This window comes from Pseudomonas sp. (assembly GCF_028293835.1).
In the GTDB taxonomy this organism is placed as follows: domain Bacteria; phylum Pseudomonadota; class Gammaproteobacteria; order Pseudomonadales; family Pseudomonadaceae; genus Aquipseudomonas.
Genome location: NZ_JAQGNX010000105.1, coordinates 1 through 57,671, shown reverse-complemented (window position 1 = coordinate 57,671; position 57,671 = coordinate 1). Strand labels below are relative to the sequence as shown.

Annotated in this window: 49 protein-coding genes and 1 pseudogene; 17 read left to right on the top strand and 33 right to left on the bottom strand. The window is 57.2% G+C overall.

Annotated features, from left to right (window positions below; all coding sequences use genetic code 11):
• Positions 1-6: 6 nt before the first annotated feature.
• The 5 genes from araH to JWR17_RS14615 form a co-directional block, all read right to left on the bottom strand.
• Positions 7-972 (bottom strand): L-arabinose ABC transporter permease AraH, encoded by a 966-nt coding sequence (gene araH / locus JWR17_RS14635; protein ID WP_299832631.1) that lies wholly within the window; start codon positions 970-972, stop codon positions 7-9.
• A 42-nt stretch (positions 973-1,014) separates the two neighbouring features.
• A complete protein-coding gene (gene araG / locus JWR17_RS14630; RefSeq protein WP_299832630.1) occupies positions 1,015-2,529 on the bottom strand; it encodes an L-arabinose ABC transporter ATP-binding protein AraG in 1,515 nt (504 codons plus the stop codon).
• An 88-nt stretch (positions 2,530-2,617) separates the two neighbouring features.
• Entirely contained in the window at positions 2,618-3,622 is a 1,005-nt protein-coding gene (locus tag JWR17_RS14625; RefSeq protein ID WP_299832629.1) for a substrate-binding domain-containing protein, read from the bottom strand.
• Between the two features lie 188 nt (positions 3,623-3,810).
• A complete protein-coding gene (locus JWR17_RS14620; RefSeq protein ID WP_299832627.1) occupies positions 3,811-4,689 on the bottom strand; it encodes an SMP-30/gluconolactonase/LRE family protein in 879 nt (292 codons plus the stop codon).
• A 58-nt stretch (positions 4,690-4,747) separates the two neighbouring features.
• Entirely contained in the window at positions 4,748-5,500 is a 753-nt protein-coding gene (locus tag JWR17_RS14615; RefSeq protein ID WP_299832626.1) for a FadR/GntR family transcriptional regulator, read from the bottom strand.
• Between the two features lie 316 nt (positions 5,501-5,816).
• On the opposite strand from JWR17_RS14615, the gene JWR17_RS14610 reads away from it, so the two are divergent.
• From JWR17_RS14610 to JWR17_RS14595, 4 genes are all read left to right on the top strand, one after another.
• Positions 5,817-6,968: an aldose epimerase family protein gene (locus JWR17_RS14610; protein WP_299832625.1), complete on the top strand. Its 1,152-nt coding sequence runs from the start codon at positions 5,817-5,819 to the stop codon at positions 6,966-6,968.
• A 181-nt stretch (positions 6,969-7,149) separates the two neighbouring features.
• Entirely contained in the window at positions 7,150-8,559 is a 1,410-nt protein-coding gene (potE, locus tag JWR17_RS14605; RefSeq protein ID WP_299832624.1) for a putrescine-ornithine antiporter, read from the top strand.
• A complete protein-coding gene (locus tag JWR17_RS14600) occupies positions 8,556-10,841 on the top strand; it encodes an Orn/Lys/Arg decarboxylase N-terminal domain-containing protein (protein ID WP_299832623.1) in 2,286 nt (761 codons plus the stop codon). The genes potE and JWR17_RS14600 overlap by 4 nt, the downstream gene beginning before the upstream one ends.
• A 321-nt stretch (positions 10,842-11,162) precedes the next feature.
• On the top strand, positions 11,163-11,924 hold the full coding sequence (locus JWR17_RS14595; protein WP_366944158.1) for a substrate-binding domain-containing protein: 762 nt from the start codon (positions 11,163-11,165) through the stop codon (positions 11,922-11,924).
• 4 nt (positions 11,925-11,928) lie between these two features.
• On the opposite strand, the gene fetB is transcribed toward JWR17_RS14595, so the two are convergent.
• From fetB to JWR17_RS14570, 5 genes are all read right to left on the bottom strand, one after another.
• Positions 11,929-12,723 (bottom strand): iron export ABC transporter permease subunit FetB, encoded by a 795-nt coding sequence (fetB, locus tag JWR17_RS14590; RefSeq protein ID WP_299832621.1) that lies wholly within the window; start codon positions 12,721-12,723, stop codon positions 11,929-11,931.
• Positions 12,723-13,421: an ATP-binding cassette domain-containing protein gene (locus tag JWR17_RS14585; protein WP_299832620.1), complete on the bottom strand. Its 699-nt coding sequence runs from the start codon at positions 13,419-13,421 to the stop codon at positions 12,723-12,725. The genes fetB and JWR17_RS14585 overlap by 1 nt, the downstream gene beginning before the upstream one ends.
• Positions 13,422-13,497: 76 nt before the next feature.
• Positions 13,498-15,309, bottom strand: a complete 1,812-nt coding sequence (locus JWR17_RS14580; RefSeq protein WP_299832619.1) for an ABC transporter ATP-binding protein — start codon at positions 15,307-15,309, stop codon at positions 13,498-13,500.
• A 97-nt stretch (positions 15,310-15,406) separates the two neighbouring features.
• Positions 15,407-15,658: a DUF1652 domain-containing protein gene (locus JWR17_RS14575; protein WP_299832618.1), complete on the bottom strand. Its 252-nt coding sequence runs from the start codon at positions 15,656-15,658 to the stop codon at positions 15,407-15,409.
• 142 nt (positions 15,659-15,800) lie between these two features.
• Positions 15,801-17,297 carry a helix-turn-helix transcriptional regulator gene (locus JWR17_RS14570; RefSeq protein WP_299832617.1) on the bottom strand — a complete coding sequence of 499 codons (1,497 nt, stop codon included), beginning with the start codon at positions 17,295-17,297 and terminating at the stop codon, positions 15,801-15,803.
• A gap of 390 nt (positions 17,298-17,687) precedes the next feature.
• On the opposite strand from JWR17_RS14570, the gene JWR17_RS14565 reads away from it, so the two are divergent.
• A complete protein-coding gene (locus JWR17_RS14565) occupies positions 17,688-18,743 on the top strand; it encodes a permease (protein ID WP_299832616.1) in 1,056 nt (351 codons plus the stop codon).
• A 118-nt stretch (positions 18,744-18,861) separates the two neighbouring features.
• Here the strand turns inward: JWR17_RS14565 and mnmH are convergent, their stop codons facing one another.
• The 4 genes from mnmH to JWR17_RS14545 all read right to left on the bottom strand — a co-directional run bounded on the left by mnmH (position 18,862) and on the right by JWR17_RS14545 (position 23,320).
• On the bottom strand, positions 18,862-19,968 hold the full coding sequence (gene mnmH, locus JWR17_RS14560; protein WP_299832615.1) for a tRNA 2-selenouridine(34) synthase MnmH: 1,107 nt from the start codon (positions 19,966-19,968) through the stop codon (positions 18,862-18,864).
• Positions 19,968-21,002 (bottom strand): selenide, water dikinase SelD, encoded by a 1,035-nt coding sequence (gene selD / locus JWR17_RS14555; protein WP_299832613.1) that lies wholly within the window; start codon positions 21,000-21,002, stop codon positions 19,968-19,970. Before selD ends, mnmH begins: the two co-directional genes overlap by 1 nt.
• Before the next feature lie 62 nt (positions 21,003-21,064).
• Entirely contained in the window at positions 21,065-21,970 is a 906-nt protein-coding gene (gene lhpI / locus JWR17_RS14550; protein WP_299832612.1) for a bifunctional Delta(1)-pyrroline-2-carboxylate/Delta(1)-piperideine-2-carboxylate reductase, read from the bottom strand.
• A gap of 159 nt (positions 21,971-22,129) precedes the next feature.
• Positions 22,130-23,320, bottom strand: coding sequence for a DUF2252 family protein (locus tag JWR17_RS14545; RefSeq protein ID WP_299832611.1), 1,191 nt, complete (start codon positions 23,318-23,320; stop codon positions 22,130-22,132).
• 206 nt (positions 23,321-23,526) lie between these two features.
• On the opposite strand from JWR17_RS14545, the gene JWR17_RS14540 reads away from it, so the two are divergent.
• Positions 23,527-24,477 carry a 2-hydroxyacid dehydrogenase gene (locus JWR17_RS14540; RefSeq protein WP_299832610.1) on the top strand — a complete coding sequence of 317 codons (951 nt, stop codon included), beginning with the start codon at positions 23,527-23,529 and terminating at the stop codon, positions 24,475-24,477.
• Between the two features lie 94 nt (positions 24,478-24,571).
• Positions 24,572-26,527, top strand: a complete 1,956-nt coding sequence (locus tag JWR17_RS14535) for a DNA topoisomerase III (RefSeq protein WP_299832609.1) — start codon at positions 24,572-24,574, stop codon at positions 26,525-26,527.
• A 64-nt stretch (positions 26,528-26,591) separates the two neighbouring features.
• On the opposite strand, the gene JWR17_RS14530 is transcribed toward JWR17_RS14535, so the two are convergent.
• From JWR17_RS14530 to JWR17_RS14505, 6 genes are all read right to left on the bottom strand, one after another.
• On the bottom strand, positions 26,592-27,155 hold the full coding sequence (locus JWR17_RS14530) for a DUF4174 domain-containing protein (RefSeq protein WP_299832608.1): 564 nt from the start codon (positions 27,153-27,155) through the stop codon (positions 26,592-26,594).
• 161 nt (positions 27,156-27,316) lie between these two features.
• Positions 27,317-28,669: an Nramp family divalent metal transporter gene (locus JWR17_RS14525; RefSeq protein WP_299832606.1), complete on the bottom strand. Its 1,353-nt coding sequence runs from the start codon at positions 28,667-28,669 to the stop codon at positions 27,317-27,319.
• Between the two features lie 136 nt (positions 28,670-28,805).
• The gene (locus tag JWR17_RS14520) at positions 28,806-30,569 is read right to left on the bottom strand and encodes an ABC transporter ATP-binding protein (RefSeq protein WP_299832605.1); all 1,764 of its coding nucleotides are present in this window, start codon (positions 30,567-30,569) and stop codon (positions 28,806-28,808) included.
• Positions 30,570-31,736, bottom strand: coding sequence for a beta-glucosidase (locus tag JWR17_RS14515; RefSeq protein WP_299832604.1), 1,167 nt, complete (start codon positions 31,734-31,736; stop codon positions 30,570-30,572).
• Positions 31,737-31,738: 2 nt separating this feature from the next.
• The gene (gene glf / locus JWR17_RS14510) at positions 31,739-32,938 is read right to left on the bottom strand and encodes a UDP-galactopyranose mutase (RefSeq protein ID WP_299832603.1); all 1,200 of its coding nucleotides are present in this window, start codon (positions 32,936-32,938) and stop codon (positions 31,739-31,741) included.
• Entirely contained in the window at positions 32,926-34,110 is a 1,185-nt protein-coding gene (locus tag JWR17_RS14505; protein WP_299832602.1) for a glycosyltransferase family 1 protein, read from the bottom strand. The genes glf and JWR17_RS14505 overlap by 13 nt, the downstream gene beginning before the upstream one ends.
• Positions 34,111-34,509: 399 nt before the next feature.
• Here JWR17_RS14505 and galE point away from each other — a divergent pair, with 399 nt between their 5' ends.
• Positions 34,510-35,538, top strand: a complete 1,029-nt coding sequence (galE, locus tag JWR17_RS14500; RefSeq protein WP_299832601.1) for a UDP-glucose 4-epimerase GalE — start codon at positions 34,510-34,512, stop codon at positions 35,536-35,538.
• 48 nt (positions 35,539-35,586) lie between these two features.
• Here the strand turns inward: galE and JWR17_RS14495 are convergent, their stop codons facing one another.
• Together JWR17_RS14495 and JWR17_RS14490 are read right to left on the bottom strand one after the other, a co-directional pair.
• Positions 35,587-36,540 carry a class I SAM-dependent methyltransferase gene (locus tag JWR17_RS14495; protein WP_299832600.1) on the bottom strand — a complete coding sequence of 318 codons (954 nt, stop codon included), beginning with the start codon at positions 36,538-36,540 and terminating at the stop codon, positions 35,587-35,589.
• Between the two features lie 21 nt (positions 36,541-36,561).
• Positions 36,562-37,905, bottom strand: coding sequence for an iron-containing redox enzyme family protein (locus JWR17_RS14490; RefSeq protein WP_299832695.1), 1,344 nt, complete (start codon positions 37,903-37,905; stop codon positions 36,562-36,564).
• A 296-nt stretch (positions 37,906-38,201) separates the two neighbouring features.
• Between JWR17_RS14490 and JWR17_RS14485 the strand changes: the two genes are divergently transcribed.
• A complete protein-coding gene (locus JWR17_RS14485) occupies positions 38,202-39,452 on the top strand; it encodes an MFS transporter (RefSeq protein ID WP_299832599.1) in 1,251 nt (416 codons plus the stop codon).
• Positions 39,453-39,599: 147 nt separating this feature from the next.
• Positions 39,600-40,190, top strand: coding sequence for a hypothetical protein (locus tag JWR17_RS14480; protein ID WP_299832598.1), 591 nt, complete (start codon positions 39,600-39,602; stop codon positions 40,188-40,190).
• Positions 40,191-40,205: 15 nt separating this feature from the next.
• Here JWR17_RS14480 and JWR17_RS14475 read toward each other — a convergent pair whose 3' ends face one another.
• Entirely contained in the window at positions 40,206-40,850 is a 645-nt protein-coding gene (locus tag JWR17_RS14475; protein WP_299832597.1) for an ATPase, read from the bottom strand.
• Between the two features lie 279 nt (positions 40,851-41,129).
• Between JWR17_RS14475 and JWR17_RS14470 the strand changes: the two genes are divergently transcribed.
• From JWR17_RS14470 to JWR17_RS14450, 5 genes are all read left to right on the top strand, one after another.
• The gene (locus JWR17_RS14470) at positions 41,130-42,098 is read left to right on the top strand and encodes a class I SAM-dependent methyltransferase (RefSeq protein ID WP_299832595.1); all 969 of its coding nucleotides are present in this window, start codon (positions 41,130-41,132) and stop codon (positions 42,096-42,098) included.
• Positions 42,079-42,624, top strand: a complete 546-nt coding sequence (locus tag JWR17_RS14465) for a GNAT family N-acetyltransferase (protein WP_299832593.1) — start codon at positions 42,079-42,081, stop codon at positions 42,622-42,624. Before JWR17_RS14470 ends, JWR17_RS14465 begins: the two co-directional genes overlap by 20 nt.
• A gap of 41 nt (positions 42,625-42,665) precedes the next feature.
• Positions 42,666-44,117, top strand: a complete 1,452-nt coding sequence (locus tag JWR17_RS14460; RefSeq protein ID WP_299832592.1) for an NAD(P)/FAD-dependent oxidoreductase — start codon at positions 42,666-42,668, stop codon at positions 44,115-44,117.
• Between the two features lie 190 nt (positions 44,118-44,307).
• Positions 44,308-45,156: an NAD-dependent protein deacetylase gene (locus tag JWR17_RS14455; protein ID WP_299832591.1), complete on the top strand. Its 849-nt coding sequence runs from the start codon at positions 44,308-44,310 to the stop codon at positions 45,154-45,156.
• Between the two features lie 150 nt (positions 45,157-45,306).
• The gene (locus JWR17_RS14450; protein WP_299832590.1) at positions 45,307-45,882 is read left to right on the top strand and encodes a nuclear transport factor 2 family protein; all 576 of its coding nucleotides are present in this window, start codon (positions 45,307-45,309) and stop codon (positions 45,880-45,882) included.
• 81 nt (positions 45,883-45,963) lie between these two features.
• Here the strand turns inward: JWR17_RS14450 and JWR17_RS14445 are convergent, their stop codons facing one another.
• Entirely contained in the window at positions 45,964-46,815 is an 852-nt protein-coding gene (locus tag JWR17_RS14445; protein WP_299832589.1) for a DUF1989 domain-containing protein, read from the bottom strand.
• A 111-nt stretch (positions 46,816-46,926) separates the two neighbouring features.
• On the opposite strand from JWR17_RS14445, the gene JWR17_RS14440 reads away from it, so the two are divergent.
• On the top strand, positions 46,927-48,366 hold the full coding sequence (locus JWR17_RS14440; protein ID WP_299832588.1) for an MFS transporter: 1,440 nt from the start codon (positions 46,927-46,929) through the stop codon (positions 48,364-48,366).
• Between the two features lie 2 nt (positions 48,367-48,368).
• Here JWR17_RS14440 and JWR17_RS14435 read toward each other — a convergent pair whose 3' ends face one another.
• The 5 genes from JWR17_RS14435 to JWR17_RS14415 all read right to left on the bottom strand — a co-directional run bounded on the left by JWR17_RS14435 (position 48,369) and on the right by JWR17_RS14415 (position 53,392).
• Positions 48,369-48,593, bottom strand: coding sequence for a DUF6555 family protein (locus JWR17_RS14435; RefSeq protein WP_299832587.1), 225 nt, complete (start codon positions 48,591-48,593; stop codon positions 48,369-48,371).
• A 244-nt stretch (positions 48,594-48,837) separates the two neighbouring features.
• Complete coding sequence (gene norR / locus JWR17_RS14430; protein ID WP_299832694.1) at positions 48,838-50,391, bottom strand: nitric oxide reductase transcriptional regulator NorR; 1,554 nt, start codon at positions 50,389-50,391, stop codon at positions 48,838-48,840.
• Positions 50,392-50,513: 122 nt separating this feature from the next.
• Complete coding sequence (locus tag JWR17_RS14425) at positions 50,514-50,732, bottom strand: DUF2945 domain-containing protein (protein ID WP_299832586.1); 219 nt, start codon at positions 50,730-50,732, stop codon at positions 50,514-50,516.
• A 43-nt stretch (positions 50,733-50,775) separates the two neighbouring features.
• Entirely contained in the window at positions 50,776-52,599 is a 1,824-nt protein-coding gene (locus JWR17_RS14420; RefSeq protein ID WP_299832585.1) for a glycoside hydrolase family 15 protein, read from the bottom strand.
• A complete protein-coding gene (locus tag JWR17_RS14415) occupies positions 52,592-53,392 on the bottom strand; it encodes a glucose 1-dehydrogenase (protein WP_299832584.1) in 801 nt (266 codons plus the stop codon). Before JWR17_RS14415 ends, JWR17_RS14420 begins: the two co-directional genes overlap by 8 nt.
• Before the next feature lie 197 nt (positions 53,393-53,589).
• On the opposite strand from JWR17_RS14415, the gene JWR17_RS14410 reads away from it, so the two are divergent.
• On the top strand, positions 53,590-54,558 hold the full coding sequence (locus JWR17_RS14410) for a LysR family transcriptional regulator (protein ID WP_299832582.1): 969 nt from the start codon (positions 53,590-53,592) through the stop codon (positions 54,556-54,558).
• On the opposite strand, the gene pstB is transcribed toward JWR17_RS14410, so the two are convergent.
• The 4 genes and pseudogenes from pstB to JWR17_RS14390 form a co-directional block, all read right to left on the bottom strand.
• Complete coding sequence (gene pstB / locus JWR17_RS14405; protein ID WP_299832580.1) at positions 54,539-55,318, bottom strand: phosphate ABC transporter ATP-binding protein PstB; 780 nt, start codon at positions 55,316-55,318, stop codon at positions 54,539-54,541. The two genes, JWR17_RS14410 and pstB, sit on opposite strands and share 20 nt — an antisense overlap.
• On the bottom strand, positions 55,318-56,214 hold the full coding sequence (gene pstA, locus JWR17_RS14400; protein WP_299832578.1) for a phosphate ABC transporter permease PstA: 897 nt from the start codon (positions 56,212-56,214) through the stop codon (positions 55,318-55,320). The genes pstB and pstA overlap by 1 nt, the downstream gene beginning before the upstream one ends.
• On the bottom strand, positions 56,211-57,206 hold the full coding sequence (gene pstC, locus JWR17_RS14395; RefSeq protein WP_299832693.1) for a phosphate ABC transporter permease subunit PstC: 996 nt from the start codon (positions 57,204-57,206) through the stop codon (positions 56,211-56,213). Before pstC ends, pstA begins: the two co-directional genes overlap by 4 nt.
• A 75-nt stretch (positions 57,207-57,281) precedes the next feature.
• Positions 57,282-57,671, bottom strand: a pseudogene (locus JWR17_RS14390) (substrate-binding domain-containing protein); the annotation flags it as partial.

Here is a 57,671-nt window from a genome sequence, read left to right as displayed (position 1 = left end):
TTAGACTCAGCGCCGCTTCATCCGGTCGATAATCACGGCGATCAACAGGATCGTGCCGCGAATCACGTATTGATAGAAGGTGTCGATATTCTTCAGGTTCATCGCGTTCTCGATGATCGCCAGAATCAGTACCCCGGCAATTACATGACGAATCATGCCGATACCACCACTCAGCGAGACTCCACCGAGTACACAGGCTGAAATCACCGTCAGCTCAAAGCCCTGGCCAATCATCGGCTGCCCGGAAGTCATCCGCGAAGCCAGCACCACACCGGCCAACGCGCCGATCAAACCATGCACGGCAAAGATGATGATTTTGGTCCGGTCAACGTGTACGCCGGCCAGCAACGCCGCTTCCTGGTTACCGCCGATGGCCATGGTGTTGCGCCCGTAGGTGGTGTAATTGAGCAGCCAGCCGAAGAACAGAAAGCACAACACAGTGATCACGATTGGCACCGGAACGCCGTAAAGCTGACCGTTACCGAAGACGAAAAAGCCCTCGTTCGACACGCCAACAGCTTTGCCGCTGGAAAAAATATACGCCAGGCCACGAACGATCTGCATGGTCGCCAGGGTTGCGATCAGCGCGTTGATGCGCAACTTGGCGATAACGATGCCATTGACCAGGCCGACCACCAGGCCCATGGCCAGTGCCGCCGAAACCCCAAGGAACACGCTGTTGGTGTCGCGAATGACCAACCCCGCCACCACGCCCGCACAGGCGATCACAGAACCCACCGACAAGTCGAAATGCCCGGACGCCAGACAGAACAACATGGTGCACGCGGCGATCCCGACGGTAGACACCGCGAGTCCAAGGCCGCGCATGTTCAATGAGGACATGAAGTTATCGATGAACAGTGCGCAGAGCACAAAAATGGTCAAGGCAGCGAGAAGCATGACCCAATCGTCGAAGAACCGACGCAAGTTCAGACCTTGCCGAGGAGCGGGCAGGCTATTTTCGTGTGACATATGTACCTCGTTTGTATTTTTTCTGGTCAGCCACATAATTAATTACCCGCGTGAGCGAGGAAGTGCCAGTTGCAAAAGTCGAGATTCATCCGCTTGGTCACGGAGCAGCTCGCCGGTGATAGCGCCTTCGCTCATCACCAGAATCCGGTCGGAAATCCCCATCACTTCCATCAAGTCGCTGGAGACCACAATCACTGCGATTCCGCTCGCTGCCAGGTTATGAATTATTTGATAAATTTCAGCTTTCGCGCCGATGTCGATACCGCGTGTAGGTTCGTCGAGCAGCAATACCTTCATCGGCATCGACAACCAACGGCCCAGAATCACTTTCTGCTGATTGCCGCCTGACAGGTAAATAATCTGCTGATCGGGCGACGGCGTTTTTATGTTCAGCGCACGGATCTGCTTGATGGCGTTGTCGTGCTCCCAACGTCCCTGAATCAACCAGCCATAGCGCGCATGGTCGCGACGGGCGCCCATGTTGATATTTTCCGCCACGCTGGACAGCGGCACGATGCCTTCTTTTTTGCGGTCTTCGGGGCATAGCAGAATCCCGGCGGCAATGGCGTCGCGGGGGGAGTTCAACGTCAAGGGTTTGCCTTCCAGTTGCAACGTACCGGCTTTACTGCGGGCCAGTCCTGACAGCAAACGCAGCAGCTCGGTACGCCCTGCCCCGACCAAGCCAAAAAAACCCAGTACTTCGCCTTTCGCCACCGAGAAGCTCACCGGTTCCTGCAAGCCATGGCCAAGCAGACCTTCGACCTGAAACGCAGTGTTCTGGTGTTCCCGAGTCCGGTAGTCATAAATGTTCTGAATATCGCGACCCACCATGCAGGTCACCAACTGATCGTGGCTCAGCTCGCTCATCTGTTCGAAAGTACGAACGAAACGGCCGTCCTTGAATACCGTTACCGCGTCACAAATGCGGAAAATCTCTTCCATTCGGTGCGATACGTACAGGATCACCCGGCCTTCGTCGCGCAGCTTGGCGATGATGGCCATCAAGCGCTCGATTTCCCGCGCCGACAAACTACTGGTCGGTTCGTCGAAGGCAATAACATGGGCGTTGTGTGACATGGCCTTGGCAATTTCAACCAACTGACGCTGACCCAGGGATAAATCACCGAGGCGCGTCGACGGATCAATCTCATCTGCCAAGCCTTTGAGCAGTTCCCGCGCCCGACGAAACATAGCCCGACGATTAACGATGCCGAAGCGCGAGGGCATATGCCCTAGCAACAAGTTCTCGGCCACGGTCATTTCCGGCACCAGTTGCAGCTCTTGGTGGATCACCGCCACCCCGCCAGCGATGCTGTCCGCCGCCGACTTGAAATGCATGGTACGTTCGCCGATCTGCAGGTTGCCGCTGTTGGGCTGGTACGAGCCGCCGAGGATCTTCAACAGCGTTGACTTGCCCGCGCCATTCTCGCCCATCAGCGCGTGCACCTGATGAGGTCGCGCGACGAAACTGATGTCCGAGAGCGCACGCACGCCGGGGAAACTCTTGCCAATGGCATTGAAGCGCAGACTTTCGCCCACTTGTTGTTGTTCCAACATGAAACCACCTCTCACCTCGTTCCGGTGGCCGGAACGAGGTCTTGCAGATGTCAGCCTGAACCGTCAGGCACGCCAAACCATACCCGGCTTACTTATAAAGGCCGATTTTGGTCAATACGTCTTTGAAGTTGGCGCGCGTAATCAGTGTGACATCGGCCATTGCGGTGAATTTGGCCGGCTCTTTGCCAGTCGTTACCCACTCGTACATCGACAACGCAGTGCCGTAGCCTTCTTTGTCCGGGCTAGGCAGCATCGAACCGAAGAATCCGCTTTCCGGTTTCTTTAATTCGTCGATGGCGTCAGTACCGTTAATGCCGATACCGATCACGTTTTTAGCCGCAAAACCGGAGCTCTCGGTTGCACGTACGCCACCCAGAACGGTGTTGTCGTTCATGCCGCCGATGATCAGGTTTTTCGCGCTGCCTGGCAGTTTGACCAGCGCCGAGTTGGTGGCGTCCATGCTGCCCGGTACGTCGAGGGTTTTCTGCGCGGTATACAAAATGTGATCAGCGGGCAGGCCGGCCTTGGTCAGCGAATCCACCGAACCATCGGTGCGCTTCTTACCGGTATCCAGCTCGTTGTAGGTATTGATCACCGCGTAGGTGTCTTTCCAATCCCAGTTGCGATGCTTCGCTTCGTCAGCCATGGCAGCACCCTGTTTCTGGCCAACTTCGAACGCGGCCATGCCTAGGTACGGCACGTCTTCCATGAACTTGCCGTTAGCATCAACGAAGCGGTCATCCACGGCCATAACCTTCAGCCCGTTTTGCTTGGCTTTGGCGACGATGGACGGACCCAGCCCAACATCAGGCGCACAGATGACGAAGCCCTTGGCGCCGTTGGCGGCCAGGCTGTCGATAGCGGAGAGGGTTTTTTCACCGTCGGGAACGGCAATTTTGATTACAGTAAAACCGTGTTCTTTACCGGCTTTTTCAGCGAAGGCCCATTCGGTCTGAAACCAGGGTTCTTCGGCCTGTTTGACCAGAAAGCCGATTTTGACTTCTTCAGCGGCAGATGCGGCGGTGCCCAATCCCAATATTGCAGTGGCGACAGCGGCACAGCACAGGGAACGAATCCCGTGACGACTCAACATAGCTAACTCCTTATTTTTATTGAATAGCTACAGCGTGCAACGATTTAGCGCAGCGGCTGGTTTTACCGAAAACAGCACAGCCAGGAAACGACAAAACAGTCATATCATATTATGAATGGAGCGAACGTAACGTAGTGTCACTTGCGTTGAACTGCCGTCCGACACGTTCGGCCCGGCTGCATGCACAATCAACCGGCGAACCGATGACAGGGCATACCCGTCACTCCAACTTCAGCCATTAACAGCGCGCCAGCGAGCGTACCTTTGGCCGACGACGGCGCGGCACTGGTGACGTAAAGCGTAGACAACTCCGGGCCGCCGAAGACGCAACTGGTGGGGTGGCTGACGGGTAACTCGACTACTCGATCGACAGTGCCATCGGGGGCGAAACGAATAAGGCAATTACCGTCCCAACGGGCGTTCCAGATGCAGCCCTCAACGTCCATGGCCGAGCCATCCGGGTCGCCCCGGGGGTGCTCAGTTGCCCAGACCGCTCGCTCACCCAAGCGTCCATCACCTTCAACAGGGTAACGATAGATCACCCCGTCCAGGCTGTCGGCGCTGTACACGACTGTGGCCTCGGAATTCCAGAGCAAGGTATTGACGATGCCCTGCCCGGCGAGCAATGGCGTGACGCGGGTGTCCGGATCGACGCGAAACAGGCCACCCGAGCGCCGCACCAGCGGGACGTCGCCACCTTCGGCGTCCAGGTTGTTTTGCATGCTGCCCAACCATAGTCGGCCCTGGGCATCGCAACGCGCTTCGTTGGCGCGGTTACCGGCCACAGGGTCCGCCACGCAAAACAGGCTCAGGCGCGGTTGCTCTGAAGGGGAAGAAAGGTCCAGGCGGTACACGCCGCTGGCCAAGGTGACCAGGGCATCGCCTTTTTCGCAGGGAATAAAAGCGGAAACCGGCTCGGCGAAACGCCATTGATGGTAACGACCATAGCTCAGGCGACAGGCCAGGAAACCGGCAATATCGACCCAATACAATGCGTTTTCCTCGCGATCCCAGAACGGCCCTTCAGCGAGCTTGAAGCGTTTTTCAGACACCGGATGCCATTGCATGACACGTCCTTATTCTTATTTTTTTTGCTGCTTCATTGAGCACGTTTTGGTGCATTGCTCAGCTGAGCTCCAGCTGGGCTTTTCCATGTTCTGCTTCGCTGGTGTGCGGGTGGCTATTTTGCGCCGCGTAGTAACGTGAAATAGTCACCGTGGCCTGCTCGATCAGGCTCATGCAAGCCCACACGCCGCGCGCTGCGTCCCGCGCAGCAATGGCGTCGGCCAGCTCCTTATGCAACGGCAAGGTCTTGCCCAATTCCTGAGGCGCCGCTGACGACACCTCAAACGACACGGCTAACAACGTACCCAGCGCCGGCAACATCTGCTCGATGAACTGGTTATGACTGGCAGCCAACACCGCTTCGTGAAACCGCTGGTCGGCATGGTTGTAATCACCCTTGTCACCCAACGAAGCCTCCAGCGCACGGTAGGCGTCCTGAATCTCGACTATCTGCAACGGATTTGCGCGCTCACAGGCCCAGCGCACAGCCATCGGCTCAATCGTACGGCGCAGGTCCAACAGGTCCATGACAAAATTCTCGGGCAAGCCCTTCTTCGCCAACCAACCCACCACCTGCGGATCAAATAAATTCCAGCTACGTACTGGCATCACCCGGGTGCCGACCTTGGGTCCCACTTCGAGAATGCCCTTGGCCGCCAACGTCTTTATCGCCTCACGGATAACCGTACGGCTGACGCCTAATTCCTCACACAACGCAGCTTCAACCTTCAGCGTTTGACCCGGTAGAACATGGCCCGCTGCGATCCAGGTGCCAAGCCAATCGACGGTCGACGCATGATAATTACTGCTCATCCCTAGCGCCTCTGTATGCGGCTATTTCCGCAAATTGAGGCTAATCATCATACGATTGCCTGTCAAACGTCTATGCTGCCTGGCAATGCCGGCGCTTGTACCGGTGCTGTGCTATCCCAAACACTGGTAAATACTAAATAGTATTACGATTGATTTTTCAAGCACTGCTTTTTGGGCTATAAAACTAAATTACCGAACAAACCGAGTCGAATAGTCTGACCAATAGGAGGAAATCACCCAAAAAATCGATTCACCTGCCAAGAAAACTGCGCTTCTAAAACCTGTTCTATTCAAAAATAAAAAGGAAAAGGTAGATATGATATTTCGCAAATTCACCCTTAGCAGCCTCGGACTGTCCTTAATGATTGCCACCCTCTCCGCCCACGCCGCGGGATTGACTAGCGTCCACAGTGCTTTCGGCACCACCGCTGACGGTGCGCCCATCGAGAAATACACTCTCAGCAACAGCCATGGCATGCAAGCCAGCATCATTACCTGGGGCGGCGTTCTGCAGTCGCTGATCGTCCCGGATAAAAACGGCAAGGCCGACGACGTGGTGTTGGGCTTTGATGATATTCAGGGCTACCAAGCCAACCCGACGGTGTATTTCGGCGCGACGATCGGTCGCTTCGGCAATCGCATCGCTAACGGCAAATTTACCCTGGACGGCAAGGAATACCAGGTACCGACCAACGACGGCCCGAACTCCCTGCATGGCGGCTCCCAAGGCTTTGACAAACGGGTATGGACCGCCGAAGCCAGCAAGGAGAAAGGATGGGTGGGCGTGACCCTGACCTATGTCTCCGCTGACGGCGAAATGGGTTTCCCTGGAAAACTTGAAACCCACGTCACGTACAGCCTCAACGAGAAAAACGAGCTGCGCATTCAGTACCGCGCAACCACTGACAAGCCCACCGTACTCAACCTGACCAACCACAGCTATTTCAACCTGGCGGGTGCCGGTAGCGGCGATGTGTTGAAACAGGTCGCCACCGTGCACGCGACCACCTACACCCCGATTAACGGAACGCTGATCCCCACCGGAGAACTGGCCCCGGTCGCGGGTACGCCAATGGACTTTCGCCAACCAACCGCGTTCGGCAAAAACATCCACGCCGACCACCCGCAGCTGAAATTTGCTGAGCCTAAGCAAGGCGGTTTCGATTTCAACTGGGTACTTGACACCAAAGGCAACGTTGGCAAACTCGCTGCCGACGTTCGCGATCCAGCGTCAGGGCGGCATTTGCAGCTCTACACCACCGAGCCCGGCGTTCAGTTGTACACCGGCAACTTCCTCGACGGCACCGTCAAGGGCAAGGCTGGAAAGGTTTACCCGCACTGGGGCGCGTTTACCCTGGAAACCCAGCATTACCCGGATGCGCCTAACCAGCCTAACTTCCTCAGCACCCGGCTGGACCCAGGCAAAACCTATACTCAAACTACGCTGTTCAAATTCTCGGCTAATTGAGTAACCACTGATTGGAACACCGCCGTGTTGATGTCTCTGTAGGAGTTAACTTGTTGGCGAGGCAGGCACTGCGGTGTAACAAGAACACCGATTTACTGGCTCGCTAATAAGTTGCCTCCTACACAGTCGCCCTTCATCTGCTATAGCTATACACCTCTCACATGATTAATGAGGCGGGCATATGGCAGTAGCAAAGAAAATGAGCGTGGGCCAACTCACAATGTTGACGGCGGTCAATATGCTGGGTTCAGGCATCGTGTTACTGCCGACCAAACTCGCAGAAGTGGGCGCTATTTCAATTTTGTCCTGGATAATTACTGCAACCGGCTCTCTGGCGTTGGCCTATGCGTTTGCGCGGTGCGGCATGCTCAGCCGTAAGACCGGCGGAATGGGCGGTTATGCTGAATACACGTTTGGTAAATCCGGTAATTATATTACCAATTACACGTATGGCCTTTCGCTACTTATTGCCAATGTTGCGATCAGTATTACCGCGGTAGGTTATATCCAGGTGCTGTTCGATCTGAAGTTGAGTTCGTTAAATGTCGGGTTGTTTACCATCGCTTTGCTGTGGATTACCACCTTCGCCAACTTCGGCGGGGCGAGCATTACCGGGAAAATAGGGGCGGTAACCGTTTGGGGTGTGATTCTGCCGGTGGTGGTTGTTTCCACTGTCGGTTGGTTCTGGTTCGATAGCAGCGTTTATTCAGCCGGTTGGAACCCTCATAACAAAACCTGGTTTGACGCTGCCGGCGCATCGGTGGCGATCACCCTGTGGGCGTTTTTGGGGCTGGAATCTGCCTGCGCCAACGGCGATGCGGTGGAAAATCCGGAAAAGAACGTACCCATTGCGGTATTGGGCGGCACCCTCGGCGCAGCAGTGATTTATATCGTCTCGACCAACGTGATCGCCGGCATCGTCTCCAATCCGGAATTGGTCGCCTCCACTGCGCCGTTCGGTCTGGTATTCGCCAAGATGTTCAATCCCATGGTTGGCAGTGTCGTCATGGGATTAATGGTTTTAGCCTGCATTGGCTCTTTGCTGGGCTGGCAGTTCACCATCGCTCAGGTGTTCAAGAGCTCCGCCGACACTGGGTATTTCTTGCCGATCTTTGCTAAAGCAAACAAAGCCGGCACGCCTATCGTGGGTATGTTGATTCTGTTAGCGGGGCAGACGGCGTTGGGTTTATTAACCATCAGCCCCAACCTGACCACGCAGTTCGATACGTTGGTAAATCTCGCAGTGGTGACCAATCTCGTCCCTTACATCTTGTGCATGGCAACCCTGATGACCCTGCAGAACATCTCAAACGTAGCCCCAAGGCAGGCGTTGATTACCAATGCCGTTGCGTTCGTTGCGGCGGCTTACAGCTACCTGGCGTTGTACAGTTCCGGGGCTCAGGCATTAATGCTCGGCGGTGTCGCAACTATTGCGGGCTACACCTTGTTCGGTTACGTGAATACCCGACTTATTCGACTGGAAACTCAAGGTCTCGTCAGCGTGCCGGTACAAACCGTGAGCGCGCAGCACGAAACAACGGTCTCGAAACTTAAAGTTCCTGCCTTGTCGACCCTGGAGACACAGTCATGAGTGAATCCATACGTTCCCTCGGCATGCTCACCCTTTTAGTCAGCAATGCGTCTGACAAGCGTACGGTGTTCGGTCGGGCGCTGAATCAGTTAGTGACGGACATTGAAGAGCGGTCCATCAGCGTGTTGTTTTCCGAATCAATGAGCGATGCGACATCGATTTTGCGGTCCGATCCCGCGGTTCAATGTGTGCTGTTGAGCTGGGACATGGACAAGACTGAGGGGCATCAGGCGTGCATGGACTTGCTCAAAGCCTTGCGCGATCGTAACACCCGGGTGCCGGTGTTTTTGATCAGTGACCGTGCCGCTGTATCGACCATCCCGCTGGTGGTGATGCAACACGCCGACGACTTTATCTGGCTACCGGAAGACACCAGCGCGTTTATCAGCGGGCGGGTTCTGGCGGCAATCGAGCGTTATCGCCAAGCGGTGCTGCCACCGATGTTTGGGGCGTTGGTCAAGTTTGCCCGCACCTATGAATATTCCTGGCATACACCAGGGCATGCCGGCGGCACCGCGTTTTTGAAGAGCACCGCAGGCCGAGCGTTTTATGAGTTTTTCGGTGAAAACCTGTTGCGCTCCGACCTGTCCATTTCGGTGGGTGAACTGGGTTCTTTGCTGGATCACAGCGGCCCCATTGGTCAGGGCGAGCGTTATGCCGCCAAGGTATTCGGCGCCCACCGCACCTATTACGTAACCAACGGCTCCTCGACCTCCAACCGGGTGATTCTGATGGCGAGCGTCACCCGCGATCAGATCGCTTTGTGCGACCGCAACTGCCACAAATCCGCTGAACACGCGATGACCCTGTCCGGAGCGATCCCGACGTACCTGGTGCCGACCCGCAATCGCTTTGGGATCATCGGCCCCATATTGCCGCAGACCCTTAGCGCTGAGGGCGTGAAGCACGCCATCGACAATAATCCGTTAGTCAAACCAGGCATCGATAAAACACCGATCCACGCCATCGTCACCAACTCGACCTACGACGGCCTGTGCTACAACGTGACGCGCGTGGAAGAACTGCTGGGCGCCAGTGTTGATCGTCTGCATTTCGACGAGGCGTGGTATGGCTACGCACGGTTTAACCCGATCTACCGCGAACGCTTCGCCATGCACGGCGATCCCAAGGATTACGACCCGTCGCGGCCCACGGTCTTTGCCACCCAGTCCACTCACAAGTTACTCGCAGCGTTGTCGCAAGCGTCGATGATCCATGTGCGCAACGGCCGCAAAGCCATTCCCCATGGACGTTTCAATGAGTCGTTCATGATGCACGCCTCAACCTCGCCCAACTACGCGATCATGGCGTCGTGCGACGTCAGTTCGGCAATGATGGAAGCGCCCAGCGGCCAGATTTTGACCAACGAATCCATCGAAGAAGCCATCGCCTTCCGCCAGGTCATTTCCCGAATGAACGCCGAAATGTCCACCGACAATGAGTGGTTCTTCACGTGCTGGCAGCCGCAGACGGTAAAAGTCGGTGCAGGGCATGTCCCGTTCCATGAAGTCGACCCCGACCTGCTCAAGACCGAACCTTATTGCTGGGTCTTGCACCCCAACGAAATCTGGCACGGTTTCGGCGACATCGAGGATGGCTACTGCATGTTGGACCCGATCAAAGTATCGGTGCTAAGCCCCGGCATGGGTGATGATGGGCAACTGTTGGACTTCGGCATCCCGGCCTGCGTCTTGAGCGCCTACTTGGGTCGACTGGGTATCGTGGTGGAGAAAACCACTGACTTCACCATTCTGTTTCTGTTTTCCATCGGCATCACCAAAGGCAAATGGGGCACGCTGGTCAATGCGCTACTGGATTTCAAGCGCGACTTCGACGCCAACCTTGAACTGGAACTGTGCCTGCCCGACTTGGTGCAAAGTCATCAGCAACGTTACGCCGGCATGGGCCTGAAGGAGCTGGCCGAGCAGATATTTACTGCAATGAAAGACCACAAAACCACCGCGACCATGGCCCAAGCCTTTGGCATGTTGCCTGAGGCGCAGCTTAGCCCGGTGCAAGCGTACGAAAAGCTGGTGAAGGATGAGGTCGAGCAGGTCACTCTGGAAGAAGCGGCTGGACGTTTGGTCGCCACGGGCATCGTGCCCTACCCGCCAGGTATTCCCCTGCTGATGCCCGGAGAAAATATCGGCGCGGCTGATGGGCCTTTCCTGGCATACCTGAAAGCCCTGGAAAGTTTCGACCTGTCGTTTCCGGGATTTACCCACGACACCCACGGCATAGAGGCTGAGGGTGGGGTTTATCGGTTGTTGTGTCTTAAATAACATCAAACCTGTAGGCGCCTGCTTGTTGGCGAGGCGGTGTATCAGGCACACCGCGCCGCCAATTTCATCGCCAACGAGTTGGCTTTTACCGAGACATCCAGCCAACACCTGACCTGAGCCGCCAATCGGCGCATATTTATCAAGCGATGCTGCTTGGGTCGTGCTCAACACAAGGTAAACTAAATTTTTGTTAATCCACGTTGATGTCAATTCTTTCAAAAGCGCGGCTAAATACCCGCCTCTTCTCTATTAAGTTCAGGTATGTCGCAGAATTCAGGACGTTTGGTCATGACGAAGACCTTTTCAACACTCACATTAGCGATTCTATTTTTATTTACCGACGACCTGTCAGCGCAAACGGTCCGCCCTCCACCCCCGGTCAGATCACTTGCGGTATGGACCACGGGGGGTTTTATGGCTGCAATTCAGGCCATCGCACCCGATTATGAAAAAGCCACTGGGGTTAAGTTAATTGTCGAGGAGTCCCCTTCCACCGGCAATGCTGCAACCCAAATCACTAATCGACTGGGTCGCGGCGAGACGGCCGACGTGGTCATTACCGAAGACTGGGCGTTGCAAAAGCTGGTTGAGCAAGGCCAGGTACAACGACAGAGCCGCGTCGACCTGGGCAAGTCGTTTATCGCCATGGCCGTGCGTAAAGGTGCAAAAATCCCCGATATTCATAACATGGAGGACTTTGCTCAAACCCTACAGGATGCCGAGTCTATAGCGCTGTCGGACAACCCCAGCGGGGTCTACCTGTTGCGGGTGCTGTTCCCGCAGATGCATTTGTCCGAACGGTTGAAGGACAAGATCCACATGATGTCTGCCGAGTCGGTCGCCCAGGCGGTGGCCAATGGTGAAGCGCAGATAGGCTTCCAACAATTGAGCGAGCTCAAGCAGGAGGAAGGCATTGATGTGGTTGGGCTGATTCCCGATCAGGTGCAGAAAATGACCCTGTATTCCGCAGCCGTGACCCGCCGAGAGGCTCATCAAGAAGACGCGGCCGCATTACTGGCCTACCTGGATTCCAGCGCGGCCAGCGCCATTATTGAATCCAGCGGGTTAACCCCCGTGCACTAACTGCCTATTTGCGCTCCATCAGCTTCGACGCAAGAAACCGGTGGTCTGTGGAAAATAACCGCCGGTAGGTGAGCAACACGGCTAACACCGTGCCCAGACCAGACGCGGCGGCGATCAGGAACATGATAATGATCTGGTAACGGACCGCCTGGATCGGCGATTGGCCAGCCAGCACCTGGCCGGTCATCATCCCCGGCAAGCTGACCAGGCCGACCACGGTCATTTGGTTCAGGGTCGGAATCATGCCTGCGCGCACCGCCTGGCGTGCAGGACCCTGCGCGGCTTCCCAGCGTGACGCACCCAGTGCCAGGCTCATTTCCACCACGTTACGTCCCGCCGTCAGCTCTTGGGTCATGCGCTCGATGCCCAATGACACGCCGGTCAACGTATTACCGAGGATCATGCCGAGAATGGGGATGGCATATTGCGGCTCGTACCACGGATGAATCCGAATGATCGCGAACAAGCCAACAGCCGCCACCAACCAGGAACTCATCCAGATCGACACAATGCTGTCCAGACGTTGCCCCGCATAGGTACGCTTGCCTCGGTCCGAAGCCGATAGCCCGGCAATCAGCGTCATCGCGGCCATGAGTGGCAAGACCACGTACCATTGGCCATGACCGAATACCCACCCCAGCACGTACCCGATGGCGAGTAACTGCACCACCGTGCGAACCGCCGCCACGATCAGCGTGCGCCCCAGGTCCAGTTTTAACATGACCGATAGCACGCCGTTGATCAGTATCAACAGCGATGCAATACCGATGTCCAGCAGCGACAGGTTTTGATAATCCATCAGGTTTGCTCACTTAATGTTCCGGCCAGCATGGTCAGGTGACGTCCACTCATGCGTTGCGCCTGCGCCTGATCGTGGGAAATCCATAAATAGGCACGTTCATTTGACCCGTTGAACCAGGCGCTGACCAACGCCTCGATCTCCCGCGAAGACTCAGGGTCCAGCGCGGCGGTCGGTTCGTCCAGCAGCAACACATCGGGCTGCACTTGCAGTACCCGGATCAACGCAGCAATTTGCGCCTCGCCGCCGGACAGTTCGCTGGACTGCTTCTCGAGAAAACCATCGCCCCTGCCAGCCTGCCCCAGCAGTCGCAACACCGCTTCTCGATCAAATTTCAAGTCCTGATAAACCTTCAGGCTGAACGGGTAGCGAAGGTTGTCCTCCACCGTGCCTTCGAGCATCGCCGGACGCTGGGCGATGTAACTGACATGGCGTCGATAAGCTGGGATATCAGGCCCTTTGACCGCCGTACCGCGCCAATAAATTTGGCCGCTACTGTGCGAGTCCAACAACGCCAGCGCCCGGAGAAACACACTTTTACCGGACCCCGACGGCCCGGTAACCGCTACCCGGTCGCCAGCGCACAGGGTGAAATCTGAAGCATTGAGCAGGTTTTTTTGACTTTTCGAGTCATAGCGGACAAGACCGATGGCTTTGATCAGGGCTTGGTGCGCAGAAGTTGAGGCGGTAGGGGTCATGGATTACAGGATCTCTGTTCAATACGATTTACCACAGATTTTGATACGCCGTTGGGCTGTTGCGTAAGCCCCTTCACTACCGATACCCCCGCGCCTGCAAGTCAAACAGCTGCGCATAACGACCGCCTGCTTCCACCAGACTCTGGTGGTTGCCGCGCTCCAGAACCCTGCCTTGTTCCAGCACCACGATGTGATCCGCACTGCGCACACTGGAAAACCGGTGCGAGATCAGCAAGGTCATGCGGCCTTTGGCGTGCTCGCGGAAGTGTTCGAACACCGCTGCTTCAGCGGCGGCGTCGAGGGCGGCCGTGGGCTCGTCGAGGATCAGGATATCGGCATTGCGGCGCATATAGGCACGGGACAGGGCTATTTTTTGCCACTGCCCGCCCGACAATTCCTGGCCACCGGCAAACCAGCGACCTAGCTGTGTGGCATAGCCCTGGTCCAGCGCTTCAATGAACTCTGCTGCCATGCCTTGCTGCGCCGCTTTACTCCAACGGGATTCGTCGGTAAACGCGTCAATGTCACCCACCCCAAGGTTTTCACCCACCGTCAGCTGATAACGAATGTAGTCCTGAAAAATCACCCCGATTCGGCGCCGCAACGCGTCCTCGCTCCACTCGTTGAGGTCGCTGCCATCCAGCAAGATCCGACCTTGATCTGGGCGATAAAGACGGGTTAGCAGCTTGATCAGGGTAGTCTTGCCCGAGCCGTTCTGGCCCACCAGCGCCACGCTGCGCCCCGGTATCAAATGCAGGTCAATGTTCTCCAGGGTCGCCCGTGGGGCGTCCGGATAACTGAAGCCGACGCCCTCGCAACGCAAACCATCCCCGGGCAGCACGCCTTGCGTGAGACCGCCGGTTTCGACGATCACTGGCTGCGCCAGGTACTCATACAAGTTGGACAGATACAGACCGTCTTCATACAACCCGCTGATGGCGCTAAGGCTGCTGCTCACCGCGCTCTGCCCTTGTTTGAACAGCACCAGGTACATGGTCATTTGGCCCAGGCTGATCAAGCCGTTCACCGTATCGATCACCACCCAGGCATAGGCCAGATAAAATGCGCTGGTGCCCAGCAAGCCAAGGACAAAACCCCAGCCATCCCGACGCAGGGTCATACGACGGTCTTCGCTGTAAAGCTTGGTGAACATGTCCCGGTAGCGCTGCAGCAACAGCGGCGCGAAGCCGAACAGCTTGACCTCCTTGATGTACGTCTCATGGGAGAGCAGCGTTTCAATGTAATTTTGGTGACGGGTTTCGGGGGCGCGGCGGCTGAACAGGCGAAACGCATCGCCAGAAAAATGCGCTTCAGCGAAAAACACGGGTAACGCGCCGAGGATCAGAATCGCCAGTGCCCATGGCGAAAAATGCACCAGCAACACAGCGAAACTGATCAGCGAAATAAGGTTCTGGATCAAGCCCAGGGATTTAATGACCAGCGCCAGCGGCCGGGTCGAGGCCTCGCGGCGCACACGGACCAACTTGTCGTAGAAATCGGAATTCTCGAACTGCGCCAGCGACAAGGTCTGGGCTTTCTCCAGAATCAAGGTGTTGACCTTCTGCCCCAGTTGCACCCGAAGCAGCGATTGCTGGACTGACAACCCCCGTTGCGCCCCGGCCAATATCGCCAATACCCCGGCCTCGAACAGCACGTAACGCAAGACCGGCCACAGTGGCGCGCTGCCCTGGTTGGCATGCAGTTGCATGGCGGCCACTACCGCGTCGACAATCCGTTGTCCCAGCCAAGCGGCCAACGCGGGTAATACCCCGGCGACCAACGTTGCCAGCACCAGACCGAGGAACAACCCGCGCGAGGTACTCCAGACCAGCTCCAAGGCACGCTTCGCTTGGTCGATAAAAGAGGCGAAACGGCTGACAACTGGCATTCGACGACGGCTCCGAGATCACGTAGCAGCATTGTGTCGTCATTGCCCCGTTACATCCAGACAACATTCAGCCGTATGCATCCCAAACATAGACCGCTTATTCGGCCACCTGCGCTGCCCGTAAGGTATTGCCGTCAATCTCGTAGCGCAGTTCGTCGACCATTTTGGCGACCGCCTCTGCACTGCGGAGCTTTTCTATGGTGATGCCAGTTACCACCAAGTCGACGCGCCCAGTGTCGCGGTCAAAAATACGGACGGTAAGCCGGGCATCAGCGCCCACCGTGCACTCGCACGCCAGGGGGGCGAAGCTTTTTTCTAAGGTCCGGCGTATGTAAGAAAGAGAAAACACAGCGGTGTGCTCCTCTTAACAGGAGGTTTAGGTAATCGCAAATAGCGCGCATAAATGTGGTTTCGCCACCGGCGCAAGATTAAGAAATAGAGCGCTTGGGCAGAACCTGAATTTGCACCTGACGGTCTAGTGCATTTGCACCTTACTGCTTGCCACCGGGCCGCCGTTCGCCGCCGAACAAACCACGTTCCCTGGCCCATACAATAGCCTCGCTTCGGCTATGCACATCGAGCTTCGAATAGACCGTGGCAACGTGGTTGCGTATGGTATTGGGCGCCAGATTAAGTCGCGAAGCGATTTCCTTGTCTGCCAGGCCTTCGCAAATAAGACCGAGTACATCACGTTCTCGGGCCGTGAGTTCCTTGAACGAAACGTTTGGCAGATTGGGTGCTCTGGCACTTTTTACGTTGGCCAGCTTTTCGATCAACGTCTGGCTGAACCAGGACGCGTCACGCATAACTTCCTCAATCGCTGCAATCAACTCCAGCTCAGAGCGTTTGCGCTCGGTGATGTTCATCAATACCAGCAGATAACACGGTGCATTCTGGATATTGAGGGTATCGGCCGACGCGACACAATCGATCAATCCATCGTTCTTTTTACGAATCCGCAGATCAAGTTCGCCGACATTACCCGCCTTTTCCAGCGTCGAGAACAGCTCGTCGCAGGCACTTATGTTTTCGATAAAACCTATCTCAGCCACGGTCTTGCCCAGCACCTCTTCTGCAGGAAAGCCGGTTATTCGAACAAACGCCTCGTTTACGTCAATCACTTGTTGGCGATCAGCACTGCACACTAACGTCGGCACAGGGTTTAAACGAAAGGTTTTAGCAAAGCGCTCTTCGCTTTGACGTAACGCCACTTCTGCTTTACGGCGCGGCTCAAGGTCAACGAACGAAAACAACATGCAGTCTTCATTGTTGATGCTCAGCGGCTGTCCGGCAACAATCACCAGCTTACTGGCGCCGCCTAAAAGCCTGAGTTCCGCATGCATCTGCGGAATAGTCGTGCCCTCCCCCAGGCGCTGTATTGCAAGCTCCTTATTGTCGGCGCCCTCCAGGACATCCAACTCGTAGACTGAACGGCCAATAACCTGCTCCCGAGCGTAGCCGGTCATTTCCAGGAAACCCGGATTGACTTTGATGTAGCGCAAATCGCTGAGCCTGCAAATAACCGCCGGCGCAGGGTTGGCGCTGAACGTGCGCTCGAAGCGCTGCTCGGCGCTGGCCCATTCGGTGAGGTCATCCACAATCAATACCAGGGACTCAGGGTCACCTGCAGCACCGGTCAAAATCAGGCTACGGACGCGGTGCACCCAGGTCTGCTCTTCGTTGTGGACCTGCCGCACCTCAACCACGACGTCATTGAAAGTCTCTCCGGCCAACACGCGGCTCATGGGATAACTCTCGGCAGGCAACACGTGATTATTTCGGTAACGTAGCGCAAATCGCTCGGCATATTGACGGGCACTGGTGCCCAACTCGCCGGGGTGGCTGACCCCATGCATGGCCAACGCGGCGTCATTGGCCCAGACGATCTGTTGGTTCACATCAAGCAAAATCACCCCGTCCGAGAGTCCGGAAATGATCTGCTGCAGCTGACTTCTGTTGGTTTCAGTGGCAAGTACGTCGGGGCTCATCGCGTCTCCTTACTTCCGCGGCGCTAAAAGGGGCATGAAGTTTACGACAGCAACTAACTGGCATAGTGCGCAAGTAGTGCAAGCAACCCTGAGGCGGCTGAAAGAACCCGTAGGAACTGCCGAAGGCTGCGATAGGCCGGGGTCGCGGGCGACCGGTTCCCGGTCGAATCTCAGCCTTCGGCAGCTCCTACAGATATTTTCAGGTCAATAAGTTATGGGTTGTTTGATAACAGCCAACGTATTGGCGAGAGGCGTTTGAGCGGTGCCTGGTTTATTGCCTCGCCAACACATTGGCTCCTAAAGAGATGTGGATTATCCCAAATCCAATCAAGCCCGATGCACAAGCTGAGCTATCATGCGGCGATATCTTTACTCACCGGAACCCGCTCAATGACCACGTTGCCTACCACCGCTCAACCACGGAGCTTGTCGTTCTGGTGGAAGCCCATTTTGTTTTTGTTGGTGGCGGTCATCGGCCTCTACTACGTCAAATGGTCGCCCTATTACCTTAAGTCGTTCGTTGCCGCTGACAGTCACAGCATCGGCGCATCAATTCTGGGCGCAGCACAGGACAGCCCAATCAGCGCAGCACTGGCCTATGCCCAGGTGTATTTCCTGGCCATCTGGAAAGCGGCTGTTCTAGCGGTCATCCTCGGTTCGCTGCTGCAAGTGCTGATCCCCCGGGACTGGTTGTTGAGCCTGTTCGGGCGTGCCGGTTTCGGTTCAACGCTGCGGGGCGGATTGTTCGCCCTGCCGGGGATGATGTGCAGCTGCTGTGCTGCGCCGGTGGCGGCTGGCATGCGTCGGCAGCAGGTGTCGGTGGGTGCGGCGCTGGCCTTTTGGATCGCTAACCCGGTCTTGAACCCGGCAACACTGGTGTTCATGGGTTTTGTGCTGGGCTGGGAATTCACCGCGCTGCGCCTGGTGGCCGGGGTGATTCTGGTGTTGGGCGTTTCCTTGATCGCGCAACGTATCGCCAGCCCGGAACAGGTGCCGGAACAGGCACTGGAAGCGGTGGCTGAAGCAAGCTCGACCGACCAAAACAATTTTATGTCGCGCTGGGCAAAAACACTGTGGCAGTTGTTCTGGAGCACAATCCCGATTTACATCGTGGCGGTGCTGGTCCTGGGCGCAGCGCGGGTTTGGCTGTTCCCACACGTCGATGCGTCCATGGGCAACAGCCTGATGTGGATGGTGGCGTTGGCTGCAGTGGGTACGTTGTTTGTGATTCCCACTGCTGCAGAGATTCCAATTGTGCAGACGATGCTGTCCCTGGGCCTGGGCACCGGCCCGGCCGTCGCACTGCTGATGACCCTTCCCAGCGTCAGCCTGCCGTCACTGCTGATGCTGCGTAAGTCGTTCGACGCCAAGGTGCTGGTGACCGTGGCTGCATTGACGATGTTGGTGGGTGTTATCAGCGGAGTGGTGGGTGCTGCGATTCTGTAAAGCTACCCAATACCCTTCATAATCAAACCCGGTAGGAGCCAACTTGCTGGCGAAGGGCTTGACGCGGTGTGTCACGACATACCGCCTCGTCAACACGTTGGCTCCTGCAGAGCATTTGTCAGGCCGTCCGCTGCTGGCGGTGTTTCAGGTACTCGATCACCGCCGGTTGTTCACCGGAAAACTCGATGCGCGGCCCTTTGCTGTCGCGCTGGTAGGCGTACATCGGATCGTAGTACTCGCTTAACAATCCGCTGATCCAGCCACGATGCAGGTCCACCGCGCCTAATCTTTCCTGCTCGTCCAGTGCGCTGTCCATTACCGCCGACAGGCGCTGGTAACGTTCCCCGCCCAAGCGTTTAACGATACTGCCCAGGCTCTGGCGCAGTTGCGCCGCAAACTGGCCGAATCCCTGCTCTATGCCATGTACCGCAATAAACTCAGCGCAGAGGTCGACCACGTAATCCTTCAAGATCCGCTCCACGCGGTTTTCGAACGGCTCTTCCAGCCACACCAGCGGGTACTGCTGCATGCCTTGAAACAAGGTCAATGGAATCGCACGACTGCCCACTGCACGGCCTTCGTCTTCGATCACGAACTGATTCAAGCCCGCCGCCCGTTTCTTCAGAATATCGATGGACAGGGCATTTTCGAAACTGATCTGCGCCGGTTGCCCGGTCGCATGCTTGCCGAAGCTTGAGCCGCGATGGTTGGCATGTCCCTCCAAATCCAACGCATTGCCCAGCTTGGCCAACACCTCTGTTTTACCCGAGCCCGTCAGCCCGCCCACCAGCACGAAATCACATTCCAGTACTGCTTTCTCGGTAACGTCCATCAAATAAGTGCGCAACGCCTTATAACCGTTGAGCACCCGTGGGTACTCGATCCCCGCCTCGTTTTTGAGCCATTGTTGTGTCAATTGCGAACGCAGGCCGCCGCGAAAGCAATACAAAAAGCCTTGGGGCCGGGAGCGGGCAAACTCGGACCAGGCGTCAATGCGGTCCTGCCTGGTTTGCCCGCAGACCAGTTGATGGCCCAGTTCGATGGCCGCCTGCTGGCCGTGTTGCTTGTAGCAGGTGCCCACTTTCTCCCGCTCCAGGTCATTCATCAGCGGCAGGTTGCGCGCCAGCGGGAAAGCGCCCTTGTCGAACTCGACCGGAGCCCGAACGTCCATCAGCGGAATGTCATTGAGAAAGATTTCGCGGTAGTCGGCACTGTTTTCCCGCATCAGAACACCTCGACCGCGTGGCTCTGTCGGCCGATGAATTCGCCGATTACCGACAAGTCCAGGCCCAGTTCCGCCGCCATCGCCAAGAATGCTTCTTGCGCTGACGGCTCGACCGCCACCAACAGGCCGCCGCTGGTCTGCGGGTCGCACAGCAACAGTTTCTGCATCTGAGTCAACGGGGTCAGGCGAGCGCTGTAACTGTCGAAGTTACGATGGGTACCGCCGGGCACGCAATTTTGTTCCAGGTAGAACTCGACGCTGGGCAAGCGCGGCACCGCAGCGAAATCGATCCGTGCGGTAAGTTTCGCGCCATCGGCCATTTCTACCAGATGCCCCAGCAAACCAAAGCCGGTGACGTCGGTCATGGCCTTGACCCCATCAAGCCGGGCAAAACGGCTGCCCGGTTTGTTCAACGTACACATCAGGTCCCGCGCCACGCCCTGATCCTCAGCCCGCAGCAGGCCTTTCTTTTCAGCAGTGGTGAGAATGCCGATACCCAGCGGTTTGGTCAGGTAAAGTTTGCAGCCTTCAGTGGCGGTGTCGTTGCGCTTCATGAAGCGCTTCTCCACCAGTCCGGTCACCGCCAGGCCGAAGATCGGCTCAGGCGCGTCAATGGAATGCCCGCCGGCCAGGGGAATACCCGCCGCATCGCAAACGGCTCGACCACCACGAATGACTTCACGGGCCACTTCCGGCGCCAGCAGGTTTACCGGCCAGCCCAGAATCGCAATCGCCATCAGCGGATCACCGCCCATGGCATAAATATCACTGATGGCATTGGTGGCGGCGATGCGCCCGAAATCGAACGGGTCATCGACAATTGGCATGAAGAAGTCGGTGGTCGAGACCACGCCGCGCTCTTCGTCGATGGCATACACCGCAGCGTCGTCACGGGAGGCATTGCCAACCCAGAGCTTTGGATCAAGGTTCTGCGCACCGCTGCCGGCCAGAATCACTTCCAGCACTTCCGGCGATATTTTGCAGCCACAACCGGCGCCATGACTGTATTGGGTAAGGCGAATCGGCTCGCTCATGGGGCACCTCTGAATTTCAAGTGCGCCGATACTACCAGAGGCGCTACCCATCCAGGCGCTGATCAGCTCCGTTCAAGATTGGCTCTGATCACCCGGCACGCCGCCAGATCCCAGGCACCGGTGCCTACGGTTTTAAGCACGATCGGTTTTGAAAAGTCAGGTTTGTCGATGAGCGCAGAGGCCAGGGATTTAACCCGGGTCCAATCGATGTTGGCCAGGATCAGGTCGCCCGCTTCGTGGGTAGCGCCCAAGGGGTCGTCTACATATACCGTGCTGGCATTGATCACCTTGGCGGAAATCTCGGCGGCGTCCGGGGTGAACGCGCCAACGCCAATCACCAGGCAACCGGGATGGGCTGGCTCAAGGTACACCGGTGTTTTACTGGTGGTGACGGTAATCACGACGTCGGCAGTCGATTGATTGCTGAGGTCTTCGATCACCAGGTTGGGTGCGCTGGCTTTGAAGCGATCAACAAACGCCTGGGCACTTTGCAGGGAGCTGCCGCGCACGCGAATAGTGGCTTCAGGGTATACCTCGGCAATCGCCTCCACATGATTGGCCGCTTGCTTGCCACCGCCAATGATCAGCACCGAACGCGGCGCTTGCGGCAGCAGGCAACTGATGCCGAGCAGCGTCACCGCAGCGGTTCGTCTGCCGGTCACGGTCGGGCCGTCCACCTGAAACAACATGACGCCGCTCAACGCATCACAGGCGACCACTTGCCCATGGATCGTTGGCAAACCGTGATGGCGGTTGCGCGGGTTTACGTTCACCAGTTTATGAATGGCGATGTCATCCGCCGTGGCCGGCATTGACAGCATCACACCGCCCTCTTTCAGGGCAACCACCAGACGTTCCGGGCTGACGATATCGCCATCGATGACCTGTTGGGCGGCAATGCGCAAGGCATCGATCAACTCGCGGATAGGCATAAGTCGAGCGGTTTCAATTTCGTTGAATACTTTCATGTCGTGACTGCACCTGGGCCCATAAGCAGGGGCCATTTTTTACGCCTGCCCCTGAATGCAGTCAATCGATTGCTGCTGTGCAGCTGGCTACGCGGTGTATCTGACTGACCGAGGTGCTGCCTGTAGGGAGCCACGGCGCCTAAAACACCTTCACCGGTCTCAGCGTGCGGTTTCCAATGCATAACGACGGCAATGCTCGAGATAACCCTCTTCATGGCTACCGACCAACTGCACGACGCTGGTCCACAACCATGAAGGCGCATCCAGGGTCTTGGAGCGGTTGAGCTGCAAATCCGCCAGCCAGCTTTTTCGCATGTCGTCATCCATCTGCCGGGCATGGGCGTTGCCGACTATGCGCGCCAGGTAACCCGCAGCGCGCATGGCGTCAGTTTCATTCAGCGTGTCCATCTGCAACTTCATGTCTTGGGGCAACAGTTCACGAATGAACACACCATGGTCGAGAAAGCGTGTGGCTAACATACGATCACCCAACGCCGGTGACAGGTGGCGGGCGCCTTCCACCACCCGACGGGCATTATCGCGGGGCATATGAGCCCGGGAGGCACGGGGCGCAGCGGCAGCGACGGCCTCCTTCACATCGATCAGGCAGTGATCCTGTTGGTCATCGTCTCCAACGCCCAGCAGCACCGCATAGCGCATCAATCCCAGCGAGCTGCAGCCTTTGACCCAGTACGCCGAGTCCAGCAGCTCAACACGAGCGTCGTTGGGGCGACCTCTCAATGAGGTGACCAACCTATGCATTTCAGGCGTGGCGCAGAGCAGTTTAATCTCGGCTTTTTCCGCGCGGGACAGCGGCCAGAAGCTTTTGCCCAACGGAATTGTCGGACGCTCGTTGTCGATACGTTCCCGGGCCAAATGTTTCCATGTGCGCTGCACCGCGGTACGCATACTGCCCTTCACTTGCTTGGGACGTTCAGGTTGTTCACCTTGCCCTTTGACAAACGCCTGCTCATAGCCGCGCATCATCTCTTCCAGCATGCGTGCGGTGGTGACACCCGGCAGGTCCGAACCTCGGGCCGCCATCGCCAGGGAAAGCGCAAGCCGCACCAGGTCATGGGTCGGATTGCCAATCACCGCCTGGTCCAGGTCGCGGATGTTAATGTCGATATGGCCGCGAATATCCCCGGTTGGTCCCAGATTGCCGACGTGACAATCGCCACAAATCCACACGCTGGGGCCGTGAGGTAGGCTCCGGCCGCGTTGGCTGTTGAGCCACTGGTAAAATTGAACCGTATTACCGCGTACATAGGCATGAGCCGAACGGGCCATTTTTTCATTACGCCGGCGTTCCAGCAGCGCGAGACGGTCTTGGGGACGCGGTAGTTTCATTGCGGCTTCTTTCTGAGTTGTCTTAAGCCCAATAGACTTAAATGATTATGGATTCGTTTCATTTTGTTTCAGCAAGCAGCTTAAGGGCGCACCATTGAATCTGCGCAACCTGTAGGGGCCAACATGTTGGCGAAGCATTACCGCATAGGGCGTTTCGTCAACAAGTTGGCTCCAACAGAGGCGGTTGTGAGCGAGGGGATTGCAAAATGTCGATACCACTGTTGATCCTGATCGAAGTCAACCCGAACGGCCTGGCCAGCTTTGAATCTGCCGGGTTCGACCTTTGTCTTGCCACCACACCACACGATCGGGCAAACGCCGCTATCACCTATGGCACTGACATCCGCGCCGTGCTGACCAATGGCTCAACCGGTTTCACTGCCGACGAAATCGCCAGCTTCCCCGCAGTAGAAATCATCTGCGCCCTGGGTGCAGGTTACGAAAAAATTGACCTGGTTGCGGCCCAGGCGCGGGGGATCATTGTCAGCAACGGCGCTGGCACCAACGACGCGTCCGTCGCCGACCATGCCATGGCGCTATTGATGTCCATTGCCCGAGGCATTCCCCAAGCGGACGCAGCGGTACGTCGCGGCGAGTGGGCACAATCTCGCCAACCACGGCCTATGGTTTCCGGTAAAAAACTCGGCGTCCTTGGCCTCGGAAATATCGGCAAACAAATTGCCCAACGGGCCAAAAACGGCTTCAACATGCAGATTAGCTACCACAACCGCACACCTGTCGCAGACACGCCTTATGCCTATTGCGAGACCCCGGAAGAACTGGCCACCTGGGCCGACTTCGTTGTGATCGCTACACCCGGCGGCGCGACTACCCGGCACCTGGTCAACGCATCGGTATTGGCAGCACTGGGTTGCGGCGGTTTCCTGATCAACATCTCCCGCGGCAGCGTCGTCGACACCGCCGCGTTGATCGATGCGCTTCAACAAAAACGCATTGCCGGGGCAGCCCTGGACGTACTGGATGGCGAACCCGAGGTGCCCGCAGAATTTGCCACACTGACCAACATCATCTTCACCCCACACATCGCAGGCCGCTCGCCAGAGGCTGTGGCAGCAACGGCGCAACTTGCCCTGCAAAACCTGACAGCGCATTTTGCCAACCAGCCGGTGCTCACCCCCGTACCGATGCCTGGGTAATCTTTAGCTGTATATCCATACAGATAAAGCTTGCCTGATCGGTCAACACTGCGCATGCTGCACGTTCTTCCCGCAGCAACCAAAACGGAAAAACATGCGGCTGTTCCTGTGCGAAAAACCTTCTCAGGCCAAAGATATCGCCAAAGTACTCGGTGCGACCCGACGTGGCGATGGCTGCTGGCTTGGGTCGGACATCACGGTAACCTGGTGCATCGGCCATCTGCTGGAGGCCGCACCGCCAGACGCTTACGACGAACGCTATAAACGCTGGGTGTTGGCAGATCTACCGATCATCCCCGCCAAATGGAAGATGCTTGTCAAGTCCAAGACCGCCAGCCAGTTCAAGGCCGTGAAACGCCTGCTGAACGAGGCTCAGGAACTGGTGATCGCTACCGACGCCGACCGCGAGGGCGAGATGATCGCCCGGGAACTGGTGGAACACTGTCGCTATCGCGGACCGATTCAACGCTTGTGGCTCTCCGCGCTGGACGACGCCTCGATTCGCAAGGCCCTGGCCGCGCTTAAACCAGGCGCCGAAACCTTCAGTCTGTACCACTCGGCGCTGGGTCGGTCCCGGGCAGACTGGTTGATCGGCATGAACATGAGCCGGCTGTTCACCCTGCTCGGCCGTCAGTCCGGCTATCAGGGCGTGTTGCCGGTGGGCCGGGTGCAAACGCCCACCCTGCGCTTGGTGGTGGACCGCGACCGCAGCATCGCTGACTTCGTGCCGGTTCCGTATTGGTCCATCGACGTCCAGTTGCTGAGCGACGGTACGTCGTTTGCCGCGCAGTGGATTGCGCCAGAAGACGTCTGCGATGAACATGGCCGCTGCCAGAATCCGACCTTGGCCAAAGAGGCGGCAGCGGCATTAAGCAGCGCCAACACTGCCCGAGTCATCAAACTGCGAACCGAACGCATGCGTGAGGCGCCGCCATTGCTGTTTGATTTGGGGACATTGCAGGAAGTCTGCTCGAAAAAGCTTGGGCTGGGCGCTCAGGAAACCCTGGATATCGCGCAGTCGCTGTACGAGCAATACAAAATCATCACCTACCCGCGCAGCGATTGCGGCTATCTGCCGTTGAGTCAGCACAGCGAGGCTCCGGCAATCCTGGCCGGGCTGGGCCGTGCCGATCCGGGCCTGGCAGAGCTAATGAAGCATCTGGACCCACAGCGTCGCTCCAGGGCCTGGAACGACACTAAGGTCAATGCGCACCACGGCATTATTCCGACTGCCGCCACGGTTGACCCAGGACGTCTGGCGAGCAAGCAACGCGCCGTCTATACCTTGATCCGCGCGCGTTATCTGGCGCAGTTTCTGCCAAACCATGAATATGATCGAACCCAAGCCGATTTTGATTGCACCGGGCAAGCGTTGCGGGCGGTGGGCAAATGCATTGTCGAACCCGGCTGGAAGCGCGCGCTGCCCCAGGCGCTTGCACCCGGCAAAGCCAATGAAGCGCCCGCTCCCCAAGCACTTCCAGCTCTCAGGGAAGGACAGGAATTTGCGGTCGAGAATGTCACGCTGAAGGACTTATGGACTCAGCCGCCCAAACCGTTCACGGAAGGCGATCTGATCAAGGCCATGAAAAATGTCGCCAAACTGGTCAGCGATCCGCGACTCAAGCAAAAACTCAAAGACACCACCGGTATCGGGACCGAGGCGACTCGAGCGGGCATCATCCAGGGGTTGCTAGACCGTGGCTATTTGAACAAGGTGGGTAAAGCATTGGCAGCCTCCCCTGCCGCGTTTAGCCTGATCGATGCCGTGCCACGGGCCATCGCCGATCCGGGAACCACCGCGATCTGGGAGCAGGCATTGGACATGGTACAAAGTGGCGAAATGACCCTGGAAGAGTTCGTCGCCAAACAATCGGCCTGGATGACCAAACAGGTGGCACGCTGCACTGGCTTGCAGTTGACCATCAGCGGCCCGGCAAGCCCGTCGGGCCGAAGCGGTGCGGCGTGGAAGAAAAAACGAAAGCCAGCGGCAGGCAAGCCACCCACCGCAAAACGCTCTGCAACGCCCCGCAAAGCGTCCTCAACCAGCTAATAAGCCGTCGGCCTGCGCGATAAAACGGGACTAGGTCTGCCTGATGAACCGCGTCGCAGCATGCTCAATCATCCAGTGACTTGGCCGGAGCCGGGGGCGCCTTGCCAGCCTTGGTCGATTTACCGGCCTTGGTAGTTGGCGCCGGAGCGGCGTCGGGAGCAGCAGGTGCCGGGGTCGTAGCGCTAGCCGGTGCTTCTTTTTCGCCCATGGGCATTTGATCGATTGTACTGAACAACTCTTTCGGATCAATCGGTCCGGAGTGCTCAAGTTTCTTCTCGCCGTCTTTACCCACCAGAATGACTTTGGCTTGACCGCCTGCGCCCAGATTCAGCTCACGGATCAAAGCCATGGTGGTCTGCGCGTCCATATTCTTGCCGTCGCGCTGGCCGATGAGGTTGAGCACGGTGTAAAGCACCATGTTGCGCTCATTAAAAGCCGCACGATTGGCGGGGTCGTCCAAAGCCTTTTTCATGCTGACCACAGTGGGGTCTGCGGAACTTGGCGCAATGATAATCAAAGGGCGAGATTTCCCGCGATCCTGAACCAAGGGCCCGTCACTGTCGGCGGCCAACGCGGGGCCGACTGCAGCGGTAATCAAAGTGGCAAGTGCTAATGTCCGGATAAGCATGCACAGTTCCTTTTTGATAATCATGCACTAATGATTGCTTATCGTGGGGAAAGGTCCAGTCGTAACGGCAAATTAACTGGACGGACTGTTTGCTGAAGTACCGTCCGGGCAAAGCGCGATTAAATTGCAACTGAAACGCCATCAGCCTGATTCTTTCTCCCTCACCCAAACGTTATGGCCAACAACTCCACATTCAAAACAACAATCACCAACGTAACGCCCCACGCCATAAAAGTCAGCCAGCGTCCCGTCACGAATTCCCCCATGAGCGTGCGACTGGAAACGAAGCGCACCAGAGGAATAACCGCGAATGGCAGCTGCATTGACAGCACGACCTGGCTAAATACCAGCAGTTTGGTCGTGCCGCTGGGTCCGTACAGAAGGGTCACGACGATCACCGGAATGATTGCCAAGCCACGGGTCAGCAGCCGCCGCGCCCAATCAGGAACTTTGAGCTGAAGAAAGCCTTCCATCACGATTTGGCCGGCCAACGTGGCCGTCACCGTCGAATTGATACCCGACGCCAACAGCGCCACGGCAAATAAGGTCGAGGCCACGCCAACCCCCAGCATTGGCGATAACAAGTGATAGGCCTGTTCGATGTCCAGAACATCGGTGCGACCTGCCTTGTTGAAAACCTCGGCCGAGGTAATCAGGATCGCGGCATTAACAAACAGTGCCAGCATCAGCGCCACGCTGCTGTCCACCACCGCCCAACGCAGCCCGATTTTGCGACCGGCCACGGTTCGTGGGTAGGCGCGGGTTTGCACAATGGACGAATGCAGATAAAGGTTATGGGGCATCACCGTGGCGCCGACGATGCCAATGGCCAGGTACAGCGCAATAGGGTCGGTAACGATCTGCGCACGGGGAATGAAACCGCCGATTATGTCGCTGATTGAAGGCTGGGCAAGCACCATCTGCGCCCCGAAACAGACAAAAATGATGGTTAACAAGGCGATTACAAAGGCTTCAAGGGCGCGAAAGCCGCGTCCCATCAGCATCAAAATCAGGAACACATCGGCAACGGAGACTATAACCCCCCACAGCATGGGCAAACCGAACAGCAAATTGAGCGCAATGGCCGTGCCGATGACCTCGGCCAAGTCGCACGCCACTATCGCCGTTTCGCAGGCCAGCCACAGGCCGATACATACGGGCCGACTGTATTGCTCTCGACACGCCTGCGCCAGATCCATACCGGTGGCGATGCCCAAGCGTGCCGCCAGCGCCTGGAGCAAAATTGCCATCAAGCTTGAAAGCAAAATGACTGACAGCAGCAGATAGCCAAACTGCGATCCGCCGGCGATGTCGGTGGCCCAGTTGCCCGGGTCCATGTAACCGACAGCGACCATATAGCCCGGTCCGGTGAACGCCAGAAGCCGCCGAAACCAATGCCGGGCCTTGGGCAAGGCGATGCTGCCGTTCAACGCACCCAGGCTAAGCTTTCGGACCGGGGGCGCAGGCTCGCAGCGGCCCACGACCGCCTGTTCGTTATTGTCCGGTGCGCTCATTGTCCACCCTTCATACTAACGGCCATCGATGGACATCCATTTGGCACTCCAATCGGTGGATACCGCTGCCGGGAGCGAGTTCCATCCGATATCAGTATCGCCATCCAGTTTATGAGGTTAAGCGACGTAGGGTTCATCAGGACTTTTGCGGCAGCGCCTGGGCGACCCAAAGCGCCTCATACGCCCCGCCGTTATGCAACAGATCGCCAGGACTGCCATCCTCGACGACACGCCCATCTTGCAACACAATCACGCGGTCGAAGTTTGCCACCGTAGACAACCGATGCGCGACGGCCAACACCGTGCGGTTTTTCATCAGATCGCCCAAGGCTGTCTTGATGATAGCTTCGGATTGAGAATCCAGCGCCGAGGTGGCCTCGTCCAGAATCAAAACCGGGGCGGCTTTGAGAAATGCTCTCGCCAAACCCAACCGCTGGCGTTGGCCACCGGACAGCATCACCCCACGCTCTCCCACCAGTGTTTCGTAGCCCTGGGGCAGTTGTCGGATGAACTCATCGCAATAGGCATGCCGCGCGGCGGCCAGTACTTCCTCGTGATCGGCGTCCGGACGACCGTAGCGAATATTCTCGTAAATACTGCGGTTAAACAGCGCCGCCTCTTGAGGCACCACCGAAATCTGACGGCGCAGGCTGTCCTGGCTGACCGTGCGAATGTCCCGTTGATCAATCAGGATAATGCCGCTGGACACATCATCGAGGCGTTGAATCAAGCCGATCAGCGTCGATTTACCGGCCCCGGAAGACCCCACGATACCCACCCGCTGCCCCGCCGGAATAAACAGCGACAAATGCTCGAAAACCCGTCGACCGCCCGGGTATTGGTAACCCACGTCGACCAGCTCGATGTTGCCTTGGGAAGTGGACAGTTCGGTATCGACGTCCAGCAACGCGTAAGGCTGAATGATGATGCGTAAGGTTTCGGCAATGGCACCCATCTGCTGGGCGGCGTCCACCAAGGCCAGGGCCAAGTCCCGGGAGCCATGCAAAATCCGGAATGTCAGCGCGCTGACCATTACTACATCACCCGCCGTTACGCTGCCTGCGCGCCATTCCAGCAACGCCCAGGCCAGCATGCCACCCGCCATTAACGACAGGCAGACGTCGTGCAGCATCCGCGCCGACTCCAGATAGATCCAACTGCGCCGTTGCGCCTGGGCTTCTACGCCAATCGCCTGAGACAAGCGCTGGCCTTCCCGCGCTCTGGCGGAGAAGGCCTTGATGGTCCATACGTTGGACACCAGGTCAACGAGTTCGCCCCCTACCCGCGCCGACTGAGCAGCAAAGCTCATGTGCCGCCCACGGCCCCTGACACCAAAAAAGGTGATCAGCGTAGCGACCACCGTCACACAACCGATCAACGCCAGCGCCATGCCGACGTTCACGCTATTGAGCAGCAATACCGCCCCGATGAAATCCACGCACGGCGGCACGATTTTCCAGATAAAGCCGCCGTAGATCCCTCCAGCAGCAGCCCCAGTGGCCGAAATCCGATTTCCCAGTGCCCCGGCAAAATGCGTCGAAAAGTAATGCATGGGGTGACCGGTCAAATGATTGAAAAGGTCAACGCGCAAATCCGCACAACTGGCGATAACGGTACGCGACCCCAACCAACCGCCAAGGCGCCACAACAGGTTCTCGAGAACAATCAAGCTGATAAACAGCGTAAACGGCTTCCAGATCGAAACCGTTGCGCGATCGCCCAGGGTCATGATGTCGACCAGCAACTTCATGCCGTATTGCACGGCCACCGCGCACAATGCGGCGCCAATGATTAATATAAAAAGCGTGCCAAACTGCCAGGGCCTTAGCCGGATATAGCGCAGCAAAAAAGCCAGTGGCTGGCCGGGCAACGGTACGTTCGCCTCCCGGTCAGTTTTCATCTAGACGCACTCACTGCCAATCACACCCAGCGCCGCGTGGGGTTTATTGCCCAGCAACGCAAAGTGCTGCTGCTGCGCGTGAAGCTCCAACGCCAGCGCCTCGTCCGCTGGCCTCCGTCCCTGGCCGTCGGCATACCCAAATAACCCTGCCGGGCAATGCCGGTCATCGTCCCAACCAGGATAATCAAGAATGGGGTACCAGCAGATCCCCTCAATCGGGACGCCACGGGTCATCGCCTGCGTCGCCTGCTCGCAGACATACTTAAACCAACTCGCCCGTTCAGGCCCTTCCCATCCGGTTTCGGATATCAGGATCGGCCGCTGATACCGCCGCCACGTCTCAGCCAACATGCCCGCCAAAGGACGGTAGCGATAATCCCCGCGCAAAATGCGCCCTCCGCTACGAAGCCACTGGTTATGCGGATAAAAATTAACCCCGATGATATCCAGGTAATCCGGTTTACCACCGAGGCCTGGCCAGCGGGCACCGGTCAACAAATCCCACGCCTCGAATTGCGACAGGCGATATTCTTCCGCCGCAGCGGTGTCCTCTTGCCGAGGGCTGTCCGCTATGACGTTGATGATAGGGTCAGTCTGAACAAACCGCGCACGAGGTTCCACGGCACGGACTGCTTCGATGGCCGCGATGCTGGCGCGCACCAACTGATGCTTGAGCTCAGTCCCGCGCCCTCGTGCACTCGGTTCGAAATAACCGACGTCACCACCGGCCCATGCCCAAAACGAGATTTCGTTCACCAGGGAATAGAACGGAATCTGATCCGACTCCTCGCGCACCACCCTGGCCGCGGCGGCCGCGAACCGGGCGAAGCGCTCAACGAATTCAGGACGCCAGATGTCCAGTCCTTCCGGGCAGCCATAATGGGATAGATCCCAGATAACCTGAGTCCCTTGAGCATTAGCCGCCCGCAGCATGGGCAGAAAACTGCTCCAGTCATAGTGCCCGGATTGCCCTTCGATGAGGTGCCAGCGCAGGCCATCGCGGACACTGGTGATCCCCGCTGCTGCCAGCTGTGCGTAATCGTTTCCAGCCCAGCGCTCGTGCCCGCTGGACTGGATAAGATCGAGGCGTTTACCGTCTTGGCGGCGATGGGTAGAACACTCGAAACCACCCATGAAAAAACTGTCAAACAGTTGCGCCTGATGCATGCTCAATTCTCGACAGCGATGGGTTGCTGGGCATACAGCGCCTGCCCTACTTCGGCCTCGGCGTCGGCGATTCGTTTGTACAAGGCCAACGCCTGGCCCACAACCTGGTCCATGTTGTAATACTTGTACGTCCCCAACCGCCCAAGAAAAGTAACCTCGGGTGTTTTTTCAGCCAGGGCTTTGTAACGCGCATACAGCTCGGCGTTTTCTGGCCGCGGGATCGGATAATAAGGATCGCCGTCTTCGCACGGAAATTCGTAAGTGAGGCTGGTCAACGGGTGTTGCTGGCCGGTCAAGTGCTTGTACTCGGTGATCCGCGTGTAGGGCACCGTTTCCGCCGGATAATTGACCACCGCCACCTTCTGAAACTGCTCCTGATTCACGGTTTCATGGCGGAAGCGCAGGCACCGATACGGTAGACGCCCCAGACAATGACCAAAATACTCATCGATCGGGCCGCAATACACCAGGTGCTGATAACTCACGCGCTCGCGGACCACCTCGAAATCAGTGTCGAGCACGATGTCGATGCCAGGATGATCCAGCATCCGCTCAAACATTTTGGTGTAGCCTTCCAGCGGCATCATCTGAAAGGTGTCGGTGAAATAACGATCATCAGTGGTGGTGCGGGTCGGGATTCTCGAGGTGACCGACTTGTCCAGTTCGGACGGGTCCAGGCCCCATTGCTTGCGGGTATAACCGCGGAAAAACTTCTCGTACAACTCGCGACCAATCTGGTTAATGACCACGTCTTCCGAGGTGCGAATATCGGCCACCGGTTCCGCGCGGCTGGCGAGAAAATCCTGTGCCTGCTCTTCCGTCAACGACAACCCGTACAGGCCGTTCAAGGTCGTCAGGTTGATTGGAATTGGCAACAGATGCTCGTCGACTTGCGCCAACACCCGATGCTCATAAGGGCGCCACTCGGTGAATTCCGACAGGTAATCGACAATGCGTTGCGCGTTGGTATGGAAGATATGGGGCCCGTAGCGATGAACCAGAATGCCAGCCTCATTGAGATGGTCATAAGCGTTGCCGCCGACATGCTCGCGTCGATCAATCAGCAGCACGCGCTTGCCGAGACCTGCCGCTAAGCGCTCCGCCAACACGCTACCGGCAAATCCGGCGCCGACAATTAGATAATCATACGTGAGGCCGCGCCGGGAATTTTCTTCAGCCCTTTCCAAGGTTATTTCAGGCATTCGATTTGCTCCTTGATGTTGGTCCAGGTGTGGTCCCACGACATGCCTTGCAAGGCCTCATCCGCATGCCGATAGAGCGCGTCGAGGTCGTTGCGATAGGCCAATGCTGTCTTGATCGCCCTGGCAAAATCCTCGGCGACACCGGCAATTCGCACCACCGGGCTGTTGCCGTAAGTCCGCACCACATCAATGATCGGGGTGGACACCACCGGGCAACCTCCCGCCAGGTATTCAGGTGTTTTTGTCGGGCTGATAAAGCGTGTGGATTCATTGATCGCAAATGGCATCAAGGCCACATCCCAACCACTGAGATACTCCGGCAACTGCGCATACGCCTTGCCGCCCAGGTAGTGAATATTGCTCAGCCGAGGCAGCATCGCGACATCGATCTTCACCACTGGCCCAATTAATACGAACTGCCATTGCGGATGTTCCACCGCCAGATTCGCCAGCAATTCAATGTCGAAACGCTCGTCTATCACGCCGAAAAAGCCCAAGCGTGGATAGCCAATTGCGCGTTGATCCTCAGGCTCGGCAAGCACCTGACGAGCCTTGGAAAAATGCTCGATATCGACGCTGCTGGGCATTGAATGGACGTTAGGGTGCTGCCCGCGTTTTGCTTCCCAAAGGCTGTGACCTCCGGTGAACACGACGTCGGCACGGGCCAACAACCGGCGTTCTTTATCCAGTAAATCCGGTGGAGCGCCCTTGAAGGCAGACAACTCGTCCATGCAATCGAAGACCGTCACCTGAGGCGACAGATGCTCCGTGAATGCCAGACTCATCGGGGTGAAGTACCACAGCAGCAGTTCCAATGGCGGATGCTCAGCCAAGTAGCCGTCGAGCAATTCACGTTGGATTCGATTCACGGCTCGGGCCGTAAGCCCGGCTGGGATGTGTGGGACCAACACCGTGACGCCACTGGCCTGTACCAACTCCTCGAGCCAGGCGTCAGTACGGTTTGAGGGCAACGGTTCTTCAAAAAAAAGTACTTGATAGTCCAGTGTGAATCGCGACATCAAATGCTGCGGACGTTGATAAACAAACCCCCAGCGCAGGTGTGACAAGCACAGCAACGTGGGCCTGAGGATCGCAGTCAGCACCTCAACGGCTTGGGAAATCTCTTGTTGGTCATCAAGAGCGTCGGGATATTGCGTCTGGGCTTCTTCCATTATTTTGTTCCTCTGGAAAGACGTCGTTACGTATCACCGAGGGCGAAAACACATATCATCTTGCAGCGGATACGCAGATACCAATGAAGGCAACAACACTGTCAACCAGACGCATGACTTCTTGCACAAACCCCCTGTCACGTTTATGTGAGTAAGCTTTTCGTCAAGGCGTTCAGAGCAAATTAAAACGAAGCGACGAAACGTCACCGCCGGTCAGCAACGTACGCTGAACTAGCGCATCGCCCGACTTTCCCATTATCAAGAGCTACGTGATTTCCTGTACAAACCGTCAAAATTTGACGGCAGGTGTGTGGTGTCGTAATTCGCTCGATCTGGCCGTTGTACGGTTTTGCTGTCCGCTTCGCCGGTCAAAGAATGTGCAAGTTCGAGGAATACCCAATGATTCTAGTGACTGGGGGGGCGGGCTATATTGGCGCGCATGCAGTACTTGCCTTACTGCAAAACGGGCATGAAGTCTTGGTGCTGGACAATTTGTGCAACAGCTCCAGCGCTTCTTTGGAACGGGTCACGCGCCTTGCGGGGCGAAGGCCACAGTTTGTCATGGGAGACGTGAGAAGCCGGCCACTGCTGGACAAACTGTTTGCTGCATATCCAATCGATGCTGTGATGCATTTCGCTGGGTTAAAGGCTGTGGGTGAAAGTGTTCGCGAGCCACTCCGGTACTTTGAAACCAACGTCAGCGGCAGCGTGACGCTGTGCCAGGCAATGGCCCATGCCGAAGTGTTTACGTTGGTGTTCAGCTCATCGGCCACGGTGTATGGCGAGAGCGAAACCATGCCCATCTCCGAAAGTGCCGCACTGGGTTTGCCGACTAATCCGTACGGCCATTCCAAACTCATGGCCGAACACGTCATGCGCAGCGTGGCGCATTCCGATCCACGTTGGGCCATCGGCCTGCTGCGTTACTTCAATCCCATCGGCGCGCACCCGTCCGGCCTGCTGGGGGAAGCTCCGAAAAATATCCCTAATAATCTACTGCCCTATTTGTTGCAGGTAGCGCTGAAACAGCTGCCCGCCCTGCGTATTTATGGCGATGATTACCCAACGCCAGACGGCACCGGGATCCGCGATTACTTGCACGTTGTTGACTTGGCCGAGGGTCACTTGATGGCCCTGAACCGCCTGCGCAAGCAACCCGGAATATCCACCTGGAACCTTGGCACCGGTCGCGGTTACTCCGTGCTGGAGGTACTCAAAGCGTTTGAAAAAGTGGTCGGTAAAACCATGCCCGTCTGCGTCGAGCCGCGGCGTAGCGGTGACATTGCGCAGTGCTGGTCGGATCCGAGCAAAGCGCGGGAGGAGTTGGGCTGGGAATCGAAACGGGACTTGAACTGTATGCTTGAGGACGCTTGGCGTTGGCAGTGTCTTAACCCCAATGGTTACGGAGCCGACGCGATGGCCGTTTAATTTCTTTGATACCCGGCCGCGAGTTTCGCGGCCGGATTACATTTGCGCCTAAGCGCTTCGAGTGACGGTCAACACCACTGCCGCTATTCGGTCCACGCTTTCATAGCCGGGGGTGGCCAACTCTTCGCCGAACACATCGGGGTCGAGTTCACGGTACGTCCAGTTGTAGTCTGGATGGTCCAATTGCGTTTTCAACGCGGCAATAAACGGATCGCTGCCTTCGACCATTGCCACACCGGTATACAGCAGCAGCGAGCCGCCAACTGACAATCGGGGCAGCGCTTCTTCAACGATTCGCACGGACAGTTGCGCCCCCAGATCGCCGCCGCCGTGACGATAAGCCCGTTGCCCTGGGTCTTTCATATAAGGCGGATTCGCCACGATGAGGTCGAACGTTCCAATAACGTCTCGCAAGATATCTCTGCGTTCGCAGGACACATTGGTAACGCCCGCCAGCGCCGCATTGACTGACGTCATGCGCAGTGCCATCGGGTTGATATCGGTTGCAAGCACCTGCGCTTCACGCCGCGCCCTGGCAATCAGAATGGCCCCTGCACCTGAGCCGCAACCAATGTCGATGACATGGTTGATCTCATGAAAGCTGCTGTTCAAATGGGCCTCGATCGCCTGGGAAAAACGGTACGTGTCGGGGCCAAAAAATACCGCATCGCTGGCCGTGGTCGGGAAGCCGGAATGAGCCAGCAGCAGGTCACCCAGACTTGACCATCTGACGGTGCTGGCCAAACCGGTTGATCGCTCCTCGACAATGCCGGCCTGACGCATCTGCTGCAACTCATCGGCGGACATCAGCGAGGGTGAAAAAGATCGACTCCAACCGAAGACATCACGCAACGTAGTCGCCATTCGCGTCCCCGCTCGTTCGTTGACCCGACGATGGGTCAACGGGGTCACGGTAGTGAAGTGATAACCGTCGGCCTGAAGGCGTCGGCCCAGTTGCAGCAACGCGGTGTCTGCGGCCAATTGCTCGTCATCGGCGTGCATGCTGATCTCCTGTAATAACGCTTATTGCCCGATAAATTCGGCGAACATGCGGGTGGCCAAGAGCCCTGCCGGCGTCGAATGCCGCCCTGGCGACATGCGGTCGATCAGGTACAGAAGCTGATTGTGTTGGCTCATGATCTGCAGCTCAGTGCGCAAGCGGTCCAGATCCATGTCCACCGACTTGGCCGGTAGACCGGGTGGTATGTCGCGATGGCTTGTGGCTTCGCTGGGCATAAACCGCGAACGGGCGTTGGCGGTAAATGCGCTGCGCGTCCGGGCCAGCGATTGACTGCCTTGCGGCTGCCAGTCCCCGCTGATCCAGTCACGCAGCAGTTGTTTTTCATAGGGGCTGAACACCCCGAACATAGACGCACCCGCACCCTCGATCAGTTGCCAAAACCGGCTCAGTTGTGGGTCTTGATGACGTTTTATCCAGCCTTTGTTTTCCAGCGCAGACAAAAACCCTGGGATTTTTCCGGGTTCGTGCAGCCACTCGTTAACGGTGCGGCCTTCGAATTTGCAGTAGTCGGAATGCATGTGCTGACCAAAACTGCGTTTGCGCTCCAACATCTGCACGACTTCTTGCTGAAGGTCGAACGACTGGATGACTGCAGTGGTATTCAAACCCAGGTCATTGAGTCGATAACCCAAGGCCACCCGCCGGTAAAAGTCCCTCGGGTTGCTGTCGACGGGCATCAACTGCAAGACCGATTGCGCGGCCCTGCATGCATGCCCAGAGCTGGCGTTATCGATGGTGACGTGCAATGTGAAGTAATACGGATCGATGCCCAGTTCGCTGAGTTCGTAAGCGGTGATCAGCAAATGCAGCGGCAGTTGTTCATAACCGAGGTTGAAGCCGATGACTTCGGGTAAGAAATGCCGTGCGTTGTAGCCGAGCGCCAACTGCAACGCGCCCTGCAGATAATGCTCATCGTGCAGGTCGATTGCCGATTCACAGCCCTGCTCGGCAAGCAATTTGCGATAAATAACCACATGGTTTTGCGCCGGGTCACCGTCACCCAATTCTTCGAGGTACGTGCGAACCAGTCCATCAAAACGGTAATCATCCCAATGCCGCAGGGTGCCATACAGCCACGCGCCATCCACTGCCTTGCTCGGAGCAACGCATTGCAGAAAGTACAGCGCATGTGCCTTGTTGGTGAAAAACCGTCTGGCCCCACCATTTTTTCGCTGCTTCAGATAGTCAGCGTATTGCTGACCCACTGCGGTGGAATTGGCTTGGACCCATGCTTCCAGATCGGCTGGATTTTCAGGAAGGTCGCACGGCGCCTCACCGACCATGGCCAATTGTTGGTGCAGGAACTCACGGGCATCGGACACACAGTCGGCGTCTGGCCCGCGCATCAGGTCATCGTAAAGGTGTTTTATCGCGCCTGGGGCCTGTACCGAACAGGCGGAGGCAATCGGGTCCAAAGCAGGCATTCGAAGAGTATTCATGGCAACTCCATACTAAGACGGGGGCCTTTTCGGCGCCTCCGGCCAGACCTCCTTAGGCCTGCGCATACATAACGGAGCCACGGCGACCGTAGAAATTCATTCAATCGAAAAATTGGCAGACCGGTGGAGGGGTTTGCGCCTGTAGGAGCCCATTGGCGTAGGATGGGCGGTCTGCAATTCGCTGTGCTGTCGGAACCCTCGCAATGAGCCGCACTTTCCGCTCGCTGAAAAACTACAACTACCGCATGTGGGCCGGCGGCGCGCTGGTATCCAACGTTGGTACCTGGATGCAGCGTACAGCCCAGGACTGGTTGGTGCTTACCCAACTCACCCACCGAAACGCCACGGCCGTCGGCATCGTCATGGCGTTGCAGTTCGGGCCCATGCTGTTGTTGCTGCCATTGACCGGGTTGGCGGCTGATCGTCTGGATCGAAGAAAACTCCTGCTTACCACCCAAGCGTGCATGGCCGTACTGGCTTTGGGGCTGGGTTTGCTGACGGTTGCTGGCTGGGCAGAGTTATGGTCGGTCTACGTATTCGCCTTACTGCTGGGCTGTGTCACGGCGTTCGATGCGCCAGCGCGACAAACGTTTGTGGCGGAGCTAGTGGGCGATGAAGACCTGTCGAACGCGGTGGCACTGAATTCCACTTCATTCAACGCCGCGCGGATGATCGGTCCCGCCATCGCGGGTGGGCTCATTGCCTCGATCGGCACCGGTTGGGTATTTCTGCTCAATTCGGTCACCTATATTGCGGTGATCGTTTCCCTGCGCATGCTCCGTGTCGGCGAATTGCACCTCAGCATCAAGGCACCGCGAACCCGTGGAGGCTTCGCCGAAGGCCTGCGCTACGTGTGGAAACGTCCCGACCTGAAAGCTGCGTTGTTCATGCTGTTTCTGATCGGCACCTTTGGCCTCAACTTTCCGATTTTCATCTCCACCATGTCCGTCACTGTATTCCACACCGGGGCCGGCCAATATGGGCTACTGGCGTCGATGATGGCGATTGGATCGGTCATCGGCGCGCTGCTGGCCGCCCGGCGTGCCCGACCCCACGTTGGATTGTTGCTTGCCGGGGCCACTGTCTTCGGCGTCGGTCTGACAGTCGCCGCGATCATTCCTGACTATTGGATGTTTGGCATTGCGCTGGTCGTCATTGGTGTCTCGGCGCAAACCTTCAATACAACGGCCAACAGCCTGGTGCAGCTGTCCACCGAGCCTGAAATGCGCGGGCGGGTCATGGCGATCCTGCTGGCCATCGCCATGGGCGGCACCCCACTCGGCGCGCCCATCGTGGGTTGGGTAGCAGATCTATATGGCCCGCGCTGGGCCCTCGGCATTGGCGCAGCGTCAGGGTTTTTCGCCGCAGCGGTCGGGCTTCACTATTTGATAAAGCACCGCCAACTGCGGGTGAGCTTCAACCACAGACGCCTCCGTTTCAGCATGGACAAGTAATTTCGTCGCCGTTAAGGGCAGGAGCGCGCTTGCGTTGTTTAGAACAATTTTTCACACTTTTTTCAGCGTTAAACCGCCATGCTTTCGCACCGGCCCCACGCACATCACAGCGCCGCTCGCTATTCGTTATCAATGAGGAAAATTTGAATGTCGTTTTTCAGCAGAAACACTGCAGTCCTGGCGCTGAGCCTAACGGCACTCTTGACCGGTATGAGCAGCTTTGCCGCGACCAAACCGGTGGCCAAATCGTCTTCCATACAAAAGGTTTCGATGCTGGATGGGAAATTTGCGTTCAGCTTGCCCACCAGTTATGTAGCCACCCCAATGTCGGATGGCACCGAAAAGACTGGCACAGCAGGGACGACGGGGACGATGTATGCCAACAAGGATGAGAAGCGGGTCATTCTGACCGCTGAAAGAACCCTGCCCGGCGGCATCAGCACGGGTGACAACGACGATGTGTTTCTCGACGGCTCGGTGGCCGACTTCGTACGTCAGCAGAGCGCTGCCTTGCCTGACTTCAAGCAAACCAGCGAAAACAGATTGACCGTCAAGGGGCTTGGCGTTCGCGAGATAGACAGCACCGCTACCATGGGCGGCGGTCATACGCTGAACGCCACATTCCTGTCCGGATCAGGCACCCATGCGATAGTGGTTCAGGTGATCTCCCGGGCAGATGACCAGGCCGGGCACGCTGCGTTGATCAAACGCATCATCGCAGGCTTGAATACCCGCTGAGATACGCTGATCGGTTCAGGACTTGGCGTTAATCAAGGTGTAGAGCGAGGCGTCGAACTGTTGCAGCGCATCGACTTGCACCACACGCTGCCCGTCGATCTCGGCGGCCACTTCTGGCGCTGATTTGCTCATGGCCCACACTGGCGAGAGGTTTTTGCCAGCGTGACCTTCGGCTTTACCGATGTAGTTCAGTTGGGCATCAAAAAACTCGGCGACAATGCTCGCCTGCACGTCCGGGCTGCGTGGCGTGACCAGAACGTTTTGAGTATCCAGCAACACGATCACATCAGGTCTTGCGGCCATCAGCGCATCGAGGTTGTCGTAGAAATCCACCGATTTGAACTGAGCCTGCAATGATGTTTTCAACCAGTCGATGGCCAGTGTTGGGTCTGAACTTGAAACGAACGCTTTCTGAATTTGTTCGTCCATCTGCTGACTGCCCTGCGCCACGGCGTGGTATCGCTCCAGGTAAGCCAGATTTGCCACGGTATTTTCGCTGAAAACAACACCCACCGATTGCGTGTGCTTCAAGGCAACGCCGGAGGACTGGGTGGCAGCTCTGAACACGCCATCCTTGTTGTCGGAATTTTCGGGGGAACCGGTAGCGCATCCTGCCAAGGCGATGACTAGGGCAAGCAAAGCTGCAATTCGAATTTTCATCTCACTTCTCCAAGTGCCTCGGTTGGCAGAACGCCATCCTGAACTATCCTGGAAAAAAGCCCTCCTCCCAAACATCAATGGTGATTATCGACAAAACAGATAATGGCCCAACTGTTCACCCTTAAAGCATCACCCTGCGCAACCGCATCGTGGTATCGCCGATGTGCCAATACTCGGTTTTGAAGGATGCCGCCTTTTTGCCTTGGGCCATGAGAAAGGCCATAGGCATTCAGGCCATTGCGCTTAAACTGCGCGCTCATGAATGAACGACATTTCGCTATGAATTCCGATGCACTGTCTTTGCTGTACGCCTATTTACTCGATGCCTTGAGCACCACCACCGACGAGGCGCGACGCCTGTTTCACGGCCGGGGCCGGCGTTGGCAGGGCCTGGAAAATCTGACGGCCGACTGGCTAAATGGGGTGCTATTGGTCTCGCTGTTCAAAGCGCCTGGAGCGGATGAAATGATCGCATTGCGCGAAGTGCTCGGCGCGCTGCCCCAATCGCCGCAATGGCTGAAGTCCGGTGCCCACGCGCTATTACTCCAGCACCGGTACCTGCAAGACAGCAGCACTGAATGGTTGCTGGGGGAACCGTTTGATACCGGGGTCATCACTGAGAATGCTCTGCACTTCAAACTGGATTTTGGCCGAAACCAAAACACCGGTTTATTCCTCGACATGCGTTACGGTCGAGACTGGGTTCAAGCCAACGCTCATGGCAAGCGAGTGCTTAACCTGTTCGCCTACACCTGTGGCTTCTCAGTGGCAGCGATTGCCGGAGGCGCAGAACACGTGGTTAACCTTGATATGGCCAAAGCCGCACTCAGCCGCGGCCGGGAAAACCATCGACTGAATCAGCATGACCTGAGCCGCGTGAGCTTCCTGGGGCACGACCTGTTCAAATCCTGGGCGCGGGTCAAACGAGACGGTCCTTATGACCTGATCATCGTCGACCCGCCGTCATTCCAGAAAGGCAGTTTTATCCTGACCAAGGATTACCAGAAAATCCTTCGCCGCCTACCAGACCTGCTCAACCCACAGGGCATGGTGCTTGCGTGCGTCAACGACCCGGCCATTGGCCCCGAGTTTCTCACCGAAAACATGGCCATCGAGGCGCCCAGCCTGATCTTCCAGCAGCGGCTGGAAAACCCGCCAGAGTTCGCCGATGAGCAGGTGGAGGGTGGCTTGAAGGCATTGGTTTTTTTATTGAGTGCCAAGAGTGATCATGACGAAGTTGAAGACTGATATGAGCAGCGATGTTTCGTTTCGCTTGGCAACACTGGAAGACGCCCTGTGCATCGGCGCGCTGGGAACCCAAGTGTGGCTCACCACCTACGCCACCGGCGGGATCCGCCCTTCACTGGCACGAGAGGTCATCAAGCATTTTTCACTTGATGCGCTATCGGTCACCCTGGCCAAGCCAGACAGGGTATTGGTGCTCGCCGAGCAAAAAGGTCACCTGGTGGCGTTTGCACAGTTCCGGTATGGCGCTGAACACCCACTGCTCCGCGTCCGCCCAGCCGTCGAGTTAGAGCGTCTTTACGTCCAAGAGGCCTTTACCGGAAAAGGCATCGGCAAACAGCTGCTGCGTGAAACAGAGGCGCTGACCAGCGTACGCGGTGCGAACGCGATCTGGTTAAGTGCCTGGGTCGGCAATCGGCGCGCACTCGCGTTCTATATTGCACAAGGTTACCGAGACATCGGCGGCGATTGGTACTCGTTCGAGGGTGAGGACCACGAGAATCGAGTGTTCGCTAAAAGCCTCAACTAAGCTGCACGTCATCAAGGTCCGCATTGCCGGGAGGGAATGTGATGGCGACAACGCATTTTGACGTATTGATCATCGGCGCCGGGCTGTCGGGAATTGGTGCGGCGTACCGGTTGCAAACCCTTTGCCCGGAGCGGTCTTATGCGCTACTGGAAGGAAGGGCCGAGATGGGCGGCACCTGGGATTTGTTTCGTTACCCCGGAATGCGCTCGGACTCCGATATGTTCACCTTGAGTTACCCCTTCCGTCCCTGGAAAGGTGCTGCAGCAATCGCCAACGGCGCGGCGATTTTGCGCTACATCTGCGACACCGCTCACGCCTTCGGCATCGACCAACACATTCGTTTCAAGCATCAGGTCCAATTGGCCGCATGGTCGTCTGAAGAGGCGCGATGGACGTTGGATGTGCGCATCGCAGACACGCAACAGACGTTGTCCTACAGCTGCAACTTTTTGTACGTGTGCAGTGGTTATTACGACTATGCCGCCGGTTACACCCCGGCGTTCACGGGTAGCGGAGCGTTCACCGGCCGGTTGATTCACCCGCAACACTGGCCGGAAAACCTGGATTACACGGGCAAACGCATCGTCGTGATTGGCAGCGGTGCTACCGCCGTCACGCTGGTCCCTGCGTTGGCAGCCAAGGCCGGGCATGTGACCTTGTTGCAGCGCTCACCCAGCTACATCGCGTCGTTGCCCGAAACCGATTTCATCGCGGACTTTCTGCGACGAACCTTGCCTGAGCGTGTTGCCCACCGGATAGCGCGCTGGAAAAATATCCTGCTCGCCCTCGGCCTTTACCAGTTCTGCCAACGCTTGCCGGTGCTGGCGAGAAGGGTCTTGCGTCATGGCGTGGCCACCAAACTGCCCCAGGGGTTCGCGGTGGACGAGCATTTCAAACCACGCTACCAACCCTGGGACCAACGGCTGTGCCTGGTGCTAAATGCCGACCTGTTCAAGGTACTGTCCTGTGGCAGTGCTTCCATGGTTACTGATCAAATCGACACCTTCACTGCCGGTGGCATTCGGCTCAAATCCGGCCGAGAACTGGCCGCTGACATCGTTGTGACCGCCACCGGGTTGAAACTGCAAGCGTGCGGCGGGATCAAACTGGCTGTGGACGGGCAACAGGTCGCTTTGGCGGACACCTTCGTTTACAAAGGTGCACTGCTGAGCGGTGTCCCTAATTTTGCGTTGTGCGTGGGTTATACCAATGCGTCATGGACCTTGCGCGCCGACCTGTCTTCCCTGTACGTGTGCCGATTGCTCAATCATATGAGCCTTAATGGCCTCAAAGTCGCGACTCCGGTGTGCGACGACAGCAGCGTCGAGCCTCGTCCGCTGCTGAATATTTCCTCGGGTTACGTACTGCGCGCAACCAATGCCCTGCCAAAACAGGGCTCTAAAAAGCCATGGCACTTGCCGCAAAACTACCTCAAGGACTGGATGACCCTCAGGTACGGCAGCGTGGCAGATGGGGTAATCAGGTTTAAATGAGTGGGGGACATACCCAATGTCCCGGTTGAAATTGCGCGGGGCATCCGGGCCCGCTTCGCGATCCGTGCCGAACAAGCCCGCTTCTACCATTCGATTTCGCGGATTTGGACGGGCCTCACATGAAACACCAAAACCAGTCTATCGTTACTCACCTGCCCGCCCCTGGGCACGTCGCAACGGAGCCCCTTTTATGATCACCAGCCAGAGCCGAGCGGGCCTTGAGACCTTGTGCCAGTTAATGGCCGACAGGCCGTTTCTGGTGTTGACCGGGGCTGGGATCAGCACTTCTTCCGGGATTCCGGACTATCGCGACAAGGACGGCGTGCGCCGGGGCAAGGCGCCGATGATGTACCAGGACTTCATCAATGCGCCCAGCGCACGCCAACGCTATTGGGCGCGAGCGATGCTGGGGTGGCCGCGTATCCGCCTGGCGCGGCCCAATGCAGCACATGAAGCATTGGCCGAGTTGCAGGCGCGGCAATTGATTAATGGGGTCATCACGCAAAACGTCGACACGCTGCACGATCAGGCGGGCAGTCGCGATGTGATCGAGCTCCACGGCAGCTTGCACCGGGTGGTGTGCCTCGATTGCGAGCAACGCACTGATCGCGATGTGATCCAGGAGCTGCTGGAAACGCAAAACCCCTACCTGTCGGGCGTCGATGCGGTTCAAGCGCCGGATGGCGATACGTTGCTCGACCCGGCGTTCGAAGCGCGTTTCCACGTACCCCACTGCCCGTATTGCCAAGGTGATCGCTTGAAACCAGACGTGGTGTTTTTCGGAGAAAACGTCGCTCAAGCCACCGCCATCAAAGCCATGCACAGCGTCGAACAGGCCCAGGGCCTGTTGGTCGTCGGCTCTTCGCTGATGGCTTTTTCAGCGTTCCGCTTGTGCCGGGCAATCGCCGATCAACGGAAACCATTAATCGCCATTAACTTCGGTAAAACCCGTGCCGATGATTTTCTCGACCTGAAAATCGAAGCGTCCTGTGAAGCTCTGTTGCCACTGATCGCCGAGCGACTGGGCGAATTCGACTAGCTTGTCGAGCAGCATGGCCTTCGAACATCACGGGCGAGTGCGACACGGCGGCGCACCCCTTAACTAATCCGATCAATCCCTGGTTTAGCGTGTCAGATCAAGAGGCTCGGCGACATCTCGGGCATCGTTGCGAACACACAGGGGTTGGCCATGTACGAATACCTTGTAGATCGAATGAGCATTGCAGATCTGATTAACGGCTGGATCTATCAAGATCTGGCGCAATGGGACAATTTGCGCGAATTATTTCACCCCGAGGGCACTATCGAAGTCACTTGGTTTGAAGGCTTGTTCAGCGACTTCGTTGACGCCTCGATGCAGATGGGCAGCTCCGATCTGCGCACCAAACACTTCATCGCCGCACCCATGGTTACCTTTAATGCAAGTCGGGCCATCGTAGAAACCAATGCCATGATCGTCGGCGAAAACGTGAAATGGGGATTGGGCTGCAGCGTGCATAATCGTTTTTATGACTGGGTTGAGCAACGCAACGGTGTCTGGAAAATCATCAAACGCCAGAGCATTTACGACATGGGTTCGTTCACCTTCCCCCAAGGAGTAGTCGAAGTTGATTTAGAGATCGTGCAGCGCTATCCACGGGAGTATGCGCCGCTGGCCTACGTACTGGAAAAAAGCGGTTTTCCGGTGACCCGAGTGTTTGCCACCAAGGGCAGTCAGATGGAACAGGACATGAAAACGGCTGGGCAGAACTGGCTGGCGCGTTGAACTCTTATCAAACCCCGCATACTCATTGAATTTACCCAAAAAATTAAATGGTAGGGGCGGGGTTAGCGGTGCGACAATGGGTCAGCTCTCCCAGTCAGCCTTGGCGATTTCCAACCCGTGCAGGCCCTTATAAGCCGCGCGCTCCGGTTGTTTCCAGCCTTGCAGCAGGCTGTCATCGAGTTGGTAGATCTCGACCCCCAGCGGTCGGCAAACGGTCAGCGGGTCTTGCGCATCAGGTCCCCACATGGCCAACGACAGGTCACCACCGGGACAGGTGGACAACGCGCACAACACGTCAATCTCAGCGAAAAACTCAAGGTAGTCGCCCTTCTTCGCCGGGCAGGCTTTCATGAAGTACATGTCGTCGTGATTGAGCCCGGTGCATTGAAAGATGTTCAGCACATCGTGCACGTCAAACTCGGTCAGGCCGTGGGGCAATACCGCACGGGTCAAGTTGGAGTGACAGTGATGGTGGAAATCTTCGCCGGTCAGCATCTTGTTCACATACGGATCGCAGCGGGTGCCGAGTAAGTCATGCAGGCGACCGCCGTGCTCGTCGATGCCGTAATCCGCCAGACTGTCGTCAGTGATGGTCGCCATTGGCCGCAGAAATGGCAGGTTCGACCACAGACGATCATAAGTACTGACATGGGCGCCTTGCAGTTGCCGAGTACGCGCTGCCCACATGCGTTCGCGCGGGTCATGGGCATTCCAGATATTGAAGTCGCCCACTTGCGGGCCGACTGGCGTTGTCACCCGAAACACTTGCCCCGCCGAGACTTTCCAGGCACGCCCGGTGCGGATCGGTACTTCGAACTGCTCCACCAACGTACGGGCGTCGGTCTGTTCGCGAATGCGCTCGTAGAATGCTTTGTCGACGTTGAGCGCTGAGCCTTTACTGACCTGATAGGCCGCAGGGTAGTCTTTGTACATGGGGCGATGGCCTCTTGCTGAAAAAAAGGGCTGACACATTCGGCTGAATGAATGTAACAATTTATCGCATAAAAAACGCCACCTTCCTCCCATGGATTTGGAAAGCCTCGCATGTCCTCGCTCTCGCCCTCCGCCGCGCCCGCCGCTGCCGCCCTCTGTGACGGGATAAACCCGGTTCGGGCTTCGATTATTTCCGCGCGTATCGACCGTCTGCCCGGGGTCGCAACGTTGTGGCGGCTGGTGGCATTGCTGTCGATCGGTGGATTTTTCGAACTGTATGACTTGTTCCAGACCGCCTATATCAGCCCGGGGCTGATCCGCGACGGTATTTTTGCCACCGGCAATCTGGGCGTGTTTGGCTTTTCCGACCAGGCCGCATTCGCCTCGGCGACCTTTCTCGGCCTGTTCCTCGGTGCAAGCTTGCTCAGTCCAGTTGCCGACCGCTTCGGACGTCGGGCAATCTTCACCGTTGCGTTGATCTGGTACACCGTCGCCACCGTGCTGATGGGCATACAAAGCTCGGCGCTGGGGATTATCGGTATGCGCTTTCTGGTGGGTATCGGGCTCGGTGTCGAGTTGGTGACCATCGACGCCTACCTCTCAGAGCTGGTGCCGAAACGGATGCGCAGTTCAGCATTCGCTTTCGCCTTCTTTGTGCAATTTCTGTCGGTGCCGGCGGTGGCGCTAATGTCTTGGTGGCTGGTGCCGCAAGCACCGTTCGGTGTATCCGGCTGGCGCTGGGTGGTACTGGCCAGTGCGGTGTTTGCGCTGTTCATCTGGTGGCTGCGCTCGCGTCTGCCTGAGTCGCCGCGCTGGTTGGCACAACAGGGCCGGTTCGAAGAAGCCGAACGGATCATGGACACGCTTGAAGCACGCTGTCTGCGTGACCACGGCAAAGCATTGGATCAACCGGAGCCGGAAGCGGTGAGCGTTGAAGGCGTAGGACGCTTTGCCGATATGTGGCAACCGCCCTACCGCCGCCGTGCATTGATGCTGATTGTATTTCATGTGTTTCAAGCGATTGGGTTCTTTGGTTTCGGCAACTGGTTGCCTGCGTTACTGTCGGGACAAGGCGTAAGCGTTACCCACAGTTTGATGTACGCCTTTATTATTACGCTGGCGTATCCACTCGGGCCGCTATTATTCGTCAAGTTCGCCAATCGTTTCGAAAACAAGTGGCAGATCGTCGGCTCGGCGTTGGGAAGCATGGTCTTTGGAACACTGTTCGCACTGCAGACTTCAGCGCTGGGACTGATTGTCTGCGGGGTCATGATTACCTTCTGCAACGCCTGGCTGAGTTTTGCGTATCACTCTTATCAGAGCGAATTGTTCCCGACTAATATTCGCGCACGTGCCGTGGGGTTCTGTTACTCCTTCAGTCGCTTATCGACCGTGTTCAGCAGTGTGTTGATTGGTTTCTTTCTCGATCACTTTGGTACCTCAGGGGTACTGACCTTCATCGTCATCAGCATGTTGATTGTGATGATCACCATCGGCCGTTTCGGCCCGCGCACCCGTAACCTGGCGCTGGAAAACATCGCTCATCACTGAACTCAGCTCTGTGCCCACTCAACGTCCGTAATGCCGAAATGCTCGGCATACGGGCGCGAAACACGCGGCACCTTTTCTAACCGGTACTTAGGGATTCGGCCAATGCCAGCATCGACACTTGCATGATGCCAGGCTTCGGTGTTGTCCATAAACTCAGCGCTGATGTAGAAAGATCTGAAACTGCCATTGAGCAAGTAATCAATTCTGTAGTGCTTGGATACGTTCATCTAACGGCGGCCTCATCAACTCAATCCTAGAGTTTTTAATGACCTCTGGGGATTAGCAAAAATTCCATGGTTATGTCCAAGCGGTATAACAGCAACTCAGGTGGATACAGACGCTTACTAACTGCAATCGAATGAGTGTGTCAGGATGCCAACAATGTATAGGAGCCAACGTGTTGGCGAAGCGGTTTGATGCCCGGTCAATGATGGCGTCTCGCCAACAAGTTGGCCCCTACGCGAATATGCGTCAGCGAATGCCCAGGCGTTTTGCCAGGCGACTGAGGTTGGCTCGATCAATATTCAACTCGCGGGCGACGTCGGCCCACTTACCTTGGTGCCGATTCAGCGCCTCGCTGATCAATGCCTTCTGATAAGCGTCCACAGACTCCTTTAGCCCTTCGCCCTGTTTGACCCTTGGCGTGTCCCGCTGCAAGTCCGGTTCAACGTGCACAGGTTGCGTTTCCATCCCCAATGACTGCGCATCAATAGTCAGGATACGCGGCCGTTCCGCGTGGGTTGAAAGCGCCTTGAGCGTGGCGCGGCTGATCAGGTGTTCCAGCTCGCGAACATTACCCGGCCATGCATAACCCACCAGTAATTTTTGCGCCTCCGGGTTTATGCGCAAACTGCGCAGGCCCATACGCGCGCGGTTCTCTTCAAGGAAAAACCCGGCCAACAACAGCACGTCCCGCCCGCGTTCTCGCAACGGCGGCACGCGCAACGGGTACACGCTCAAGCGGTGGTAAAGGTCCGCGCGAAAACGCCCCGCGCGCACCTCGTCGGCGAGGTCGCGGTTGGTCGCCGCAATGATCCGCACGTCAACATGGTGCTCCTGATCAGAGCCGACCCGCTGCAATTGACCGCTCTGCAATACCCGTAGCAGTTTCGCCTGAACCGCCAGCGGCAGTTCGCCGACCTCGTCGAGAAAAATAGTCCCACCGTGGGCAAGTTCAAACTTGCCGCTGCGCCCATTGACTGCACCGGAAAACGCGCCTTTGACGTGGCCAAACAGTTCGCTTTCGACCAGTAACTCAGGCAACGCCGCGCAGTTCAGGCTGATCAGGGGTTTGTGCGCCCGAGGCGATTGTAGATGGATCGCTTCGGCAACCAACTCCTTGCCAACACCGGTTTCGCCGGTGATCAACACCGATAACGCGCTGTTACCCACCAGGTGTATTTCTTGCTGCATACGCTTGTGCACGGGACTTTGGCCGATTAATTCCCGTGGCCCGCGTCCGCCCGCTGCGCGTTTGTAGACCTCGGCCAATTGACGCTGGTCTTCAAAATTACGCGCCAGCTGATTGATCCGCTCGCTGGCCATCACCGTGGCCGCAGCCAGGCTGGCAAACGCTTCAAGGTTATCCAGATCGACTCGGCCAAAGGTCGAGGGGTCCAGGGCATCCAGGGTGATCAGGCCCCAGGGCTTGTCCTGAAGAAAGAGCGGACAGCCAAGGCAATCGTGGACCTCAAGATGTCCCTGGTGATCTTCGACCAGGCCATCGTAGGGATCGGGCAAGCCGCAGTCAGCAGAAAAGCGTGTCGGGCCACGGTTTTGCAAAAGAATTTTCAGTCGCGGATGTTCTTCAACCTTGAAGCGTCGGCCCAAGGTATCGGGACTCAAGCCCTCCACCGACAGCGGCACCAGCACATCACCCTCAAGCTTGAGCAACGCCACCGCATCGCACGGCAGCAATTGACGTAACGAATACAGCAGTCGTCGATAGCGCTCATGGTCGGGCAGTTCCCGGGACAGATCAGCCACCAACGGCACCAGCGCAAGCAATAACGGATTGGTCATAATGACTCCATGAGTGTGGTCATCAGGACCGCGCTCGCATTATCAAAATGACACGGAAAAATAGCAACCAGGGCCGACGCCGGGAACATACCTTGTAGAAGCCAACGTGTCGGCGAAGCGATCCCCTACATATTCGCCACCCGTTCCAGGGCCTCTTCCTTGTGCATCGCCAAGTGCCCGGTCTTGTCGCTTTTGACTTCGTATTGCGGATGCTCTTCGGAAGCATGCCGAGTGCGGCCCATGAACTCGACTTCCGCCACGTGCACTTTAGTGACCTTGCCGATGATGTGACCGGCTTCGGAATTCCAGCGCACGTGGTCGCCGACCTTGAAGGTGTGGCTCATGACTGTCTCCTTTTTTCCTTATTATTAAGACGCTGAAGGACCTTTACGGCTGCCACTGCGTGTCGTCATGGTCCAGTTTGCGATCGAGAAAACTGGCTGCGCTGATCAACGCCAGGTGACTCAACGCTTGGGGGGTGTTGCCCAGGTGGCGGCCATGGGTGTCAAACTCCTCTGCGTATAACCCCAACGGATTGGCATAGCGCAACAGTTGTTCAAACTCCAGGTGCGCCTGCTCAACTCGACCCGCACGGGCCAGGCACTCGACGTACCAGAACGAACAGGCAGTAAACGCGCCCTCTTCCCCGCCCAGCCCATCGTCGGACACTTCATCGTGACGGTAGCGATAGACCATGCCGTCACGCACCAGATGTCCCCCAATGGCCTCCAGTGTCGACAACCAACGGGGGTCACTGGCACCGACGAAGCGCACCAGTGGCATTAACAACATCGACGCATCCAGGTTGCGACTGCCAATGTGCTGGACGAAATGCCCAAGGTCCTCGTTCCAGAAGTTCTTCCAGATATCGTCGTGAATCGCTTGGCGTTCTTTGTCCCAACGATCAAACGGTGCCGGCAGCGAACGCTTGAAGGCCAGGCGCAAGGCTCGGTCCAGCGCGACCCAACACATCAGGCGAGAATGCAAAAAATGCTGATCCTGGCCGCGCATTTCCCAGATACCCACATCCTTTTCTCGCCACTTCTCACACACTTGGTCCACCAGACGCGTGGCATTTTTCCAACCATCGTAGGAAATCGCCTCGCCGTATTTATTGGCCAGGTACACCGCATCCATCAGCTCGCCGTAGATATCCAGCTGGGTCTGTTTATAGGCGTCATTGCCGATGCGCACGGGGGTGGCGCCGCCATAACCTGACAAATGCGTGAGCTCTTCTTCAGGCAGCTTCTCGTGACCGTCGAAGGCATAGAGAATCCCGAGATCCTGCGAGTCGTCGCAGCAATCGCCCATACGGGCCCGAATCCAATGCATAAAAGCATTGGCTTCATCGATGTGACCCAGACGCATAAAAGCGTACACCGTGAAAGACGCGTCGCGAATCCAGGTGTAGCGATAATCCCAATTGCGGGTGCCGCCCGTAGTTTCCGGCAAGCCAAAGGTCGCGGCGGCAACGATGCCGCCGTGCTTGCGTGACGTCAGCAGCTTCAAGGCCAAGGCCGAACGGTGTACCGTTTCACGCCAACGTCCACGGTAATTGGACTTGGCGCTCCAATTGCGCCAAAAACTTAAGGTCTCATCCATGTAGCGCTGGCATTTCCCGGCATCAATTTCCGGATCGTCTACCCCGCCGAGGATGAACTCGACGAACTCGCCCTGTTTCAGTTCAAACTCGGCTACGGCGCTATGGCCGTCGAGCTGCATCGGCTGGGTCCCGGATAAACGCATCCCCGGCTGGCCTGGCGCAGAAAAACATACGTCTTCGCCGTCCATACGCGCTTCGGTGGGTGCCCGGCTGTAATCCAGCCGCACCGCGCAGCGCAGGTGAATCATCGCCCGGCCATAGCGCACGTTGATCCGACGCACGATTCGCGGCAGATCATCTTCGCTGTGGGCGATGGGCATCAGGTCAGTGACTTCGATCACCGCCTCTTCTGCAATCCATCGAGTTTGCAGGATATTGGTTTCTGGCAGATAGATTTGTTGCCGGCGGGCGTCGGGCAAGTCCGGCGCCAGCTGAAAAATGCCGGCCTGCGGGCTATCAAGCAGCGCGGTGAAGATGGATGGGCTGTCAAAATCCGGCCAGCAACAGAAATCAATACTGCCGGTGTCTGCGACCAACGCCGCGCTGCGCATATCGCCGATAATCCCGTGGTTCTCGATAGGGCTTTGCGCTTCGTTTCTATCAACCATTGTCGCGGAACTCCGGGTACAGGCTCATCCCGCCGTCGATAAACAGCGTGGTGCCATGGACGTAATCAGAAGCGTCCGAGGCCAGCCACACCACCGCGTTGGCCACATCCTCAGCATCGCCGACCCGACCATAGGGAATCAGCTTCAGAAGCTTTTCCAGCGCCGGGCCCTGAGTGGCCGCCTCATTGATCGCAGTATGAATGGCCCCCGGCGCAATACTGTTGACGCGAATACGCTGCTGTCCTACTTCCTGCGCGATGCTGCGCATCAGCAGGTCGACGCCACCTTTTGAGGCAGCATAATTGGCGTGCCCGGCCCATGGAATAAGCTGATGGACCGAGCTCATGTGGATGATTTTTCCCACCGCACGGGACACGCCAGGCCGATCGCCCTGTTTGGCGAACTGGCGCAAAGCCGCCCTGGCACATAAAAACTGCCCGGTAAGATTGACCTCAATGACGGTGTTCCATTGCTCCAAACTCATCTCGGTGATGGGCGAATCCTTCTGCAACCCGGAGTTCGCGACGAGGATATCGAGATAACCGAACGCCTTAATGGTTTCTGCAAACAGGCGTTCTACCTGATCTTCCTTTGAAACGTCGGCGCCAATGGCAATGGCCTGGCCGCCCGCTGCACGAATTTCGTCCACCAATTGTTCGGCAGGTTCCGCATGGGAGTTGTAATTGATCACGACCGCCGCACCCGCCGCCGCCAGGGCTCGCGCCGCACCTGCCCCCAGGCCCGAACTCGCACCGGTGACCAGAGCGACTTGCTGTTTGAGTGAAATAAGCATGGGTCATTCAGCCTCTCGGTTAGCCTGTAAAAGCTGACCGGCGCGGCTACCCGTAAGTTCATTTGGCCCGGTACATGGCTCCCCCTGCTAAAGCCGAGGTAGACGGTAGGACATCCAGCTTTCTAAACTACCGTGTTACATCACGCACGTGTTTTTGGCTATTTGGCCAAAGGTGGATGTTCAGGGGACGGCAACCGATGAATCGCAACGAATTGCGCAAGGCTGACATCAACTTGATGGTGGTTTTCGAGACCCTCATGCAGGAGCGCAACGTAACCCGTGCGGCCGAAAAACTGTTCCTCGGCCAACCCACCATCAGCGCCGCGCTTAACCGCTTGCGGGCGCTGATGAATGACCCGTTATTCGTTCGCGTCGGACACCGCATGGAACCCACCGCCAGGGCACTGGAGATCATTCAGCACCTGTCACCGGCACTGGACGCCATGTCCACCGCGCTGAGCCTGACGCGTGATTTCAATCCCGCCGACAGCACCATGACCTTTCGCATCGGGCTGTCTGACGACGTCGAATATGGGCTGCTGCCTGCGCTGTTGCGGGCGATCCGCATAGAAGCACCGATGATCGTCATCGTGGTCAAACACGTCGATCACTGGAATATGTCGGAATTATTGATGTCCGGTGAGATCACCGTGGGCATCAGTCGCACGGAAGATTTACCGGCTAACGCCAAGCGCAAGCAGTTGCGCGCCATGCACCCACGCGTGCTGCGCGCCGACCAGTCATCAACACCGTTGACCCTGGACGAATATTGTTCGCGCCCGCATGTGGTGGTTTCGCACACCGCCAATATCAGCAGTTTCTCCGATGAGTGGCTGCGAGCAATCGGCCGCAAACGGCATGTGGTGTTATCAATCCCGCAGTACAGCACATTGCCAGCACTGATGGCCGGTACTGATTTGCTGGCGAGCTTGCCCGATTACACCTCGATGGCCATGGCAGCGGCCGCCAGGGGATTATCTGATGAGCCGCTGCCGTTCGTGACCCCAACGCTGGACTTATCCATGGTCTGGCTGAGCCTGAGCGACAGCGATCCAGCCGAACGCTGGTTGCGCGGCAGGTTAGAGGCATTCATGAGCGACCGGACACCGGTGCCAATCGCAGTGCCCATCAGTGTAGGAAGCAGCCTTAACCAAATCGACCCGTGATGTAGTCTTCGGTCTGGGTTTTTCCGGGTCTGGTAAAGATGGTGTCGGTGTCGCCGTGTTCGATCAGTTCGCCCATGAACATGAACGCGGTGTAATCCGATACCCGTGCCGCTTGCTGCATGTTGTGGGTGACGATGATCACGGTGAACTGCTCTTTAAGGTCGGTGATCAACTGTTCGATACGACCGGTGGAGATCGGGTCGAGGGCTGAAGTCGGCTCGTCGAGCAATAGCACTTGCGGACGCAACGCGATGGTACGGGCAATGCACAGGCGCTGCTGCTGACCGCCGGAAAGGCTTTGGGCGCTATTTTTCAGCTTGTCTTTGACTTCGTCCCACAGTGCCGCGCCATGCAGGGCCTGCTCGACACGCTCTTCCATCTCCCGGCGGGTGAGCTTTTCGTGGTGGCGCACGGCGTAAGCAATGTTGTCGAAAATCGACATCGGGAACGGCACCGGCTTCTGGAAAACCATGCCGACGTGGCTGCGCAACCGGTTCATTGAATAACCTGGGGCAAGAATATTCTCGCCGTTGAGCAGCACTTCACCCTTGGCTTCCTGCTTGGGATACATCGCATAAATACGGTTGAAGACCCGGAGCAACGTGGACTTCCCGCAGCCCGACGGGCCAATGATTGCGGTGATGCGCTTCTCGGGAATGTCCATGTTGATGGATTTCAGCGAGCGTTGTTCGTTGTAGAAGAATTCCAGGTCGCGCACGCGAATCTTGGTTTTTTCGTTGGCTAGGGCGAGGTTATTCATCAGGTCAACCTATTGCGCAAAAGGATCAGACGGGACAGCAAGCTGAGGACAAGCACGAACAGCGTCAGGATCAACGCGCCCGCCCAGGCCAGCGAATGCCAGTCATCAAAAGGGCTCATGGCGTACTGGAAAATCACCACCGGTACGCTGGCAATCGGTTTGAGCAGGTTACTGCTCCAGAACTGATTGCCGAATGCAGTAAACAACAGCGGCGCGGTTTCGCCGGTGATCCGGGCCAGAGCCAGCAACACACCGGTAACGACACCGGCCTTGGCCGCGCGAAGGACAATTTGCAGGGTCAACTTCCATTGCGGCACGCCCAACGCCAACGCGGCTTCGCGCATGGTAGAAGGTTGCAACTGAAGCATTTCGTCCGTGGTGCGTACCACCACTGGAATCACCAGGAGCGCCAAGGCCAAGGCTCCGGCAATGGCCGAGAAACCAACCTGGTGGTTGGTCAGCATGTTCAGCGGCAGAATCACTCCGGTGTAGATGAACAGCCCCAACACGATGGACGGCGCTGACAACAGGATGTCGTTGATAAACCGGATGGTGGTGCCCAGACGCGTATAGCGCGCAAACTCGGCCAGCCAGATCCCCGCCATCAAACCAATCGGTGTGCCGATCAACAAGGCGATGCCAGACATCAGCGCACTGCCGTAGAACGCGTTGGCCAAGCCACCTTCGGTACCCGGTGGTGGGGTCATTTGAGTGAACAACCGCAGGTTCAGCGCCTGGAAGCCGTTGATGACAGTGGTGAGAAGAATCCAGACCAGCCACAGCAAGCCGAACAAGGTGGCGCCACAGCTCAGAATCATCGCCAGCCAGTTCTTGAGATTGCGGCGCCGATAAAGAGCCTCGCTGCTGCCTTTGTGCGTTTCGTGAGTGTCGGTCATAGCCCCTCCTTACGTGAAAGGCGCATCAGCATCAGCCGTGCCAGTGCCAGCACGATGAAGGTCACGACGAACAGCAAGAAGCCCAGCGCAATCAATGCCGAACGGTGCAGGTCGGTGTAGGCCTCGCTGAACTCGTTGGCGATCACCGAGGCAATCGAGCTACTGGGCATCAGCAGCGAAGCCGAGAACTGGTTGGCGTTACCCAAAACGAAGGTCACCGCCATGGTTTCGCCCAGTGCGCGACCCAAACCGAGAAACACCCCGCCGACCACCGCTGAGCGGGTGTAAGGCAAGACGATGTCCCAGACCACTTCCCACGTCGTGCTGCCCAGGGCGTAGGCCGACTCCTTGAGCGTGGTGGGAACACTGCGAAACACTTCATGCATCACCGAGGTAATGAACGGCATGATCATAATCGCCAGAACAATACCCGCAGTGAGCATGCCGATACCCAGTGGCGGCCCCTGGAACAACGACCCCACCAACGGCAGTGCGCCCAGGTAATCGTTAATCCAGGGCGACAGGTATTGCGCCATGAACGGGCCAAACACGAACAGCCCCCACATGCCATAGATAATCGATGGAATCCCGGCCAGCAGTTCGACCGCCGAAGCAATCGGCATCCGCAACCAAGGGGGTGCAACTTCAGTCAGGAAAATCGCAATGCCGAAGCTTACGGGCACGGCGATCAACAGGGCCAGAAACGACGTAACCAGTGTGCCGTAAATGGGCACCACCGCGCCGAAGTGGCCGTTTACCACATCCCATTCGGAGCTGGTCAGGAAATCCAGGCCGAACGTTCTAAATGCCAGACTGCCGCCCCACAACGTGGACCCGGCAATGCTGACCAGCAAAAACAGCACCAATAACGCAGCACCCATCATCGTCCGTCGAAACCACAGGTCGTGACGTTGATCGCGGGCGGCGCGCTTGTCGCCGGTGCTGTCGACGCTGGAATGAGTCGTGGACAGGGTTTGCGTGTGTTCAGTCATCAAAGGTCCACTCACAAGGATGCTCCCTGCTATCCCACCTCAATGGCGGGACAAGAGGGAGCCAAAGGCTTCAGATCAATGGTTGAAGTCGGACTTCCAATAACCTTCGATCTTCTCAACCAGCGAACCTGGAAGCGCAACGTAATCCAGAGCAGCGGCTTGTTGCTGGCCTTTTTCCAGTGACCATTTGAAGAAGTCGAACGCAGCTTTGCTTTGCTCGGCATCTTTCGGTGTTTTGTACATGATGATCCAGGTAGTCGCGGTGATCGGCCATGCGCTGTCGCCCGGTGCGTTGGTCATGATCACGTTGAAGTCTTTGGCGCTGGCCCAATCGGCAGTGTCAGCAGCGGCCTGAAAGGCTTTGGCGTTAGGCTCGATGAACTTGCCAGCCGCGTTTTTCAACTGAGCCGAGTTCATCTTGTTGGTCAATGAGTAAGTGTATTCAACGTAGCCTATCGAGCCTTT

Coding starts and splice junctions, on each gene's coding strand:
- araH (WP_299832631.1), bottom strand. CDS start 972: ATGTCACACGAAAATAGCCTGCCCGCTCCTCGGCAAGGTCTGAACTTG.
- araG (WP_299832630.1), bottom strand. CDS start 2,529: ATGTTGGAACAACAACAAGTGGGCGAAAGTCTGCGCTTCAATGCCATT.
- JWR17_RS14625 (WP_299832629.1), bottom strand. CDS start 3,622: ATGTTGAGTCGTCACGGGATTCGTTCCCTGTGCTGTGCCGCTGTCGCC.
- JWR17_RS14620 (WP_299832627.1), bottom strand. CDS start 4,689: ATGCAATGGCATCCGGTGTCTGAAAAACGCTTCAAGCTCGCTGAAGGG.
- JWR17_RS14615 (WP_299832626.1), bottom strand. CDS start 5,500: ATGAGCAGTAATTATCATGCGTCGACCGTCGATTGGCTTGGCACCTGG.
- JWR17_RS14610 (WP_299832625.1), top strand. CDS start 5,817: ATGATATTTCGCAAATTCACCCTTAGCAGCCTCGGACTGTCCTTAATG.
- potE (WP_299832624.1), top strand. CDS start 7,150: ATGGCAGTAGCAAAGAAAATGAGCGTGGGCCAACTCACAATGTTGACG.
- JWR17_RS14600 (WP_299832623.1), top strand. CDS start 8,556: ATGAGTGAATCCATACGTTCCCTCGGCATGCTCACCCTTTTAGTCAGC.
- fetB (WP_299832621.1), bottom strand. CDS start 12,723: ATGGATTATCAAAACCTGTCGCTGCTGGACATCGGTATTGCATCGCTG.
- JWR17_RS14585 (WP_299832620.1), bottom strand. CDS start 13,421: ATGACCCCTACCGCCTCAACTTCTGCGCACCAAGCCCTGATCAAAGCC.
- JWR17_RS14580 (WP_299832619.1), bottom strand. CDS start 15,309: ATGCCAGTTGTCAGCCGTTTCGCCTCTTTTATCGACCAAGCGAAGCGT.
- JWR17_RS14570 (WP_299832617.1), bottom strand. CDS start 17,297: ATGAGCCCCGACGTACTTGCCACTGAAACCAACAGAAGTCAGCTGCAG.
- JWR17_RS14565 (WP_299832616.1), top strand. CDS start 17,688: ATGACCACGTTGCCTACCACCGCTCAACCACGGAGCTTGTCGTTCTGG.
- mnmH (WP_299832615.1), bottom strand. CDS start 19,968: ATGCGGGAAAACAGTGCCGACTACCGCGAAATCTTTCTCAATGACATT.
- selD (WP_299832613.1), bottom strand. CDS start 21,002: ATGAGCGAGCCGATTCGCCTTACCCAATACAGTCATGGCGCCGGTTGT.
- lhpI (WP_299832612.1), bottom strand. CDS start 21,970: ATGAAAGTATTCAACGAAATTGAAACCGCTCGACTTATGCCTATCCGC.
- JWR17_RS14545 (WP_299832611.1), bottom strand. CDS start 23,320: ATGAAACTACCGCGTCCCCAAGACCGTCTCGCGCTGCTGGAACGCCGG.
- JWR17_RS14540 (WP_299832610.1), top strand. CDS start 23,527: ATGTCGATACCACTGTTGATCCTGATCGAAGTCAACCCGAACGGCCTG.
- JWR17_RS14535 (WP_299832609.1), top strand. CDS start 24,572: ATGCGGCTGTTCCTGTGCGAAAAACCTTCTCAGGCCAAAGATATCGCC.
- JWR17_RS14530 (WP_299832608.1), bottom strand. CDS start 27,155: ATGCTTATCCGGACATTAGCACTTGCCACTTTGATTACCGCTGCAGTC.
- JWR17_RS14525 (WP_299832606.1), bottom strand. CDS start 28,669: ATGAGCGCACCGGACAATAACGAACAGGCGGTCGTGGGCCGCTGCGAG.
- JWR17_RS14520 (WP_299832605.1), bottom strand. CDS start 30,569: ATGAAAACTGACCGGGAGGCGAACGTACCGTTGCCCGGCCAGCCACTG.
- JWR17_RS14515 (WP_299832604.1), bottom strand. CDS start 31,736: ATGCATCAGGCGCAACTGTTTGACAGTTTTTTCATGGGTGGTTTCGAG.
- glf (WP_299832603.1), bottom strand. CDS start 32,938: ATGCCTGAAATAACCTTGGAAAGGGCTGAAGAAAATTCCCGGCGCGGC.
- JWR17_RS14505 (WP_299832602.1), bottom strand. CDS start 34,110: ATGGAAGAAGCCCAGACGCAATATCCCGACGCTCTTGATGACCAACAA.
- galE (WP_299832601.1), top strand. CDS start 34,510: ATGATTCTAGTGACTGGGGGGGCGGGCTATATTGGCGCGCATGCAGTA.
- JWR17_RS14495 (WP_299832600.1), bottom strand. CDS start 36,540: ATGCACGCCGATGACGAGCAATTGGCCGCAGACACCGCGTTGCTGCAA.
- JWR17_RS14490 (WP_299832695.1), bottom strand. CDS start 37,905: ATGCGCGGGCCAGACGCCGACTGTGTGTCCGATGCCCGTGAGTTCCTG.
- JWR17_RS14485 (WP_299832599.1), top strand. CDS start 38,202: ATGAGCCGCACTTTCCGCTCGCTGAAAAACTACAACTACCGCATGTGG.
- JWR17_RS14480 (WP_299832598.1), top strand. CDS start 39,600: ATGTCGTTTTTCAGCAGAAACACTGCAGTCCTGGCGCTGAGCCTAACG.
- JWR17_RS14475 (WP_299832597.1), bottom strand. CDS start 40,850: ATGAAAATTCGAATTGCAGCTTTGCTTGCCCTAGTCATCGCCTTGGCA.
- JWR17_RS14470 (WP_299832595.1), top strand. CDS start 41,130: ATGAATTCCGATGCACTGTCTTTGCTGTACGCCTATTTACTCGATGCC.
- JWR17_RS14465 (WP_299832593.1), top strand. CDS start 42,079: ATGACGAAGTTGAAGACTGATATGAGCAGCGATGTTTCGTTTCGCTTG.
- JWR17_RS14460 (WP_299832592.1), top strand. CDS start 42,666: ATGGCGACAACGCATTTTGACGTATTGATCATCGGCGCCGGGCTGTCG.
- JWR17_RS14455 (WP_299832591.1), top strand. CDS start 44,308: ATGATCACCAGCCAGAGCCGAGCGGGCCTTGAGACCTTGTGCCAGTTA.
- JWR17_RS14450 (WP_299832590.1), top strand. CDS start 45,307: ATGTACGAATACCTTGTAGATCGAATGAGCATTGCAGATCTGATTAAC.
- JWR17_RS14445 (WP_299832589.1), bottom strand. CDS start 46,815: ATGTACAAAGACTACCCTGCGGCCTATCAGGTCAGTAAAGGCTCAGCG.
- JWR17_RS14440 (WP_299832588.1), top strand. CDS start 46,927: ATGTCCTCGCTCTCGCCCTCCGCCGCGCCCGCCGCTGCCGCCCTCTGT.
- JWR17_RS14435 (WP_299832587.1), bottom strand. CDS start 48,593: ATGAACGTATCCAAGCACTACAGAATTGATTACTTGCTCAATGGCAGT.
- JWR17_RS14425 (WP_299832586.1), bottom strand. CDS start 50,732: ATGAGCCACACCTTCAAGGTCGGCGACCACGTGCGCTGGAATTCCGAA.
- JWR17_RS14420 (WP_299832585.1), bottom strand. CDS start 52,599: ATGGTTGATAGAAACGAAGCGCAAAGCCCTATCGAGAACCACGGGATT.
- JWR17_RS14415 (WP_299832584.1), bottom strand. CDS start 53,392: ATGCTTATTTCACTCAAACAGCAAGTCGCTCTGGTCACCGGTGCGAGT.
- JWR17_RS14410 (WP_299832582.1), top strand. CDS start 53,590: ATGAATCGCAACGAATTGCGCAAGGCTGACATCAACTTGATGGTGGTT.
- pstB (WP_299832580.1), bottom strand. CDS start 55,318: ATGAATAACCTCGCCCTAGCCAACGAAAAAACCAAGATTCGCGTGCGC.
- pstA (WP_299832578.1), bottom strand. CDS start 56,214: ATGACCGACACTCACGAAACGCACAAAGGCAGCAGCGAGGCTCTTTAT.
- pstC (WP_299832693.1), bottom strand. CDS start 57,206: ATGACTGAACACACGCAAACCCTGTCCACGACTCATTCCAGCGTCGAC.